The sequence below is a fragment of the Sphingobium sp. RSMS genome (assembly GCF_005406185.4).
Lineage (GTDB): Bacteria > Pseudomonadota > Alphaproteobacteria > Sphingomonadales > Sphingomonadaceae > Sphingobium > Sphingobium fuliginis.
Map to the genome: position 1 here is coordinate 1,094,697 of NZ_CM191258.1, position 56,744 is coordinate 1,151,440.

Annotated in this window: 54 protein-coding genes (2 of these 54 cut by a window edge); 31 read left to right on the forward strand and 23 right to left on the reverse strand. The window is 66.7% G+C overall.

The annotated features are described in order from the left end of the window. The 10 genes from EGM87_RS23025 to EGM87_RS23070 all read left to right on the forward strand — a co-directional run. A protein-coding gene (locus tag EGM87_RS23025) for a fumarylacetoacetate hydrolase family protein (protein ID WP_025549439.1) crosses the window boundary here: on the forward strand, positions 1-357 show its 3' end. Its footprint begins 627 nt before the window's first position; 357 of the gene's 984 nt are visible here — the last part of the coding sequence; the start codon falls outside the window, past its left edge; its stop codon occupies positions 355-357. A gap of 494 nt (positions 358-851) precedes the next feature. Further along, entirely contained in the window at positions 852-3,197 is a 2,346-nt protein-coding gene (locus EGM87_RS23030; protein ID WP_137708696.1) for a TonB-dependent receptor, read from the forward strand. A gap of 4 nt (positions 3,198-3,201) precedes the next feature. Then, positions 3,202-4,215, forward strand: a complete 1,014-nt coding sequence (locus EGM87_RS23035) for an NADP-dependent oxidoreductase (protein WP_244968698.1) — start codon at positions 3,202-3,204, stop codon at positions 4,213-4,215. 5 nt (positions 4,216-4,220) lie between these two features. Continuing rightward, positions 4,221-5,147 (forward strand): 3,5-dioxohexanoate:acetyl-CoA acetone transferase, encoded by a 927-nt coding sequence (gene kce, locus EGM87_RS23040; protein WP_025549441.1) that lies wholly within the window; start codon positions 4,221-4,223, stop codon positions 5,145-5,147. Positions 5,148-5,172: 25 nt separating this feature from the next. After that, entirely contained in the window at positions 5,173-5,613 is a 441-nt protein-coding gene (locus tag EGM87_RS23045; protein ID WP_025549442.1) for a nuclear transport factor 2 family protein, read from the forward strand. A 25-nt stretch (positions 5,614-5,638) separates the two neighbouring features. Beyond that, entirely contained in the window at positions 5,639-6,367 is a 729-nt protein-coding gene (locus tag EGM87_RS23050; RefSeq protein WP_025549443.1) for an SDR family NAD(P)-dependent oxidoreductase, read from the forward strand. A gap of 19 nt (positions 6,368-6,386) precedes the next feature. After that, positions 6,387-7,118, forward strand: coding sequence for a glucose 1-dehydrogenase (locus tag EGM87_RS23055; protein WP_025549444.1), 732 nt, complete (start codon positions 6,387-6,389; stop codon positions 7,116-7,118). Positions 7,119-7,134: 16 nt separating this feature from the next. After that, the gene (locus tag EGM87_RS23060; protein ID WP_099186609.1) at positions 7,135-8,304 is read left to right on the forward strand and encodes an acyl-CoA dehydrogenase family protein; all 1,170 of its coding nucleotides are present in this window, start codon (positions 7,135-7,137) and stop codon (positions 8,302-8,304) included. Continuing rightward, positions 8,301-9,371 (forward strand): phosphotransferase, encoded by a 1,071-nt coding sequence (locus tag EGM87_RS23065; protein ID WP_137708695.1) that lies wholly within the window; start codon positions 8,301-8,303, stop codon positions 9,369-9,371. The genes EGM87_RS23060 and EGM87_RS23065 overlap by 4 nt, the downstream gene beginning before the upstream one ends. 119 nt (positions 9,372-9,490) lie before the next feature. Beyond that, positions 9,491-10,384, forward strand: a complete 894-nt coding sequence (locus EGM87_RS23070) for a pirin family protein (protein ID WP_216614599.1) — start codon at positions 9,491-9,493, stop codon at positions 10,382-10,384. Between the two features lie 14 nt (positions 10,385-10,398). Here EGM87_RS23070 and EGM87_RS23075 read toward each other — a convergent pair whose 3' ends face one another. The 4 genes from EGM87_RS23075 to EGM87_RS23090 all read right to left on the reverse strand — a co-directional run bounded on the left by EGM87_RS23075 (position 10,399) and on the right by EGM87_RS23090 (position 14,647). After that, the gene (locus tag EGM87_RS23075) at positions 10,399-11,340 is read right to left on the reverse strand and encodes an IS110 family RNA-guided transposase (RefSeq protein ID WP_137709083.1); all 942 of its coding nucleotides are present in this window, start codon (positions 11,338-11,340) and stop codon (positions 10,399-10,401) included. A gap of 273 nt (positions 11,341-11,613) precedes the next feature. Next, entirely contained in the window at positions 11,614-13,566 is a 1,953-nt protein-coding gene (acs, locus tag EGM87_RS23080) for an acetate--CoA ligase (protein ID WP_137708694.1), read from the reverse strand. A gap of 9 nt (positions 13,567-13,575) precedes the next feature. After that, positions 13,576-14,043 carry a pseudoazurin gene (locus EGM87_RS23085; RefSeq protein ID WP_044661028.1) on the reverse strand — a complete coding sequence of 156 codons (468 nt, stop codon included), beginning with the start codon at positions 14,041-14,043 and terminating at the stop codon, positions 13,576-13,578. Positions 14,044-14,104: 61 nt separating this feature from the next. Beyond that, the gene (locus EGM87_RS23090; protein ID WP_044661027.1) at positions 14,105-14,647 is read right to left on the reverse strand and encodes a rhodanese-like domain-containing protein; all 543 of its coding nucleotides are present in this window, start codon (positions 14,645-14,647) and stop codon (positions 14,105-14,107) included. Positions 14,648-14,752: 105 nt separating this feature from the next. Here EGM87_RS23090 and EGM87_RS23095 point away from each other — a divergent pair, with 105 nt between their 5' ends. The 3 genes from EGM87_RS23095 to EGM87_RS23105 all read left to right on the forward strand — a co-directional run bounded on the left by EGM87_RS23095 (position 14,753) and on the right by EGM87_RS23105 (position 16,742). Beyond that, positions 14,753-15,526, forward strand: coding sequence for a quinoprotein dehydrogenase-associated SoxYZ-like carrier (locus EGM87_RS23095; RefSeq protein ID WP_044661026.1), 774 nt, complete (start codon positions 14,753-14,755; stop codon positions 15,524-15,526). Next, positions 15,523-16,470, forward strand: a complete 948-nt coding sequence (locus EGM87_RS23100) for a quinoprotein relay system zinc metallohydrolase 1 (protein ID WP_044661025.1) — start codon at positions 15,523-15,525, stop codon at positions 16,468-16,470. The genes EGM87_RS23095 and EGM87_RS23100 overlap by 4 nt, the downstream gene beginning before the upstream one ends. A 65-nt stretch (positions 16,471-16,535) precedes the next feature. Further along, complete coding sequence (locus tag EGM87_RS23105) at positions 16,536-16,742, forward strand: hypothetical protein (protein ID WP_044661024.1); 207 nt, start codon at positions 16,536-16,538, stop codon at positions 16,740-16,742. On the opposite strand, the gene EGM87_RS23110 is transcribed toward EGM87_RS23105, so the two are convergent. The 6 genes from EGM87_RS23110 to EGM87_RS23135 all read right to left on the reverse strand — a co-directional run bounded on the left by EGM87_RS23110 (position 16,739) and on the right by EGM87_RS23135 (position 27,073). Then, positions 16,739-19,042, reverse strand: coding sequence for a TonB-dependent receptor (locus EGM87_RS23110; protein WP_044661023.1), 2,304 nt, complete (start codon positions 19,040-19,042; stop codon positions 16,739-16,741). The two genes, EGM87_RS23105 and EGM87_RS23110, sit on opposite strands and share 4 nt — an antisense overlap. Before the next feature lie 117 nt (positions 19,043-19,159). Next, positions 19,160-20,548 carry a porin gene (locus tag EGM87_RS23115; protein ID WP_044661022.1) on the reverse strand — a complete coding sequence of 463 codons (1,389 nt, stop codon included), beginning with the start codon at positions 20,546-20,548 and terminating at the stop codon, positions 19,160-19,162. A gap of 271 nt (positions 20,549-20,819) precedes the next feature. Further along, complete coding sequence (locus EGM87_RS23120) at positions 20,820-22,601, reverse strand: sensor domain-containing diguanylate cyclase (RefSeq protein WP_025549454.1); 1,782 nt, start codon at positions 22,599-22,601, stop codon at positions 20,820-20,822. A gap of 66 nt (positions 22,602-22,667) precedes the next feature. Next, positions 22,668-24,134, reverse strand: a complete 1,467-nt coding sequence (locus EGM87_RS23125; RefSeq protein ID WP_044661021.1) for an FGGY family carbohydrate kinase — start codon at positions 24,132-24,134, stop codon at positions 22,668-22,670. Next, positions 24,131-25,639 carry a glycerol-3-phosphate dehydrogenase gene (locus EGM87_RS23130; protein WP_025549455.1) on the reverse strand — a complete coding sequence of 503 codons (1,509 nt, stop codon included), beginning with the start codon at positions 25,637-25,639 and terminating at the stop codon, positions 24,131-24,133. Before EGM87_RS23130 ends, EGM87_RS23125 begins: the two co-directional genes overlap by 4 nt. Before the next feature lie 219 nt (positions 25,640-25,858). Beyond that, positions 25,859-27,073, reverse strand: a complete 1,215-nt coding sequence (locus EGM87_RS23135) for a phospholipase D-like domain-containing protein (RefSeq protein ID WP_025551366.1) — start codon at positions 27,071-27,073, stop codon at positions 25,859-25,861. A gap of 119 nt (positions 27,074-27,192) precedes the next feature. Between EGM87_RS23135 and rpoZ the strand changes: the two genes are divergently transcribed. After that, positions 27,193-27,537, forward strand: coding sequence for a DNA-directed RNA polymerase subunit omega (gene rpoZ, locus EGM87_RS23140; protein WP_007688625.1), 345 nt, complete (start codon positions 27,193-27,195; stop codon positions 27,535-27,537). A 223-nt stretch (positions 27,538-27,760) separates the two neighbouring features. On the opposite strand, the gene EGM87_RS23145 is transcribed toward rpoZ, so the two are convergent. Next, on the reverse strand, positions 27,761-28,732 hold the full coding sequence (locus EGM87_RS23145) for a PQQ-dependent catabolism-associated beta-propeller protein (protein WP_025551364.1): 972 nt from the start codon (positions 28,730-28,732) through the stop codon (positions 27,761-27,763). A 168-nt stretch (positions 28,733-28,900) separates the two neighbouring features. Between EGM87_RS23145 and pedF the strand changes: the two genes are divergently transcribed. From pedF to EGM87_RS23185, 8 genes are all read left to right on the forward strand, one after another. Then, a complete protein-coding gene (gene pedF / locus EGM87_RS23150; protein ID WP_137708692.1) occupies positions 28,901-29,326 on the forward strand; it encodes a cytochrome c-550 PedF in 426 nt (141 codons plus the stop codon). Between the two features lie 5 nt (positions 29,327-29,331). Then, positions 29,332-30,189 (forward strand): substrate-binding periplasmic protein, encoded by an 858-nt coding sequence (locus EGM87_RS23155; protein WP_025551360.1) that lies wholly within the window; start codon positions 29,332-29,334, stop codon positions 30,187-30,189. A gap of 142 nt (positions 30,190-30,331) precedes the next feature. Further along, the gene (locus EGM87_RS23160; RefSeq protein WP_044661020.1) at positions 30,332-32,074 is read left to right on the forward strand and encodes a methanol/ethanol family PQQ-dependent dehydrogenase; all 1,743 of its coding nucleotides are present in this window, start codon (positions 30,332-30,334) and stop codon (positions 32,072-32,074) included. 13 nt (positions 32,075-32,087) lie between these two features. Further along, the gene (locus tag EGM87_RS23165) at positions 32,088-32,864 is read left to right on the forward strand and encodes a response regulator (RefSeq protein WP_025551358.1); all 777 of its coding nucleotides are present in this window, start codon (positions 32,088-32,090) and stop codon (positions 32,862-32,864) included. Between the two features lie 100 nt (positions 32,865-32,964). Further along, entirely contained in the window at positions 32,965-33,498 is a 534-nt protein-coding gene (locus EGM87_RS23170) for a GNAT family N-acetyltransferase (RefSeq protein WP_025551356.1), read from the forward strand. Positions 33,499-33,676: 178 nt separating this feature from the next. Further along, positions 33,677-34,141: an aminoacyl-tRNA deacylase gene (locus EGM87_RS23175; RefSeq protein WP_025551354.1), complete on the forward strand. Its 465-nt coding sequence runs from the start codon at positions 33,677-33,679 to the stop codon at positions 34,139-34,141. A gap of 162 nt (positions 34,142-34,303) precedes the next feature. Continuing rightward, positions 34,304-36,526: a catalase/peroxidase HPI gene (gene katG, locus EGM87_RS23180; protein ID WP_025551352.1), complete on the forward strand. Its 2,223-nt coding sequence runs from the start codon at positions 34,304-34,306 to the stop codon at positions 36,524-36,526. Positions 36,527-36,658: 132 nt separating this feature from the next. Beyond that, positions 36,659-36,820, forward strand: a complete 162-nt coding sequence (locus EGM87_RS23185; RefSeq protein WP_162195987.1) for a hypothetical protein — start codon at positions 36,659-36,661, stop codon at positions 36,818-36,820. 28 nt (positions 36,821-36,848) lie between these two features. Here the strand turns inward: EGM87_RS23185 and EGM87_RS23190 are convergent, their stop codons facing one another. From EGM87_RS23190 to EGM87_RS23235, 10 genes are all read right to left on the reverse strand, one after another. Beyond that, the gene (locus tag EGM87_RS23190) at positions 36,849-37,628 is read right to left on the reverse strand and encodes a phytanoyl-CoA dioxygenase family protein (RefSeq protein WP_158230070.1); all 780 of its coding nucleotides are present in this window, start codon (positions 37,626-37,628) and stop codon (positions 36,849-36,851) included. Between the two features lie 116 nt (positions 37,629-37,744). Next, positions 37,745-39,952: a hybrid sensor histidine kinase/response regulator gene (locus EGM87_RS23195; RefSeq protein WP_025551348.1), complete on the reverse strand. Its 2,208-nt coding sequence runs from the start codon at positions 39,950-39,952 to the stop codon at positions 37,745-37,747. Continuing rightward, positions 39,949-41,091 (reverse strand): FIST N-terminal domain-containing protein, encoded by a 1,143-nt coding sequence (locus tag EGM87_RS23200; protein ID WP_044661018.1) that lies wholly within the window; start codon positions 41,089-41,091, stop codon positions 39,949-39,951. The genes EGM87_RS23195 and EGM87_RS23200 overlap by 4 nt, the downstream gene beginning before the upstream one ends. A gap of 48 nt (positions 41,092-41,139) precedes the next feature. Next, positions 41,140-41,529, reverse strand: a complete 390-nt coding sequence (locus EGM87_RS23205) for a DUF779 domain-containing protein (protein WP_044661017.1) — start codon at positions 41,527-41,529, stop codon at positions 41,140-41,142. Between the two features lie 248 nt (positions 41,530-41,777). After that, entirely contained in the window at positions 41,778-43,298 is a 1,521-nt protein-coding gene (gene adh, locus EGM87_RS23210; RefSeq protein WP_044661016.1) for an aldehyde dehydrogenase, read from the reverse strand. A 110-nt stretch (positions 43,299-43,408) separates the two neighbouring features. After that, positions 43,409-44,092, reverse strand: a complete 684-nt coding sequence (locus EGM87_RS23215; protein ID WP_025551455.1) for a hypothetical protein — start codon at positions 44,090-44,092, stop codon at positions 43,409-43,411. Positions 44,093-44,174: 82 nt separating this feature from the next. Then, the gene (locus tag EGM87_RS23220) at positions 44,175-44,477 is read right to left on the reverse strand and encodes a hypothetical protein (RefSeq protein ID WP_025551453.1); all 303 of its coding nucleotides are present in this window, start codon (positions 44,475-44,477) and stop codon (positions 44,175-44,177) included. Positions 44,478-44,621: 144 nt separating this feature from the next. Beyond that, the gene (locus tag EGM87_RS23225; protein WP_157009794.1) at positions 44,622-44,780 is read right to left on the reverse strand and encodes a hypothetical protein; all 159 of its coding nucleotides are present in this window, start codon (positions 44,778-44,780) and stop codon (positions 44,622-44,624) included. A gap of 62 nt (positions 44,781-44,842) precedes the next feature. After that, positions 44,843-45,133, reverse strand: coding sequence for a DUF1330 domain-containing protein (locus EGM87_RS23230; protein WP_044661015.1), 291 nt, complete (start codon positions 45,131-45,133; stop codon positions 44,843-44,845). Between the two features lie 69 nt (positions 45,134-45,202). After that, positions 45,203-45,913, reverse strand: a complete 711-nt coding sequence (locus tag EGM87_RS23235; protein WP_025551449.1) for a GntR family transcriptional regulator — start codon at positions 45,911-45,913, stop codon at positions 45,203-45,205. A 196-nt stretch (positions 45,914-46,109) separates the two neighbouring features. Between EGM87_RS23235 and kce (EGM87_RS23240) the strand changes: the two genes are divergently transcribed. The 4 genes from kce (EGM87_RS23240) to EGM87_RS23255 all read left to right on the forward strand — a co-directional run bounded on the left by kce (EGM87_RS23240) (position 46,110) and on the right by EGM87_RS23255 (position 49,222). Further along, a complete protein-coding gene (gene kce, locus EGM87_RS23240) occupies positions 46,110-47,039 on the forward strand; it encodes a 3,5-dioxohexanoate:acetyl-CoA acetone transferase (RefSeq protein ID WP_044661014.1) in 930 nt (309 codons plus the stop codon). A 162-nt stretch (positions 47,040-47,201) separates the two neighbouring features. Next, positions 47,202-48,383 carry a thiolase family protein gene (locus tag EGM87_RS23245; RefSeq protein ID WP_025551447.1) on the forward strand — a complete coding sequence of 394 codons (1,182 nt, stop codon included), beginning with the start codon at positions 47,202-47,204 and terminating at the stop codon, positions 48,381-48,383. Between the two features lie 31 nt (positions 48,384-48,414). Further along, positions 48,415-48,834: a PaaI family thioesterase gene (locus tag EGM87_RS23250; protein WP_226870507.1), complete on the forward strand. Its 420-nt coding sequence runs from the start codon at positions 48,415-48,417 to the stop codon at positions 48,832-48,834. Between the two features lie 130 nt (positions 48,835-48,964). Then, positions 48,965-49,222, forward strand: coding sequence for a hypothetical protein (locus tag EGM87_RS23255; protein ID WP_044661013.1), 258 nt, complete (start codon positions 48,965-48,967; stop codon positions 49,220-49,222). Positions 49,223-49,227: 5 nt separating this feature from the next. Here EGM87_RS23255 and EGM87_RS23260 read toward each other — a convergent pair whose 3' ends face one another. Next, the gene (locus tag EGM87_RS23260; protein WP_025551441.1) at positions 49,228-49,893 is read right to left on the reverse strand and encodes a TetR/AcrR family transcriptional regulator; all 666 of its coding nucleotides are present in this window, start codon (positions 49,891-49,893) and stop codon (positions 49,228-49,230) included. Between the two features lie 253 nt (positions 49,894-50,146). On the opposite strand from EGM87_RS23260, the gene EGM87_RS23265 reads away from it, so the two are divergent. The 3 genes from EGM87_RS23265 (at position 50,147) to EGM87_RS23275 (ending at position 53,312) form a co-directional block, all read left to right on the forward strand. Beyond that, positions 50,147-50,362, forward strand: coding sequence for a hypothetical protein (locus tag EGM87_RS23265; RefSeq protein ID WP_025551439.1), 216 nt, complete (start codon positions 50,147-50,149; stop codon positions 50,360-50,362). A gap of 120 nt (positions 50,363-50,482) precedes the next feature. Continuing rightward, positions 50,483-51,319, forward strand: a complete 837-nt coding sequence (locus tag EGM87_RS23270; protein WP_025551437.1) for a TIGR00266 family protein — start codon at positions 50,483-50,485, stop codon at positions 51,317-51,319. Between the two features lie 415 nt (positions 51,320-51,734). Continuing rightward, positions 51,735-53,312, forward strand: a complete 1,578-nt coding sequence (locus EGM87_RS23275; RefSeq protein ID WP_025551435.1) for a glycoside hydrolase family 16 protein — start codon at positions 51,735-51,737, stop codon at positions 53,310-53,312. 131 nt (positions 53,313-53,443) lie between these two features. Here EGM87_RS23275 and EGM87_RS23280 read toward each other — a convergent pair whose 3' ends face one another. Then, entirely contained in the window at positions 53,444-54,784 is a 1,341-nt protein-coding gene (locus EGM87_RS23280; protein WP_025551434.1) for an anti-phage deoxyguanosine triphosphatase, read from the reverse strand. A gap of 199 nt (positions 54,785-54,983) precedes the next feature. Between EGM87_RS23280 and EGM87_RS23285 the strand changes: the two genes are divergently transcribed. Further along, on the forward strand, positions 54,984-56,180 hold the full coding sequence (locus EGM87_RS23285) for an AAA family ATPase (protein WP_013054122.1): 1,197 nt from the start codon (positions 54,984-54,986) through the stop codon (positions 56,178-56,180). A gap of 53 nt (positions 56,181-56,233) precedes the next feature. Continuing rightward, on the forward strand, positions 56,234-56,744 hold the beginning of the coding sequence (locus tag EGM87_RS23290; RefSeq protein ID WP_044661012.1) for a ParB/RepB/Spo0J family partition protein. The gene runs 599 nt beyond the window's last position; only the first 511 of its 1,110 coding nucleotides appear in the window; it begins with the start codon at positions 56,234-56,236; the stop codon falls past the right edge of the window.

A 56,744-nucleotide genomic window follows, 5' to 3' on the forward strand; every position in this document is an offset into this window, starting at 1 on the left:
AATCTGGAACTTTCGCTGACCTATGACGGAAAAGTCCGCCAGTCCGCCAACACTGGACAGCTGATCTACAAGCCCGCCGAAACGCTGACCCAGATCGCGGCGATCATGGACCTGAAGCCCGGCGACATGGTGCTGACCGGAACGCCGGGCGGCGTCATCGCGCAAGGCACGCCGGGCCTGATCGAACTGCTCAAGACCAACCTGCTGAACGACGCCGCGCGCCGCGATGGCATGCGCGTCGAAATGAAGACGCTGGGCCGGTTCCTGCAACCGGGCGACGAGCTCAATCTGACGCTGCACGACGGGGTCAGCGGCATGTCGCTGGGCGGGCAAAGAAGCCGGATAACAGGCGCGTAAATGGGAGGCTGAGAAATACTCCACATATGTAGAGTTTTATATTGACACAGCCCGCCGGCATGGCATTCTACGGTCACAGAAACCCGAAAAGAAAAGCCGAGCCGACAGGGCGAACCGGCGGCGCCGAGATTGTCCACGACATCAAGGCGCCGCATCGAAAGACCGCCAACCGCCCCTGACCCCCACGATCGATGCGGGGCGGGGCGGCAGGACAACAGGGCTTTCCGGAGAGGAAATGCGATGTTCATCGAGAGCATTTGGTATGTCGCCGCCCGCTCGCGGACAATCGGCGCGCCGCGATCATGCGCCCCACTTCCGTCCGACCGTTCCGGCCCCGCCGGTCTGGCGCCTTGCCCGGCGGCTGTGGAAGCGCGCCCGCCGCTGACCTGAACGAAGGGCATGCGGCCCGGGAAGATGCCGCGCCAAGGAATGAACAAACAACCCGGCTGCCCCACCAGATCAGGCAGTCAGGGCTTGAACGAGGGAGAGGAAAAATGAGGAAGCCCATATGCGTCCTGCTCGCGACCAGCGCGCTCGTCGCTCCGCTGTGCAGCCATGCGCAATCCCCGGCCGAACAGGCCGAAGCCGCGCCGCAACGCGACCTTGCCGTGGGCGAGATCATCGTCACCGCGCAGAAGCGTGAGGAACGGCTGAACGACGTGCCGGTCTCCATCACGGCGGCCTCCGCCAGCCAGCTTGAAAATGCGGGCGTGACCCAGCCGTCGGACCTGGTGAAGATCGTTCCCGGCTTCACCTATCAGCCGAGCGCCTATGGCACGCCGGTCTTCACGATGCGCGGCATCGGCTTCTACGACGTCGCCGTCGCCGTGGCCCCGGCGGTCAGCGTCTATGTCGACCAGGTGCCCCTGCCCTATCTCGCCATGACGCAGGGGGCGTCTCTCGACGTCGAGCGCGTCGAGGCGCTGAAAGGGCCGCAGGGCACATTGTTCGGTCAGAATTCGACCGGCGGCGCGATCAACTATATCGCGGCCAAGCCGACCGACCACCTCGCCGCCGGCATCGACCTCAGCTATGGCCGGTTCGACCAGGTGGATGCGCAGGGCTTCGTCAGCGGCCCCATCGCGGCCAATCTGAAGGCGCGGCTCGCGGTGCGCCACGAATATCGCGACGGCTGGCAGATCAGCCAGACCCGCCCGTCCGACCGCCTCGGCCGCCGGGACTATTCCACCGCCCGCCTGCTGCTCGATTGGGAGCCCACCGACACGCTGCGCTTCGAATTCAACGCCAATGGCTGGATCGACCGGAGCGAGACGCAGGCGGCGCAGTTCGTGAAATATGCCCCGACCGTGGCTCCGTCGGCGGGCGGCTATACCGACATCACGGCAGAACTGGAAGCCGCCGTCCCGGCCCCCAACCGCAGCCGCATCGCGGACTGGGACCCCGGCGCCGACCTTCGCCGCGACGACAGCTTCTACCAATTCTCGCTGCGCGGCGACCTGGACGTCAGCGATGCCGTGACCCTGACCTCGATCAGCGCCTATTCGCGGTTCAAGCAGCGCTCGCCCAGCGACACCGACGGCGTGCCGCAGAATAATTTCCTGCTGACGATCAACGCCGACATAGAGACGGTGTCGCAGGAATTGCGGCTCGCGGGCACGGCGGGCCCGATCCGCTGGATGCTGGGCGGCAATTACAGCCACGACACCACCGGGGACGACCAGCGCGGCGACTATATCGCCAGCAACAGCGGGGTGGGGCCGTTCCGCTACACCTCCTTCATCAACAGCAACCATCAGAAGATCACGACCAAGGCGGTGTTCGGCAGCCTCGACTATGAGCTGACGGACAGGGTGACGGCACAGGTTTCGGCGCGCTACAGCGACCAGCGCAACCGGTTCAGCGGCTGCCTGCTGGACGTGGGGGATGGTTTGATCTCCAACGCGTTCAGCTTCCTGTCGAACCTGTCGCGCAATTTCGATCCGCCGACGGTGGCGCTCGCGCCGGGCGCCTGCGCGACCCTGGGCGAAGTCGGCTATGGCACGCCCTTCATCCCGGTGCCCAGCGTCGAAAAGTCGCTGAAGGAGGATAATATTTCCTGGCGCGCCAGCCTCAACTGGAAGCCGAATCCCGACAGCCTGCTCTACGCCAACGTCACGCGCGGCTATAAGGCGGGCAGCTTCCCGACGGTGCCCGGCCTTTTCCCCAGCCAGTTCGACCCGGTGACGCAGGAATCGGTGCTCGCCTATGAGGCCGGCTTCAAGCTTTCGCTGCTCGACCGGCGGCTGCAACTGACGGGCGCGGGCTTCTACTACAAATATGACGACAAGCAGATCATCGGCTACATCACCACCGCCTTCGGCAATCTGCCCGGGCTGGTGCAGGTTCCGAGGTCGAGCGTCCGCGGCGCGGAGCTGAGCGTCAACTGGCGGCCGGTCGACGGGCTGACCTTCAATGGCGGCGCCACCTATGTCGACTCGCGCGTCGACAGGAGCTTCCTCGCCAACGATCCCTATGCCGCCGTCGTCGACATCAAGGGCGAACCCTTTCCCAGCACGCCCAAATGGCAGCTCAACGGCGATCTCGACTATCGTTTCGCGCTGACCGGCAATCTCGACCTCTCGCTGGGCGGCAATGTCCGCTACCGCTCGCGCAGCGTGGCGGCGTTCGGGGGAGCGCCCGAATTCGCCCTGCCCGGCTATGCCGTGCTCGACCTGCGGGTCGGCATCGAAAGCCCGGACAGCGGATGGAAGTTCCAGCTCTGGGGCCGCAACGTCACCAATAAATTCTACGTCACCACCGTCACCCATGTGGTCGATACGGTGGCGCGCACCACCGGCATGCCCGCCACTTATGGCGCGACGCTCAGCTACAGCTATTGATGCGATGAACCATGCCGTCATCCTTGCGCGCCGTCCGCAGGCCATTCCCCAGAGCGAGCATTTCGCGCTGGAGGAACGCCCCATGCCCGTTCCCGCCGATGGACAGATATGGGTGCGCAACCATTATCTGTCCGTCGAGCCCGCCATGCGGGGCTGGCTGAGCGATGCGAGCAACTATTCCGACCCGATCCATGTCGGGGACGTCATGCGCGCCTTCGCCGTCGGAGAGGTGGTGGAATCGCGGCATGGCGATTTCGCGCCGGGCGACAGGGTTATGGGCCTGTTCGGCTGGCAGGAGCATGCGGCGGTCGACCCGTCCGCCATATTGCTGCGCGTCCCGGACACCGATCTGCCGCTGTCGCTCTATCTGGGCATATTGGGGCTGAACGGCGTCACCGCCTATTTCGGGCTGCTCGATATCTGCGCCCCCCGTCCCGGCGAGACGGTGCTCGTCTCGACGGCGGCGGGTTCGGTGGGGTCGTGCGTGGGCCAGATCGCCGCCATATCGGGCTGCCGCACCGTCGGCCTGGCGGGCGGGCCGGAAAAGCGGCGCCAGTGCTTGGACGAGTTCGGCTATGACGCCGCGATCGACTATCGCGGCGAGCCCGATCTGGATGCCGCCATCGCCCGCGCCTGTCCCGACGGGGTCGACATTTATTTCGACAATATAGCCGGGCCGATCAGCGACGCGGTGCTGCGCCATTTGCGCCTGCATGCGCGGATCGCCGTTTGCGGCACCGCCTCCATCGCAAGCTGGGATCCCTGGCCGCAGGGCGCCCGGCCCGAGCGTCACCTGCTGGTGAAGCGCGCGACGATGCGCGGATTCCTGACGTTCGACTATGCCGATCGCTTCGATGAGGCCGTCGCCCAATTGTCGGCCTGGCTGCGCGAGGGACGGCTGCATTACCGCGAGGACATATTGGAAGGGCTTGGCGAGGCCCCCGGCGCGATAGCGCGCCTCTATTCCGGGCAGAATCAGGGGAAGCTGCTGATCCGGCTTCCCGCAGCGAAGGATTGAACCGCGTGTCGAAGGTCATCATCAGTTGCGCCCTGACCGGCGCCGTCCACACCCCCACCATGTCCCCCCATCTGCCGGTGACGCCCGACGAGATCGCGCAACAGGCGATCGAGGCGGCCGAGGCGGGCGCATCCGTCCTCCATCTTCATGCGCGGGACCCGGAGACGGGCAGGCCGACGCCCGATCCCGATGTGTTCATGCAGTTCCTGCCGCGCATCAAGCAGGCGACCGACGCGGTGGTGAACATCACGACGGGCGGCGGCCAGGGCATGTCGCTCGACGAGCGGCTCGCCGCGCCGCTGCGCGCATCGCCGGAGCTTTGCTCGCTCAACATGGGGTCGATGAATTTCGGCATGTATCCCATGCTGGAGCGTTACAAGAGCTTCCAACATGACTGGGAAGCGGCGCATCTGGAGGCGTCGCGCGACTGGATCTTCAAGAACACCTTCAGGGATATAGAGCTGATCCTGGAGCGGCTGGGCAAGGGTCATGGCACCAAGTTCGAGTTCGAATGCTACGACACCGCCCATCTCTATACGCTCGCCCATTTCCTGGACCGCAAGCTGGTGACGCCGCCGCTGTTCGTGCAATCCATCTTCGGCCTGCTCGGCGGCACCGGCGCGGACACGGAAAACCTGCTCCACGCCAGGCGCATCGCGGACAAGCTGTTCGGGGACGATTATCGCTGGTCGGTCATGGCGGCGGGCAAGCACCAGATCCCCTTCGTCACCATGGGCGCGATCAACGGCGCGAACGTCCGCGTCGGGCTGGAGGATTCGCTCTATGCGGGCAAGGGACGGCTCGCCCGGTCCAATGCCGAACAGGTGCGGCTGATCCGGTCGATCCTGGAGCCTTTGTCGCTGGAGGTGGCGACACCGGCGGAGACGCGTGAGATATTGGCGCTGAAGGGCGGCGACAATGTCACCTTCTAGAGCAATCGACAGGGAGGGAGAGCCCATGGCCGAGCAGCAGGACCATTCGCCCCGCATCATGGCGGTGATCGACTATTTCCGGCGGGGCGACGCGGGTCGGCCCGACATGCTCGACGGGTTCACCGACGATTTCGAATTTTTCTTTCCCAAATTCGGCATCGGCCGGGGTCGCGATGACTTCATGGCCTTCGCCGCCGGCCTTGTGGGTTCGTTCAAGGCGTTCGGGCACGATATTGACGGGCTGCGCTTCATCGAGAGCGGCGACAGCGTGGTGGTCGAAGGCACCACGCGCGGCGAAGACAGGGAAGGCGCGACATGGGAAGGCGGCACGACGCCGGGCGGGCGCTTTTGCAGCGTCTTCGAATTTCGCGGCGCGCTGATCGCCCGCATGCACATCTATCTCGACCCCGATTACACCAGCCGGGACGAGGCGCGGTTCCTGTGGGGCAAGGACCGGCGCTGGTGATCGCCATGAAGGAGGAGAGGTTCGCATGAGCAGGCTGCAAGGCAAGGTCGCCCTGATCACGGGCGCGGCAAGCGGCCAGGGCGCGGCGGAAGCGCGGCTGTTCGCGGCGGAGGGCGCGAAGGTGGTCGTCACCGACCTCAACGAAGCCGGAGCGGCGGTCGCCGCCGAACTGGGAGCCAACGGTCATTTCGTTCGCCATGACGTGGCGGAACAGGCCGATTGGGCGCGGGTCGTGCGCGAGGCGGAGGAGCGCTTCGGGAAGATCGACATTCTGGTCAACAATGCGGGCGTCTACAAGCCCGCGCCCTTGCTGGAGACGGACGCCGCGCTGTGGGACCTGCACTATCGCGTCAATCAGCTCAGCGTCTTCCTGGGGATGCGCGCCGCCGCGGAGGCGATGGCGAAGACCGGCGGCGGCGCCATCGTCAACATCTCGTCGGGCGCGGGCCTGGGCAATGTTCCCGGCATCTTCGCCTATGCCACCAGCAAATGGGCCGTGCGCGGCATGAGCAAGCTGGCGGCGTCGGAACTCGCGCCGCTCGGCATCCGCGTCAATTCGATCCATCCCGGCATCATCGACACGCCGATGCTGGGCGAGAACACGCCCGAACGGCTGAAATTCTACGAGGACATGATCCCCATGAAGCGCATCGGAACCACCGACGAGGTGGCCCGGCTGGTGCTGTTCCTCGCCTCCGACGAGGCGAGCTACGTCACCGGCGCGGAAATCACCGTCGACGGCGGGATCGGCTGAAGGATCGAAAGGACATCATATGGGGCGGTTGCAGGGCAAGGTTGCCATCATCACCGGCGGGGGGCGCGGCATCGGCCGCGCCACCGCGGAACTCTTCGCCCGCGAGGGCGCGCAGGTTCATGTCACCGACGTCAACCCGCCCGACGCGCCCTATGACGATCCGGCGATCCGCTTTTCCATCATGGACGTCGCGAACGAAGGGCAATGGGCGGAGCTGGTGGAGGGCATCGTGGCGCGTCATGGCGCCGTCGACATCCTCGTCAACAATGCGGGCATCGGCGGGTCGCAACTGCCGCTTGCCGATGAGAATCTGGCCGACTGGGACCGGGTGATCGCGGTCAACCAGACCGGCGTCTTCCTGGGCATGCGCGCCGTGCTGCCGGGCATGCGCGCCAAAAGGGCGGGGTCGATCGTCAATTTCTCGTCGATCTGGGGGATCGCGGCGGTCCCCGGCGCGGCCGCCTATCATGCGTCCAAGGCGGCCGTCCGGCACCTGACCAAACATGCCGCCGTCACCTATGCGCCGGACAATGTGCGGGTGAACTCGATCCATCCCGGCATCATCGCCACCCCCATGGTGCTGGAGGATCAGGCGGAGGAAACCAGCGCCGGGGTGGTGGCGGCGACGCCGCTCGGCCGCATGGGCCAGCCGATCGAACTGGCCAATGGCGTGCTGTTCCTCGCCAGCGACGAATCCAGCTTCATGACCGGCGCCGAACTGGTGATCGATGGCGGCTATCTTGCGCAGTGACGCGGCTATCGCATCCATGACGCGGGATAGTCTGGACGAACTGCTCGCGCGAACGGACGCCTTCATCCGCGACGTGGTGATCCCCTTCGAAACCGACCCCCGGATCGGCGGTCACGGCCCATCGGACGCGCTGGTCGAGGATTTGCGGGCGCAGGCGCGCCAGGCCGGCCTCATCGCCCCCCATCTGCCGCCGGAACTGGGCGGACAGGGGCTGGACCATGCCGCGACGGCGCGGCTGTTCCGGTCGGCCGGCTATTCGCCGCTCGGACCGCTGGCGATGAACCTGGCGGCCCCGGACGAGGGCAATATGCACCTCCTCGCCCGCGTGGCCACCCCGGCGCAGATCGACCGCTTCCTCCGGCCGCTTGCCGCCGGGACGACGCGGTCGGCCTTCCTGATGACCGAACCGGCGGACGAGGATGGGGCCGGTTCCGACCCCTCGATGCTCAGGACCGTGGCGCGCCCCGATGGCGACCATTGGATCATCGACGGGCGCAAGAGCTTCGCGACAGGCGCGGAGGGCGCTGCCTTCTCGATCGTCATGGCGCGCACGGGGGAGTCGGCCACCATGTTCCTTGTCGACATGGACAGCCCCGGCATCACCGTCGAGCGGCTGCTCGACACCATCGATGGGACCATGCCCGGCGGCCATGCCGTCGTGCGGCTCGACGGCGTGCGGGTGCCCGCGACCCGGATACTCGGGGAGGTCGATCAGGGCTTCCGCTACGCGCAGGTGCGTCTGGCGCCCGCGCGCCTCACCCATTGCATGCGCTGGTGGGGCAGCGCGAGGCGCGCGCACGACATCGCCCGCGGCTATGCCGTCAAGCGACAGGCCTTCGGCAAGCCGCTGATCGACCATGAGGGCGTGGGCTTCATGCTGGCGGACAATCTGATCGACCTGAAACAGTCGGAACTGATGATCGACTGGTGCGCGGGCGTGCTGGACTCCGGCGCGCCCGGCATCATCGAAAGCTCGATGACGAAGGTGGCGGTATCCGAAGCGCTGTGGCGGATCGCGGACCGCTGCGTGCAGGTCATGGGCGGGACCGGGGTGAGCGGCGACACGGTGGTAGAGCAGATATTCCGCGAAATCCGGGCCTTCCGCATCTATGACGGACCTACGGAGGTGCACAAATGGTCGCTCGCCAAGGCCATCGGGCGCGCCCATCCGGGGGACGTGCCATGAGCACCGGTGAAGCGGAAAACGCCGGCACCGTCGCCGTTCGGGAGGCGCACCGGTTCGATGAAGCCGGTCTGGCGCGATGGATGGCGGATCATGTCGATGGCTATTCGGGACCGCTCCGCGTCGAACAGTTCAGGGGCGGGCAGAGCAATCCCACCTACAAGCTCGTCACGCCAGGTCGCCACTATGTGCTGCGCCGCAAGCCGCCGGGCCGGCTGGTAAAGGGCGCGCATGCCGTCGAGCGGGAGGCGCGCGTGCTGTCCGCGCTGGGATCGGCGGGATTTCCGGTCGCCCATGTCCATGCCCTCTGCGTCGACGAAGGGGTCATCGGCACCCCCTTCTATGTCATGGACATGGTCGAGGGGCGGATATTCTGGGACGCCAGCTTCCCGCAGGTCGCCAGCCATGACCGCCCTGCCTATTTCGACGCGATGAACGAGACGCTGGCCCGGCTGCACAGCCTGGATTATGCAGCGATCGGACTGGCCGACTATGGCCGCCCCGGCAATTATTTCCAGCGTCAGATCGACCGCTGGTCCAGGCAATATCTGGAGGATGCCGATGCCGGGCGGGACCGGAACATGGACCGGCTGGTCGAATGGCTGCCGGCGCATATTCCGCCGGACGACCAGACGTCGATCGTCCATGGCGACTTCCGTTGCGACAATATGATCTTCCACCCCACCGAACCCCGCGTCCTGGCGGTGCTCGACTGGGAATTGTCGACGCTCGGCCATCCGCTCGCGGACTTCGCCTATCATGCGATGATGTACCGGATGCCGCCCCACATCGTCGCGGGACTGGGCGGCATGGATATCGCCGCGCTCAACATTCCCACCGAGGCGGAGTATGTGGCCTCCTATTGCCGCCGGACCGGTCGGGAGGCGATTCCCGACTATGATTTCCACGTCGCCTTCAACTTCTTCCGGCTGGCGGCGATCTTCCACGGCATCAAGGGCAGGGCGCTGCGCGGCACCGCCGCCTCGGCCCAGGCGCGCGAACGGGCGAACGCGTTCCCGGAACTGGCCGAACTCGCCTGGATGCAGGCGGAAAGGGCGGCGGCAGGGTGACGCGCCGGGCGATCGTTCCGGATATGGCAACGATGCTTTGAGGAAATGGGCCTGGCATCCCGATTCCCGCCGCCATAAATCATCGTCTCGATCGCTGCGGAGCAGGAACAGGAAGCATCATGGCAACCCTTCATGGAATGATGGCCGGCACGGCGGCCCCCCGCCCGGTCGTTCATCGCACGCGCGGCAGCGGACATGGTTCGATCGTCCGGCTGATGAGCCCGTCCGATCTGGGCCGCTATCTGAAGCCCTTCGTGTTCCTCGACCTGTTTGCAGGCGACATGCGGCAGCTTTCCGCCGCCATGCCGCTGCATCCCCATTCGGGCATCGCGACCGTCACCGTCTTCACCGAAGGGGATGTGACCTATGACGATCCGCAGGCGGGCACCGGCACGCTGGCCTTCGGCGGCGTGGAATGGATGCGCGCGGGCGGCGGCGTCTGGCACGGGAAGGAACTGTCCGCCGGACGCTCGGCGCTGATGCAGGGCTTCCAGCTCTGGATCGCCCTGCCCCCCGAACTGGAGAACGGACCGGTCGACAGCCAATATATAGAGGCGGACCATATGCCCATGGCCGGCCCCGCTTATGTGATCCTTGGCCGGCACGCGGGCGCGCAGAGCCCGGTCCGCGCGCCTGACGGGATCACCTATCTGCTGGTCCGCCTGCAAGCCGGGGAGAGCTGGACCTACGCACCGCCCTCCGGCCATTCGGTCGCCTGGGTGGCGGTGGCGAAGGGCGGTCTTTCCGGCTCCGCCCCGATAGCGCAGGGCGAGATGGCGCTGTTCGAGCCGGGAGAGGAGGCGATCACGCTCCAGGCGGGCGATGCGGGCGCGACCTTCGTCCTGGGGTCCGCACGGCCGCATCCCCATCCGCTTCACCTCGGTTCCTATTCGGTGCACACGACAGCCGCCGCCCTTGCGGAGGGCGAAGGGCGGATCACGGAGATCGCCCAGCGGCTGAGGCAGGAGGGCCCTGCAAGGACGGCATCGGGAAGCGTGCCGGTCTTCCGCTAGAGTATCCGTGATGATCAAGCTGGAGATTGCGTCCAGCATCGATCGGCTTTGAGCAGGGCGTTCGCGGTGACGACGAGCTTTCGCATGACGGCGGTGATGGCGATCTTGGCGGGCTTCCCGGCAGTAACGAGCTGCTGATATTTTGCCTTGAGATCGGGATTGTACCGGGCGGCGACGAGGGCCGGCATATAGAGAGCCTGCCGCACGTTGGCGCGTCCGCCACGGATGAAGCTCTTGCCTTTCCATTGTCCGGACTGTCGAGCGACGGGGGCGAGACCGGCGAGGGATGCGGCCTGCTTGTTCTCGAGGCTGCCGAGTTCGGGCATGGTGGCGATGAGCTGGTTGGCGGTCAGCGTTCCGACGCCGGCGATGCTGGTGAGGATCTCATGCCGGCGGGCGAGCGCAGCATCGGCGGCGATCAGGTTGGCGATCTCGGTATCGAGCGCCTCGATATGCCGATCGATCTGCTCGAGCCGCTGCCGGCACTGGCGCTTGAGGAAGGCGATGGTGAGGTTCTTCTCGCGATTCTTGAGCGCGGTGCGATCGCGCACGAGGCCGTCTCGGGCATTGATGAGCTCCGCCATCTGCGCCTGCTGTGCGCTTCGAGCGGGTCTGACCGGCGGCTGCAAGGTGGCCGCCATACGGGCCAGCAACATGGCATCGATGCGATCGGTCTTGGCCAGAGTGCCAGTCGCTTGGGCGAAGCGCCGGGCGCGCTCTGGGTTGAGCTTAACGCAGGGCCAGTCGGCCAGAGCCGCCTCCAGCGCTCGATGGTAGGTTGCGGTTGCCTCATAGGCGATCCGCTCGACCGGCCATTGTCGCAGCCAGGCGATCAGCGCCTTGTGGCCCTTGGCGGTGTTGGCGAACTGGCGTTCGGCGCCGGCAGGGTGGACATGGCAGTCGAGGCTCGCTTTGGAGATGTCGATGCCGATCGTCTGTGGTAGATTGTCGCTCATCTTTTCCGCTATCCCATGCTTGTCATCCGGGTCCAAAACCCCGGTATCCGTTCGGGCCTGATGGAAAAGAAAGGGGCGATCCTACTCTAGCCCGGTCCCACAACGACCGGCGTTTTCACGATCCGTCCCCTTCCGCCCGGGCCGGGGTGGCCACCCCGGCCCGGGCAATCCAGCATGGCCCAAACGGACCGCAATGTCATAAGACAAGCGATTTCCAGACGATCGGAACCCGCCAAGGCTGCGGGTTTCGATGAGACCCAGGGGCCGAAAGCATCACCGGGCCCGGTTCCGGATCAATTCCTCCACAATGGCCGGCTCGGCCAGCGTCGATATGTCCCCCAGCGCCTGGGGCGACACCTCGCCCTCCGCGATCTTGCGCAGGATGCGGCGCATGATCTTGCCCGAACGGGTCTTGGGCAGGCCGGGGGCAAACTGGATCACGTCGGGCGTCGCGATCGGCCCGATCTCGCTGCGCACCCATTTCACCAGCGCCTGACGCAGTTCGTCGGTCGCTTCCTCGCCGCTGTTCAGCGTCACATAGGCGTAGATGCCCTGTCCCTTTATGTCGTGCGGGAAGCCCACCACCGCCGCCTCCGCCACCGCCTCGTGCAGCACCAGCGCGCTTTCCACCTCCGCCGTGCCCATGCGATGGCCCGACACGTTGATCACGTCGTCGACGCGCCCCGTGATCCAATAGTCCCCGTCCGCGTCGCGCCGGCAGCCGTCGCCGGTGAAGTACAGGCCCGGATAGGTGGTGAAATAGGTCTGGAAGAAGCGCTCATGATCGCCCCACACGGTCCGCGCCTGCCCCGGCCAGCTCCGCGCGATGCAGAGATTGCCTTCCCCCTCGCCCTCCACGGCGACGCCATTGCCGTCGACCAGCAAGGGCTCGACCCCGAAAAAGGGCTTGGTCGCCGCGCCCGGCTTCAGGTCCGTCGCGCCCGGCAGCGGCGTGATCATGTGGCCGCCCGTCTCCGTCTGCCACCAGGTATCGACAATGGGGCAGCGCCCCTCGCCCACCACCTCATGATACCAGCGCCAGGCTTCGGGATTGATCGGCTCCCCCACCGTGCCCATCAGCCGCAGCGAGGCGCGGCTGGTGCGGGTCACATGTTCGTCCCCCTCCTTCATCAGCGAACGCAGCGCCGTCGGCGCGGTGTAGAGCGTCGTCACCCGATGCCGGTCGACCACTTCCCAGATGCGGCTGGGCGTCGGCCAGTTCGGCACCCCCTCGAACATCAGCGTGGTGCCGCCATTGGCGAGCGGTCCATAGACGATATAGCTGTGGCCTGTGACCCAACCGACATCGGCGGAGGACCAGAAGACTTCGCCCGGCCGATGGTCGAAGGCAAGGTCGAAGGTCATCGCCGCCCAGAGCAGATAGCCGCCGGTCGAATGCAGCACGCCCTTGGGCTTGCCCGTCGATCCGGAGGTGTAGAGCAGGAACAGCGGGTCTTCCGCCGCCATCGCCTCTGCCGGACAGTCGGCGGAGACCTCAGCGGCCAGTTCGTCATAATAGGCGTCCCGCGCGGGGTCCATCGCGACGTCCCCGCCCGTCGCCCGGACGACAATCACGCGTTCCAGCCCCGGCGCCAGAGCCGCCGCCGCGTCGACATTGCGCTTCAGCGGCACGATCCTGCCGCCCCGCCGCCCCTCATCGGCGGTGATGACGATCCGGCTGTCGCAATCGCTGATCCGTCCCGCCAGCGCCTCGGGCGAGAAACCGCCGAACACCACCGAATGGATCGCCCCGATCCGCGCGCAGGCGAGCATGGCGAAGGCCGCCTCCGGAATCATCGGCAGATAGAGCGTCACCCGGTCGCCGCGCCCCACGCCCGCGCCTTTCAGCACATGGGCGAAGCGGCACACCTCTTCATGCAATTGCCGGTAGGTGAAGCGCCGCGCCGGTTCCTCCGGATCGTCCGGTTCCCAGATGATCGCCGCCTGATCGCCGCGCGTCTCCAGATGGCGGTCCACGCAATTGGCCGACACGTTGAGCATGCCGTCGCTGAACCAGCTTATGCCGAAATCCCCTTCCGCAAAGCTGCTCTCGTCGGCGCGGGTGGGTTCGCGCAGCCAGTCCAGCCGCCGCGCCTGCTCCAGCCAATAGGCGTCGGCGTCATCCAGCGATCGGCGATAGCCCGCCGCATAGGCGGTGGCATCGACCTTCGCCTCCGCCGACCAGGCCAGCGGCACGGGATAGACAGGGGGAGCTGTTGTCAGCATCGGCGGATCTCACTTCACTTTGGCGAGCGCGGCGGTCATCCGCCTGGCGGCGAAGGGCGGCAGCTTCACCGCCTTGGCCGCCGCGAGATCGGCCGGGGCCACCTTGCCCACCTGCACCAGCGCGACCATGCCCATCGAATAATGCGGCATGCACTTGATGCCGTAGAGGCCGGGCTTGGTGACGGTCAGCACCGCCTCCTTGTTCATCGCGCCCTTCATCGGGGTCGCGCCGGCCGGCAGCATGTTCGCCATGGTTTCGGCATTATGGCTGGGATTGGTCGGCTGGAAACGAATGGTGTCGCCCACCGCCGCCTTCACGAAGGACGGCTCGAACACCATGGCGCCGTCCGCGCCCTGGTTCTTCATATGGACGACGATGTCCTTCGCCTGCGCCGAAAGCGGCGCCAGCGTCAGGAACGCGGCGGCGGCAACGCCGCCCAGGGTGATGCGAATGCGGATCAAGGCTCTCTCTCCCATGCAAACATGCTTGGGCAAGTGATGACGCAGCGCAGCGGACCCTCGCAATGGGCCATTGGTCCTAGGGCGCGCCCCCCTCCGGCGCCACCCGAACCAAGGGCCGCCCCAGGTCGCGCCAGCCGTCCGTCCCCTCCGCCAGCCACCAGACATTGCGATAGCCCATGGCGCGCAGCCGCCGCGCCGCGTTCCAGCTCATCCAGCAATCGGACCGGCAGAAGACGACCAGCATGCGATCGCGCCGGCCACCCGCCAGCCGCCGCACGCCGGCCGCGAACCAGAGCGCGATGTCGGGCTCCGGCACGCCCCTCCCCGCTTCGGGGAACCAGCGAGCGCCCGGAATGCTCTCATGCTGCGCCGCCAGCCGCCAGCGCCCGTCGCTCTCCCGATGCCCGCCCTCGGCCGGCAGGACGTCGAGGAACAGCGCATCCCCGCCCGGCCGCAGGGCTGCGGCGGCGGCCGGCGCGATCCGCCCGACCCCGGCGGGCGGGCGGGAGACCGGGGCGCGATAGGCGGCGATCCGATAGCCGTCAGGCCCGAACAACGGCTCCGCCGCCACCGGCGCCGCGCAAAGCAGCAGGGCTCCGGCCCAGATCGTCCTCCTCATTCCGCTTCCCTCCCCATCCGACCCAAGGACCAATGGTAGCGCATTGCGCCGGCCTTTAGACCTGCACCAAGGGAGAAGGATGTGAAAAGGCGAAGCTACGCAGCCATGACCCTGGCCCTGCTCGCGCTGGCGGTGGGGGCGGACGCATCCACGCCCGCCGATCCGCTGGAATCGCCGATGTGGGAAGCCCATGCAAAGCTGCTGTTCGGCGACGATCCGGTCCGCTTCGACCCGCGGGTGAAGGTCGATTTCCCCCAGATCGCGGAGAACCAGCGCAGCTTCCCGGTCGCCATCGACGCCCGCGCCATCCCCGGCGTCCGGCGCATCGTCCTGATGGCGGACCTCAACCCGATCCCGATCGCCGTCGACTATCGCCCGACGGACAGCGAAGCCTATCTCGCCACCCGCATCAAGCTGGACCAGCGCACCCCCGTGCGCGGCGCGGTGCAGCTGGCGAGCGGCGAATGGCTGGTGTCGGGCGGCTGGATCGACGCGGCGGGCGGCGGCTGCTCGACGCCCCCGGTCAGCCGGGTCAAGGGCGACTGGGCGGACCATCTGGGCGAGATCAGGGGCGAGGCCTGGCCTGTCGCGGGGCCGGTCGCCGCCAGCCGCCTTCGCCTCAACTTCCGGCACCCGATGGACACCGGGCTGGTCGACGCCATTCCCACCTATCATCTGGAACGACTGACCGTCAGCGACGGCGCCGGTCGCGAACTGGGCCGGATGGAAATCTGGGCCTCGGTCGCGGAAGATCCGGCGATCACCCTGATCCCCCATGCGGCGGCAGGCGACATGCTGGCTGTCGATGCCCGCGACACCAATGGACGCGATTATTACGCGGCGCTGGCCGTCGCGCGCCAGTCGCCCCTGCCGCGATGATGCTGACCCGGCGCAGGCTGATCGCGGGGAGCATGGCGCTGGCCGCCATGCCCGCGCAGGCGCGGCGCAGCTATGCGATTGCCCCCGTCCCGGTCGCGGACGGCATCTGGATGATCCACGGCGCGGACGCCCCCATAGAGCCGGCCAATGGCGGCGCCATCGCCAATATCGCCATCATCGCCACGCCCGCTGGAACAGTGCTGTGCGACTGCGGCCCGTCGCTCGCCTATGGACAGGCGCTGCGCAAGGTGGCGGAGGGACTGACCGGCCAGCCGGTGGTCCGCGTCTATGTCACCCATCTGCATCCCGACCATGGCATGGGCATCGCCGCCTTCGATCCCCGGATCGTCGCGGCCCTGCCCGGCACGATAGAGGCTCTGGCGCGTGAGGGGCGCGGCTATTCGGACGCCATGTACCGGCTGCTGAACGACTGGATGCGCGGCACCGAACTGGTGCTGCCGGGCCGGCCGATCGCCGCCGGACGGGAGGAGTTCGGCGGGCGAGGGCTGCGGCTGCTGGCGCTTTCAGGCCATAGCGGCGCGGACCTGGCGCTGCTCGACGAACGCAGCGGCGTGCTGATCGGCGGCGACCTCGTCTTCCACGACCGCGCGCCCAGCACCCCGACCGCCGACCTCCCCGGCTGGCGCGCCAGTCTCGACCGGCTGGCGCGGGAACCGCATGGCGGCCTGATCCCCGGCCATGGCCCGTTCGATCCCAGCGGCCGGGCCGCCATTGCCCAGACCCGCGACTGGATCGACTGGCTGGACGAGGCGCTGACGCAGGCGGTGCAGTCGGGCCTCGACATGGTGGAGGCGGGCGAACTGCCGATACCGGCGCGCTTCTCCACCATGGCGGCGGCGCGCTATGAGCTGCAACGCAGCGTCTCCCACCTCTATCCGGGACTGGAGGCGCGGCTGCTGCCCCGCATCGACCGGCCCGGCTGATCCGCCCCCGGAACTAACGCCCCGTTCGCGCGTTCGGGCGCTGGTCGAAAAGGGGGGAGGATGCGATGCCCACGTCGGAATTCTTCAGGGAACAGGCGGAATTGTGGGAACGCCGCGCGGGCGCCGAAATGTCCCGCCACGCGCAGGACGCCGCCCTGGCCGCCGCGCGCAAATGGCATGACGACGCGAACTTCGCGGAGATGATGACGATCGGCCTCGTCGCCACGCCGCAACCGGAACCGCTGGTCGACCAGCCAGTCATCAAGGCCTAAAACCGCGCCTTCACCCCCGCATACCAACGGCGCGGCGCGCCGGGCCCATAGGCGCGCGGATTGGACGCATCGGGGGCCTGCGCCATCTCCACCTCCCCGACGTCGCTGAACGTGCCGAAGGTCGCATATTTGCGGTCGAACGCATTGCGCAGTTCCCCGAACAGCGTCACCCCCGGCGCCATGTCGATCCCGGCGCGCAGGTTGACCAGCGCATGGCCTTTCAGCCGCGGCTGGTCATTGCCCTCGTCACCCACCAGATATTGCCCCGTCCGCGCGATCAGGTCGCCGCCGACCGACCAGCCGCGCCCGGCATAATCCAGCGACAGCGTCGCACTGTGGCGCGGAATGCCGGGCAACCGGTCCCCCGGCTGGACAAAGATCACCCCGTCCCCGTTCGCCGCCGGATTGGCGGGGCTGGAAAGCGCCAGGTCATGACGGTAGGTCGCATCGGTGAAGGCATAGCTGAACGCCCCCGAAAGGCCGCCGCGCACCGCCTTCAGGGTGAATTCCACGCCCTGCCGCCGGGTCGCGCCGATATTGCGGAACCAGGCGCGCCCCCGAATCGCCGACGCGACAAACTGAATGTCGTCGCGGTTGCGCGTGCGATAGGCGGACAACAGCCATTCCAGTCGGAACCCGCCCCATCGGCCCCGCCCGCCCGCGCCCGCTTCCCAGCTCCTGGCGACGATCTGCTTCAATGGCGGATCGGCGATGAAGAAATTGGCGAGGCTGCACGGCGCATTCTCGTCGGCGCAGGACAGTTCGGCCGGCGTCGGGGCGCGATTGCTCTCCGCATAGCCCACCCTCAGGTTCAGCCCCTCCGTCAGCCGGTAATCCAGTTCCAGCCCGGGGTTCAGCCGCCTGAACCGATGATCGCCGTTGAGCGCCGTGCCGATCCGGTCGCGCATCGCAATCACCACATGATTGTAGCGCAACCCGATCTCCGCCGAGAGCCGGTCGGTCAGCGGCAGCCGGTCCTGCGCGAACAGCCCCCAATAGCCGGCATGGGCGACCAGACCCACCGGCCCGATCGCGCCGTCCGCCTGCACGATGGCCGGCCCCAGCCCCTCGACGCCGCGATCCTCCGTCAGCGCAGCCAGTTCGGTCGAGGCGCCGAAGCGGCTGCGGCTCGTGTCATAGCTCATGCCGATGGCAAGGTGATTGCGCCCGCCCCACAGCGGCCGCTCGTCGATCATCTGGACCAGCACGCCCATCGCCCGGCTGTCCAGCCTTCCCCGATTGAGCACGCCATAGCCCTCGCCGCCCAGCACATCGGCAATCGTGCGGCCGTCCGCATCGGTCAGCAACGCCTCGTCCGCCCCCTCGACGGTCTCCAGGCAGAGCAGCCCGTCTTCGCACCCCTCTATGTCGGCGGCGTCGCCGTTCACCGTGCGCAGCTTCAACCGTTGCGCATAGAGCGTGCCCTCGATCCGCATCCCTTCCCCCAGCGCGACCCAGGGATGCAGGCTGATCCGGCCATAGCGCGCCCTGGCATTGTCCGGCCAGGTGAAGACGGCGCGCCGGTCCACCGCCAGCAACTCGACCGGCGCGACGCCATTGCCCGTCAGGTCCGTGTCGGCGCCGATCCACTTCAGATGCAGCCCGCCGCTCGCGGTGTCGAAACCCAGATCGGCATAGCCATTATGGAGGGTGGAGGGCGAATGGTCGCGCCAGCCATCCTCATGGCTGTACTGGAACGCGCCGAATGCGCTGAAATCGCCCTTCCGGAACCCGCCCGCCACGCTCGCCTCCCGCGAACCGAAGCGTCCGCCGGTCAGGCTCGCCTCCAGCCCCGGATCGCTGGTCCCGGTCTTGGTGTCGATCACCATCGCCCCGCCCAGCGCGTTCAGGCCATAGACGGCGCTGCTGTCGAACAGGGTAAGGCTGCGGATCGCCGCCTCCGGCAACAGGTCGAAGGCGACCGTGTCGCCAAAGGGCTGGTTGAATCGCGCGCCGTCGAGATAGACCGCCAGCCCCTGCGCCTGCCCCTGCAGCGGGGAGGCGGTGAAGCCGCGATAGACCAGATTGGGCTGCCACGGATTGCCCTGCGCGTCCTGCAGGGTGACGCCGGCGATGGACCGGGTGAGCGCGCCCAGCAGATCGGGCGTTCCCGCGCGGCTGATGTCCGCGCCGGTCAGGCGCAGCGCATCGTCGGCATCGATCGCGCCGCCGGGGGCCGTGACGACGATCGGCTGCCGGTCCGCATCGGCGCCGGCGGTATCCGCCCATGCGTTCTGCGCGGTGGCCTGCCCCGCCAGAATCGCCCATGCCGCGCCGGCCAGCCACATGCCCTTCCTCATCCCCGTGCCTCTTCTTCTTTGTTCCCCAACGGCCAGGCCATTGTCCAGCCATGAAAATGGGGCCGCATCCCTGTTAGGATGCGGCCCCGCCCCGTGACATTGTTCCTTCGGTCGGGATCAGAAGAACAGGATGGCCCCCGCCGCGATGGCGTCGGAACTGGCCTGATTGCCGTTATGCGCTTCCGATCTGGTGTGGACATATTCGCTCAGCAGCGTGACCCAGCTTGTGAGGCCGTAGCGGACCTGCCCCACCCAGCTCGAATTCTTGTCCACCAGCGTCGGGTTCGCCAGCGCGTCGGCGGCATTGGCATAGTCGAGATTGCTCTCGCCATAGCTGCCCCCGACAGAGAATTTTCCGAAGCTCGCCAGCCCCTGCAGATAGAAGCCATGGCTGTCGCGCTTGTTGCCCAGCCCATCGGTGTCGAACAGGTTGAGCGCCGTCGTGCCAAGGCCCGAAGCGTCATAATAGGTGCCGACCAGCGTCAGCGGCCCCACCGTCACCTTCGCGCCCGCGTCCCAGCCCCAGCTCGTATAGTCCGGCCCGGCGATCACATCATGCTTCTGCCGGATGCCCGCCGCCCACAGGCGGGTGCCCACGCCGCCGAACTTGCCGTCATAGACCAGCTTGCCCTGGAAGCCCGGCTCCTTGTTGGCCTCGTCCGGTCCGGTCAGCGAGGACAAGGGCTCGAAAATGCCGATGCTGGCGGTGAAGCCGCTGAAGCTGGGCGTGGTATAGGTGATCTGCGGCTGGAAATCGGTGTAGATATAGCCGACGCCGATCCGCCCCAGCGTGGTGTTGGACGGCGCGACATTGCCCGCCGGCGTGCCCGACGACAGCAGGGTGATGTCGTTCAGGATCTGCTCCGAGGCGAACAGGCCGATGTCGCGGCCGATCTTCACCTCGCCAAAGCCCGGACGGCCGAAGGTCAGGTAGGTCTGGCGGAAATCGATGCCCGCCGTCTGGAGCCCGCGCGGATTGCCGGGGCTGTTCGCGCCGCTGCCCGCATAGCTGACGGAGTTGATGCCCGGATACATGCCGAAATGCGCGCCGACGTCCCAGCCGCCCTGCCTGGTCATGACCTCCACCTTCAGGAAGCCGGGCAGCAGACCGTTGCGGATGGCCGAACTCTTGCCACCCACCGTCGCCACGCCGCCGACGACGCTGTTGGTGGCGCTGGGCGCCTCGCCATTGTCATGGACGTAGAAGCCATTGACCGATCCGGAGAATTTGAGCGTGACGTCGCCCATTTCGAAGCCGACACCGCTGTCGGTCATGCGGACGCTCCGACCGCCGCCCGATGCATCCGGCGTCACCGGCGGCGCGGCCGGCGCGGCAGCGGCCTCCGCGCTCTCATTCTTCAGCAGTTCCTGATATTCCTCGTCGGAGAGGATTCCCTTTTCATGCAGCCGCTTCAGCAGATCGGCGGTGGTCCCGGCCATCGCCGGCGTGGCAGTCGCGCAAAGCAGCCCCATGGCCGCGCTCGCGAGGAGCAGCGTCCTTTTCATAACATCCTCCCTCTTTTGTGCCGGTCAATGCCCCCGGCTGAAGAGAGATTGAGGCCGGCAGGGCGCGGCGGAAATTGGACTTAGGGCCTCCTCCCTTGGAAGGAAGGGACGCATGGCTCCAGGCCGCAGGCGGCGCCTGCGCGGACGCTCGAAGCAAGGGCGCGGCGCGCAAGAGCCCGGTTCAGACAGGAGGAATCAGGCACTACTTTGGTCGAAGGGCGCATGGATGTTCGCGCGGAGAGCATCCGCGGCAAGGGTCAGGATCTTGACCTTACGCCGCCAATCGCAGGCAGTTGCGTCCGCTATGCTTGGCGTTGTAGAGCGCCTTGTCCGCGGCCTCCAGCACGGCCTGCCCCTCGCTCTGGCCGCCCAGCGCCACCAGTCCCGCGCTGAACGTCACCGGGATCACCTCGCCCGAATCGATCTGCACCGGATGGGCCGTGACCATTTCGCGCAGCCTTTCGCAGATCATGCTCGCCCGCACGACGTCGGTGCCGCTCAGCAGGATGGCGAATTCCTCCCCGCCCAGACGGCCGATGCTGTCGACGCTGCGCAGTCCGGGACGCAACCGCTCGACGAAGCCCGCCAGCACGCGGTCGCCCGCGCCATGGCCGTAGCCGTCGTTGACCGCCTTGAAATGATCGATGTCGATCAGCAGCAGGCAGGCCCGCGCGCCATGCCGGACGCGCAGCATCTCCTCCTCCAGCTTTTCGAGGAAGGCCCGGCGGCTGTCCGCCCCGGTCAGCGAATCCAGCGCCGCCACCTGCTGAAGCGCGCGTTGCCGCGCCTTGTGCCGGGACATGTCGCGGATCGTGCTGACAAGGCCGGTGGGCAGGCCGCGCTCGTCGACCACGGCGCGGGCCACCATCTCGCACCAGTCGCTGCCTTGCGCGGAAATGAAGGGGCGGAATTCCACCGTCTGCACCTCGCCCGGCTGCTCCAGCGCCCGGTCCAGCGTCGCGATCACCTGTTCCCGGTCCGCCGGGTCGACCAGATTGGCCGCGTCCTGCCCGACCAGCAGTTCCGGCGCGCAGCCGATCTGTTCGGCCGCCGCGGGGGAGGCATATTCGATCACGCCGCCAACGCTGATGTTGAGCACCACGTCGCCGCTATTTTCCGCAATGGCGCGATAGCGGGCCTCGCTTTCCTGCAACATCTGGAACAGGCGGCGGCGGCTGTTCAGCTCCGCAGCGATCGGCATCGACAGCAGGAAACTGAAGGCCAGGAAGAGCTGGAAGAACTGCATCCGCTCGCCCAGCGTGCCGGGGATCATGTACAGCGGCCCATGACCGGTCATGGTCGCCATGCCGCCGATGATGGCCAGGATCATGACCGAAGCCGCCGCGCCCAGATTGCCCAGGCGGAAGACCATCGCGACCATCGGCAGCAGCAGCGCGAACAGCATCGGATAGCGCGCCGCGTAGAAGACGAAGGCGGTCGCCAGCGCGAACAGCAGCAGCAGCGCCAGCGCTTCCCACTTGCCCCTGCGCGAAGTCTGGCCGAACCAGCGCCGCAATTCGCCCTGCATCAGCATCATCAGGATCGGCGTGCAGGTCAGCGCGCCCAGCACATGCCCGGTATACCATTGCAGCAGCGATGCGCCGAAGGACACCGTCGTCAGCGCCGACGCGACAGTGGCGGCGGCCAGGCCCGCGATCAGATTGGCCGGACCGCACAGCGCCAGGATGAAGACGAACAGCGGCTGCATCGAACCGGCGAACTTCCCGCCTCGCGCGAAGCGGCGGCAGATCAACGCGACGATCAGCGCTTCCAGCAGGTTGATGCCCGCCATCGGCACGGCGGCGAGCGTCCCCATCCCCCACAGCGCGGTCGACAGCGCGCTGGCCATGCCGCAGGCGATCAGCGCCCACGGCCAGGAAGCGGTTCGCGATGTCAGCAGATAGGCCATCAACAGCGCGTTGGCGCCCCAGATGAAGGCCAATCCCCCTTCGAATCGTGAACTGGCAAGCGCCAGCGACGCCGCCAGGAAATAGGCGCAACCCAGGGCAACCGGTTCCACGCGGGAAGAAGGATGTCGAAGAGACGTCTGCATGTTCGCCCCGCCCTAGACGCTTATCGTTAAGATATACTCACGATGATGATTTTACACAGGGGAAAATCATGCCGACGCCAGCAATGCCTGCCATCGCCCCAGCCTTTCGCCTCTGACATCGTCCGGCAGGGCCGGGGCGAAGCTTCGCCGTTCCGCCCCCATGGCCCCCGCCGCCTCGGCAAGGGAGGGAAACAGGCCCGCGCCCACCGCCGCCAGCATCGCCGCGCCCCGGGCGGTCGTCTCCACATCGGCGGGGCGATCCACGCGCAGCTGCAGAATGTCCGCCAGGTCCTGCGCGATCCAGTCATTGGCGCTCATTCCTCCGTCGATGCACAGGGCGCGCCAGGGCATGCCGTCGGCCGCGAATGCGCCAGCCAGGTCGTGAAGCTGGTGCGACAGCGATTCGAGCGCCGCGCGCACGATATGCGCCCGCTTCGTGCCCAGCGTCAGGCCATGGATCGCCCCCCTGGCGTCGGCGCGCCAGTGCGGCGCGCCCAGCCCCGCCAGCGCGGGCAGCATGGCGACGCCGCCGCTGTCCGGCACCGAACGGGCCATCGCTTCGCTTTCCTCCGCCGTTGCGATCAGGCGCAGTTCGTCGCGCAGCCACTGGATCAGGCTGCCCGCGACGAACAGCGACCCTTCCAGCGCATAGCTCGTCTCGCCCGGCAATCGACAGAGCAATGTGCCGAGCAGGCGGTGCCGCGATACCGGCACGCTACTCCCCATATGGGCAAGGACGAAGGCGCCGGTGCCCAATGTCGCCTTGGCGTCGCCGGGGGTCAGGCAGGCCTGGCCGATGGTCGCCGCCTGCTGATCCCCCATCAGTCCCCGGATCGGGATCGGCCGGCCGAACCATTGGTCCTGCGTCTCGCCAAAGGGGCCGATATTGTCGACGATCTCCGGCAGCGCATGCGGCGGCACGCCGAACAGGTCGCACAGCCCCCGGTCCCAATCGGCGGCGTCGAGCGCCATCAACTGGGTGCGGCTGGCGTTGCTGGCATCGCTGACATGCAGGCCGCCGGTCAGCTTCCACATCAGCCAGCTTTCGACCGTGCCGAAGGCCAGCGCGCTGCCCGCCGCCGCCACGGCGGGCGCATGATCGAGCAGCCAGCGCATCTTCGTCGCGGAGAAATAGGGATCGATCACCAGCCCCGTCCGCCGCTGGATCGCCTCCTCCTTGCCCGCCTCGCGCAGGGCGGCGCAATGATCGGCGGTGCGGCGGTCCTGCCAGACGATGGCGGGGGCCAGCGGCTCGCCCGTCCGCCGGTCCCACGCGACCACGGTCTCGCGCTGGTTGGTGATGCCGATGGCGGCGACACGGTCGGCCCCGCCCGCCAGCGCCACCATGTCGCGCGCGCAGGCCAGGGTCCTGTCCCAGATCTCCGCCGCATCATGCTCGACCCAGCCGGGCCGCGGATAATATTGGCTGAGGTCCGCCTGCGCCATGCCCAGCCGCCGCCCGTCCGGCGCATAGAGCATGGCCCGCGTCGACGTCGTGCCCTCGTCCAGCACCAATATCGGCCGTTCGCTCATGCCTTCTCCCCCAGCCATTCCCGGACATGCGCGGTCTGGCGCGCATCCAGACGCAGCCCCAGCTTCGTCCGGCGCCATAATATGTCGTCGGCCGTCATCGCCCATTCCCGCGCCACCAGATAGCGCAGCTCCGCCTCGGTCAGGCCATGACCGAAATGCGCGCCCAGCGCCGCCATGTCCCGCGCCCCGTCCAGCCACTCCCAGGCGCGGGTGCCATAGGCGCAGGCGATCCGCTCCGCCGAGGCATAGTCCAGGAAAGGATAGTCGCAGCCCAGGTCCGCGATCAGCCGGTCGCGCCCCTGCATCGGGAAGTCGCCGCCCGGCAGCGCCGCCTTCGCGGTCCAGTCGCCGCCCGACAGGCTGGGGAGAAAGGGCTTCAGCATCGCCACCGCCTCCGCGGCGAGGTGGCGGTAGGTGGTGATCTTGCCGCCGAACAGGCTCAGCAGCGGCGCCTCTCCGTCCGGCGCATCAAGCTCCAGCCGATAGCCGCGCGTCGCCGCCTCCGGTCTTCCCGAACCGTCGTCGACCAACGGGCGGACCCCGGCATAGGACCACAGCACATCCTGCGGCGCGATGCTCTTCCGGAAATAACGGTTCGCCCCTTCGCAGAGATAGGCGATCTCGTCGGGATCGGGCCGGACATCGTCGACCGGTCCCCGATGATCGCGATCCGTGGTGCCGATCAGGGTGAAGTCCCGCTCATAGGGCAGCGCAAAGAAGATGCGGCCATCGGGCAGTTGGAAGAAATAGGCGAAGCCATGGTCGAACAGGCGCGGCACGACGATATGCGATCCGCGCACCAGCCGCATGTGGCGGTCCGTTTCGCCATGGGCGCGATGGAGCAGGTCCAGCGCCAGCGGCCCGGCGGCGTTGACCACGGCGCGCGCGCGGAAGCGCGGCATCGTTCCGTCCGCCGCCCGCGCATATATGGTCCAGCCGCCGCTTTCCCGTTCCAGCCGCCGCACCTCCGTCCGGCTGTGCACCTCCGCGCCCCGGTCGGCGGCATCGCGGGCGTTCAGGATGACCAGGCGCGCATCGTCCACCCAGCCGTCGGAATAGACGAAGGCCGTGCCGAAGCCGGTTTTCAGGGGCCGGCCCGCCGGATGACGGCGCAGGTCGACGCTCTCGGTCGGCGGCAGGGCGCGTCGGCCGCCGATATGGTCATAGAGGAAGAGGCCAAGCCGCAGCATCCAGCGCGGCCGCAGCCCCGGCACCCAGGGCAGCACGAAGCGCAACGGATGGACGATATGCGGCGCGATCGCCCAGAGCCGCTCGCGCTCCGCCAGCGATTCGCGCACCAGCCCGAATTCCCGATGCTCCAGATAGCGCAGCCCGCCATGGATCAGCTTGGTGGAGGCGGAGGAGGTGCCCTGCGCCAGATCGCCGCGCTCCAGCAGCAGCACCCGCGCACCCCGACCGGCCGCATCGCGCGCCACGCCGCAGCCGTTGACGCCGCCGCCGATCACGGCAAGATCATGGGCCGCCGGGTCCTTATCCCTTGTCACGCCGCCACCCTAGCGCGCTTCGGGGACGGGGGGAACCGAAACGGACCCGCCCCGGACAAGAGGCCGGTTCCGATGCTAGAGCCAATCGACATTCAGCCCTGACGGCTTGCAAATGACGCTTTTCCGTGCTTCCGGTGCTCACATACCTTGAGTAGGCTGCGCGCCGGGTCACGGAAAACCACCATTTTCGGCTCGTCATCATCTGAATGTCGATTGGCCCTAGTCGGCATCCGGATCGCGGAAATTGAGCCGGCGGGTCACGGTATAGTCCAGCACGCCGACCAGGAAATAGCTGATCCACTGCTTGACCAGCGTCGGCAGGCTGCGCTGGGCGCGGTGCGTTTCCAGCGTGATCTGGCGGCTTTGCGCGACCCGCCGGTCGATCAGGGCGCGCATATCCTGCGCGAAACCGGCGTCCTCGACGCGCAGCATGATCTCCAGGTTGAGGAACAGGCTGCGCATGTCGAAATTGGCCGATCCGATATAGACCGCGTCGTCCACCACGATCAGCTTCATGTGCAGCTTGCAGGGCTGATATTCCCATATCTCCACCCCGCGCCTCAGCAGCGGGCCATAGAGCAGGCGGGCCGCCGCGACGGTCGCGCCATTGTCGGACCTGGAGGGCAGTACGAGGCGCGACCCCTTTCGCCGCGCCGCCCGGGCGATGCGCTTCAGCATGCCGCGACCCGGCGAGAAATAGGCCTCCACCATGTCGAGCCGCCGCGCCCGCTCAAGGTCATGCTTCACAAGCTGCGCCCAGGGACTGAGCCGGCGGGTGGGACCGCCGATCACCCAGCGCATCGGCTCGCCCGGCGCGGTGTGGAGAGGGCTGTGCCAGTTGCGCACCATGCGGCGCAGCGTGCGGAATCGCTGCTTGCGCGTCGACACCCAGCGCCAGAGCTGGCCGTACCAGCTTGTCATCGCCTGCACCTGCGGCCCTTCCACCAGCAGGCCCAGGTCGTGCCAGCAATCCTCCGCCGGAATCCCGAAATAGCCGTCCTCGACGTTGAAGCCGCCCGTCAGCAGCCGCCGGTCGTCGGCGATCGCCAGCTTCTGATGGTTGCGGATCAGGTAGCGCGTCGAGCGCCGCGCCCCGAAGCGGCCGAAATGCCCGCCCGCCGCCACCAGCGGATCGAAGAAGGCAAGCGGCGTCGATCCCGATCCGAAGGCGTCGATCATCAGCGTGACCGCAACGCCGCGCCCCCGCGCCGCGATCAGCCGGTCGAGGATGAGTTGCCCGCTGCCGTCGGCGGCGAAGATATAATAATAAAGCTTCAGGCTCTCCCGCGCGCCGTCGATCAGGTCGACCAGGGCCTGCCGCAACGCCGGTCCCGTCTCGATCACGCGCAGGCGGTCGGCGTGCAGCGACAGGCCGATCTGTCCCTCGCCCTCCCACCCGCCATCACCCGGCCCTGCCTGCTGGATGCTCGCCATATTCCGTTCATGCCCGCATTCGGGGCGGCTGGCCACAGTTTATGGGCTTTTCATTGACTCTTAAGGCCTGCGCTGTTAGGCGCGCATTTCACCATTTCTCTTGGTTCAGGAGCGCCCGTTTGGCCCGCGTTACCGTCGAAGATTGCGTCGACAAGGTTACCAACCGTTTTGACCTCGTCCTGCTTGCCGCGCAGCGCGCCCGTGAGATTTCGGGCGGCGCCGAGCTGACTCTGGACCGTGATCGCGATAAAAATCCCGTCGTCGCCCTGCGCGAGATCGCGGAAGAGACCGTCCTGCCGGTGGATCTGCATGATTCGCTCGTCGCCTCGCTGCAGAAGGTGCAGATCGATGACGACGACACGCCGGACGAAATCGGCTCGATCGCCCAGTCGGCGGAGGCCCTGCGCCTGACCGCCGCCGCCCCGCCGCGCAACCAGAATATCGGCGGCGACTACGACGGCTGATCCAGTCACCAGTTTGGAGAGGGAATGAGGCCCGGCCTGCGCAAGCAGGACCGGGCCTCACCGTTTTGGATGCAGCTGGGCATGGCGTGCTTGGCCAATTGTCGCCACGGGTCGGTATGGCTCCTGCGAAGGCAGTGGCTCAGCGCCGCTTCCCGGGACTGCCTTGTGCGATCAGCCTCTAATGGGCCAAAACTCTCCTCCGAATGCCGGCGCAGCCGCCATTTCAGGGAACCGCCACGATCCCCCACGGCGCCGCCCCCACCGGGATCGTTCCCGTGACCTCGCCCCTGGCCAGATCGATCACGCTCACATTGTCCGAAAGGCCATTGGCCGCATAGGCCCGCGCCCCGTCGCCGCTGACCGCGACATGCCACACCCGCTTGCCCACGGGAACATAGGCGCGCACCTTGCGGCTCGCCACGTCGACCAGCGCGACATGATCCGCCCGCCCCAACGCCACCACCGCCGTCCGGCCGTCCGGCGTGAAACGGATGCCGCAGGGCAATATGCGATGCTCCGCCACGCCCGGAATGGCGAAATGCAGGGTCTCCACCACCTTGCGGGAGGCCGTATCGACGATCTGCACCGTCCCGCCCACCTCCGCCGCGACCCACAGCTGCGCGCCATCGCCCGTGAACTCCACATGCCGCGGGCGCAGGTCGACGGGCGTCGCGTCGATCATCTCCTTCTTCGCCACATCGACCCAGTTGACGACATTCTCCTCCTCCGAAGTCACCGCGACCCACCGGCCGTCCGGGCTTTGCGCCACGCCCTCGGGCTCGCCGCCGACGTCGACCTGGAAGGCGACGGTCCGGTTCGCCAGGTCGATGGCGGTCAGCGCAGCATTGTCCTCATTGGCGACGAACAGCGTCCCGCCATCGCGCGAGAGGAAGAATTGCTCCGGGTCCTCCCCGGACGGCAGCTCCGCCACGACCTTCCCCGTCGCCCGCTCGATCACCTGCACCGCATGATCTGTCGATGCGCAGAGATAGATATATCTGCCGTCCTTCGACACGGTGATCCCCCGTGGCCGGCCGCCGACCGCCCAGGTCGCGATCACCTTCGCGCTGGCCGCATCGATCACGGTGACGCTGTTGCCCCGCTCGTTGGAGACATAGAGCGTCTCCGCCCACGCGCTCACTGGCTGCGCGCTCATCGGAACCAGCATCAACCCCGCCAGAATGATGCGCTTCATATGCCCCGATCCTCTCCGCCGTGCCTCGTTATGCGTCATGTTCCTGCGCATAAGCGCTTATGGCTCTATAGCGCGCACAGCGTCACCGGGATTGTACCAACGGCCAATAGGGACGCAAAGCGCGCTGCCCTACACTCGCCCCAATCAATTCGGGTGAGGATTTCGAGCATGAATCTGGGACGCATTTCGCTGCTGGGCGCCATCGCCATATTGGGCGCGACCATGGCAACCGGCCTGATGGCGCACGGCAATGTGACGCCACAGGCCGTCGACACCTCCGCCCTGCCGGACATTGGCGAGGAATGGCTTGCGAAAAACCCCTATAGCGGCAATGCCAAGGCGATAGAGATCGGCCAGTCCGCCTATGGCCAGAATTGCGCCCGCTGCCATGGGCTCGACGCGGAAAGCGGCGGCATCGCGCCCGACCTGCGCTATCTCGAACAGGGCGAATCGGGCGACCAGTGGTTCGTCGAACGCTTCCGCCACGGCTCCAGCCATGATGGGAAGGTCTATATGCCGCCCTTCGGCGACGTGCTGGGCCAGAAGGCCGGCTGGGCGATCCGCGCCTGGCTCGAAACCAAGTTCCAGGGCTAAAGGCCATGCTCAGCCGGCGTGGCCTGATCGGCGGAGCGGGCGCGGCGATGGCGCTGGGGCTTTGCCCCGGCATGACCCACGCCGCGCCGCTGGGCAAGGTCAAGGAACTGGGCGTGCTGCGCGTGGTGGTCTACAAGGACAACCGCCCCTGGTCCTGGGAGGAGGGCGGGAAACTGGTCGGCCTCGACGCCGACCTGGCGAGCGCCATTGCCGGGAAACTGGGCGTGCGCGCCGACCTCGCCCAGCTCGTAGCGGATGAAAGCGCCGACGACGATCTGCGCCATGGCGTGTGGAAGGGCGGGCTGCTGGGCTTCGCGCCGGGCGACCTGATGTTGCACGTCCCCTTCGACCGGACCTTCGCCGCCCGCAACGACCAGGTGGCGATCATCGCGCCCTATTATCGCGAAAGCTTCCGTTTTGCGGGTACGCAAAACGCCATCGATCTGGAAGCGCCGCCCACCGGCTGGCGCGGGCACAGGCTGGCGGCCGAACTCGACTCCATCCCCGATTTCTACCTGATCGGCTCCTTCGGCGGCATATTGGCGAAGGATGTGGCGCATTATCCCAGCGGCTCCGACGCGGTCGCGGCGGTGGCGGCGGGCAAGGCGGACGCCGTGCTCGCCAGCCGCGCCCAGATCGAGGAAGGGCTGCACCGCGGCGCGAAGGGCCTCACCCTGCGCAAGGGGCCGCTGCCCGCCTTCACCTCGCCCGGCTGGGACATCGGCATGGCGGTCAAGGAAAACAGCCGCACATTGGGCGATGCGGTGGAGGAGATTGTCGCCGCCATGGCCGCAAGCGGCGAGATGAAGGCGCTGTTCGCCACCTATGGCGTGCAGTGGACGCCCGCGCTGGCGGCAGGATGAACCCTGCCCTTTCCCTCCTCTGGAGGGGAAGGAGCCAAAAACGGAAGGACCGACCCAAGGTCCAATTGCTGCGCACAACGGGTGCAATAATCTGAAACAGTCGGGGGCGCGGAGCACGCCCTTTCAACAGAGGGAGGATGGAATGAAAGGACGTTTGACGCGAGCCCTGTCCGGCGCCGCGATCCTGGGCCTGGCGATTGCCGCCGCGCCATTGCTGGCCGAAGGCCCCACCGATGCGGACCTGATGAACGACGCGGCGACGCCCGGCGACGTCCTGACCTATGGCATGGGTCCGCAGGCGCAGCGCTTCAGCCCGCTGAAGGCAATCAACGCCTCCAACGTCGCGAAGCTGGTCCCCGCCTTCGCCTCCTCGCTCGGCGGGGAAAAGCAGCGCGGGCAGGAAGCGCAGCCGATCGTCTATGACGGCACCATCTACGTCACCGGCAGCTATTCGCGCCTCTTCGCCTTCGATGCGCGCACCGGCGAGGAAAAGTGGCAATATGACGCCCGCCTGCCCGAAGCGATCATGCCCTGTTGCGACGTGGTGAACCGGGGCGCGGCGATCTATGGCGACAAGATCATCTTCGCCACGCTGGACGCGCACATGGTCGCGCTCAACCGCCACACCGGCAAGGTCATCTGGAACAAGCAGACCGCCGATTATCAGGCGGGCTATTCCGCCACCGCCGCGCCGATGATCGTCAAGGGCAAGGTGATCTACGGCAACTCCGGCGGCGAATTCGGCATCACCGGCGCAGTGGAGGCCCGCGACGTCAACACCGGCGAACTGATCTGGCGCCGCCCGACGATCGAGGGCAATATGGGCACCCTCAACGGCAAGGATAACGGCATCACCGGCAAGACCAACGCCAGTTGGCAGGGCGACCTGTGGAAGACCGGCGGCGGCGCGACCTGGCTGGGCGGCACCTATGATCCGGAAACCAACCTGCTCTTCTTCGGCACCGGCAACCCCGCGCCCTGGAACAGCCATCTGCGCCCCGGCGACAATCTCTACACCAGTTCCACGCTGGCCATCGACCCCGACACCGGCGTCATCAAATGGCATTTCCAGACGACCCCGCATGATGGCTGGGACTTCGACGGCGTCAACGAATTCATCCCCTTCGACGCCACGATCAACGGCAAGCCGATGAAGCTGGGCGCGAAGGCCGACCGCAACGGCTATTTCTTCGTTCTGGACCGCACCAACGGCAAGTTCATCAGCGCCAACAAGTTCGTCGCGCAGACGACCTGGGCCAATGGCTTCAACAAAAATGGCCGTCCGAACTATAACGACGCCAACCGTCCCGGCGCGCCGGGCGAAGCGGCCAAGGGCCAGTCGGTCTTCGCCAGCCCCAGCTTCCTGGGGGGAAAGAACTGGATGCCCATGGCCTACAGCCAGGACACCGGCCTCTTCTACATTCCGTCCAACGACTGGGGCATGGACATCTGGAACGAGCCCATCGCCTACAAGAAGGGCGCGGCCTATCTGGGCGCCGGCTTCACCATTAAGCCCATTGCCGAGGATCATATCGGCGCGCTGCGCGCCATGGACCCCAAGACCGGCAAGATCGTCTGGGAATATAAGAACAAGGCGCCGCTCTGGGGCGGGGTGCTCTCGACGGCGGGCAACCTGGTCTTCACCGGCACGCCGGAGGGGTATCTGAAAGCCTTCGACGCGAAGACGGGCCAGGAATTGTGGAAGTTCCAGACCGGCTCCGGCGTGGTGGGCAGCCCCGTCACCTGGGAACAGGATGGCGAGCAATATGTGGCGGTGATGTCCGGCTGGGGCGGCGCGGTGCCGCTCTGGGGCGGCGAAGTCGCCAAGAGCTTCAAGGACATAAACCAGGGCGGCGCGCTCTGGGTGTTCAAGCTGCCCAGATAAGAGGACAAGAACGATGATCGTCATGGGACGCGGCAACCACATGCACTCCATTCCGGCGGTTCCGCCCGGCGCGATGCGGCTTGCCACGGCCCATGACTTGTCCGATGATCCGGGTCGAGGGGTGGGCCAGTATATGGGTGGCGAGGCAATCATGGAGCGGGTGCTGATCGTCGACGATCACCCCCTCGTGCGCGACGGGCTGCGCAGCGTGATCGCGATCAGCTTCGACAATTGCGACATCTTCGAGGCGGCAAGCATGGACGAGGCCGTCTCGCTGCTGGAGAAGCAGGATAATTTCGACCTCATCCTGCTCGACCTCAACATTCCCGACGTCCGCCGCCTGGACGGCCTGAAACTGCTGCGGGACCGTTTCCCGATCCTGCCGGTGGTGATGGTGTCGGGCGCCTTCGACCGCGCCATCGTGCAGGAGGCGCTGGCCGCCGGCGCGGCGGGCTTCATTCCCAAATCGCTGAAGCGCAGCGCCATCGTCGATGCGCTCCATCGGGTGGTGTCGGGCGAAATCTATCTGCCGGAGGCCATGGGAGAGAATGTCGCGCCCACGGCGGAGGAGGATGAGATCGCCCGCCGCATCGACAGCCTGACGCCGCAGCAGAAGACGGTGCTGGCGCATCTGGTGCGCGGGCGGCTGAACAAGCAGATCGCGCACGATCTGGGCGTGTCGATGACCACGATCAAGGCGCATGTCTCCGCCATCCTCCAGAAGCTGGGCGTGCTCAGCCGCACCCAGGCGGTGATCAAGGCCAATCAGGTGCATTTCCGCGCCGATTGAGCCCTTTTCCCCGATTTCTTCCCTTCTTCTCCAGCCGGTGGCCGGTTGTGTCGCCGCCCGGCGTCGGGCAGGATGGCGAAATGGTGGAGGCGACAGGGCAATGAGCGTCACGGTCCGGAAGGCGACGGTCGGGGATGCGGCCGCCATCGCCGCCATCTATGCGCACCATGTCCTGCACGGCACCGCCAGCTACGAGCTCGTGCCGCCGTCCGTTGCGGAGACAGTGGCCAGGATCGAGCGCGTGACCGGCCGGGGCTGGCCCTTCCTCGCGGCGTGCGACGGGGCGGAGGTGGTCGGCTATTGCTATGCGACGCAGTTCCGCGACCGGCCCGCTTATGCCTTTGCGTGCGAAAACAGCATCTATGTGGCGCAGGACCGGCGCGGCGGCGGCATCGGCCGGGCGCTGCTCGATGCCCTGCTGGACGCGGCCGGGGCTTTCGGCTTCCGCCAGATGGTGGCGGTGATCGGCGGCGGCGAACCCGCTTCGGTCGCGCTCCACGCCGCCTGCGGCTTCCGGCAGGTGGGCCGCCTCACCGGCATGGGCTGGAAGGCGGGCCGCTGGCTCGACACCGTCTACATGCAGATCGCGCTGGGCGGCGGCAATGCCACCGCGCCCGACGCCGCCCGGCCGTAACCGCGCGGCGGAGGGGGCAGCCGGGGCGATTGGTTATCGGCCGCAAATCTGCTATTCCTGATCCTATCGACGGCATTGGCCAGACCCGCCGCCCGCCCTTGTGCCGGCACCCGTTCCCGGCACCGCGCACGACGCCCCCCTGACCCATGTCCGCGGGCACAGGCCGATGGAGGATGTCATGGCGATTTCCCAAAGATTGCGCGGCTATATGGACCGCTGCGGCACCAGCTTCGACGAATGGCCGCATGAACCCTCGGCGGAGATGGCGCGGGCGGCGCAGGCGGCGCATGTCCCCGGCCGGCAGGTGGCGAAAGCGGTGCTGGTGCAGGCCGGCGACGAATATCTGCTGGCCGTCCTGCCCTCCTCCAAGCATGTCAGCTTCAACTTCCTGCAGCAATGGCTGGCCCGCGACGTCTCGCTGGCGGAGGAACATACGACCGCGGCGCTGTTCCCCGACTGCGAACTGGGCGCGCTTCCGCCGGTCGGCGCGGCCTATGGGCTGAAGACGATCATCGACGACGACATGCTGATGGATCAGGATGTCTGGTTCGAGGGCGGCGACCATCACACCCTCGTTCATATGAATGCGGAAAACTGGCGGCGGCTGCAAAAGGGCTCCGGGCATTTCGCGTTCAGTATTTAGAGAGGAAGGGGTGCCCCCTCCCGCGGCGGGAGGGGAGTCATGGTCCCCTTTCATCTAATAAATTCCACACTGTTATCGGAAAAATAACATGGCCTTCGCAGTTCCCCCTTCGCGGGGCATGGCCTAGAATCCGGTCCCGGAGAAGCTGAAAGGAATCGTGCAATGGACGCAAAGACGAGCAATGATCCGCTGGCCTGCCCCGTGAAGGAGCCTGCGGCGCTGCGATCCCTGCTGGGGCGCACCAACCGCGACTGGTGGCCGAACCAGCTCTCGCTCGACATCCTTCAGCAGAACGGCCTGTCCGGCAATCCGCTGGGCGACGATTTCGATTATGCGGCCGCCTTCAAGTCGCTGGACTATGACGCGGTGAAGAAGGACCTGACGGCCCTCATGACCGACAGCCAGCCCTGGTGGCCGGCGGACTATGGCCATTACGGCCCCTTCTTCATCCGCATGGCCTGGCACTCGGCGGGCACCTACCGCACCGGCGACGGGCGCGGCGGCGCCTCCTCCGGCTCGCAGCGCTTCGCCCCGCTCAACAGCTGGCCGGACAACGCCAATCTCGACAAGGCCCGCCGCCTGCTGTGGCCGGTCAAGCAGAAATATGGCCAGAAGCTGAGCTGGGCGGACCTCATGATCCTGGCCGGCAATGTCGCCATTGAATCGATGGGCGGCCCGGTCTTCGGCTTCGGCGGCGGCCGCGCCGACGTGTTCGAGCCGGAAAAGGACGTTTATTGGGGCACGGAGGAGTTCTGGGTCGGCCAGGAGGGCAATGAAACCCGCATCCAGCCGGAAAAGAACATGGTCCTCGAAAGCCCGCTGGCCGCGATCCAGATGGGCCTCATCTACGTCAATCCGGAGGGGCCGGGCGGCAACCCCGACCCGCTGCAATCGGCCCGCGACATTCGCGAAACCTTCCTGCGCATGGGCATGAACGATGAGGAGACCGTCGCGCTCACCGCCGGCGGCCACACCTTCGGCAAGGCCCATGGCGCGGGCGATGCATCGAAGGTCGGCAAGGAACCCGAAGGCGCCGACATCGCGCAGCAGGGCCTTGGCTGGCAGAGCGGCTATGAAAGCGGCGTGGGCGATCACACCATCACCAGCGGCATCGAAGGCGCGTGGACGCCGACGCCCCGGGCCTGGGACCACAGCTTCTTCCACATGCTGCTCGACTATGAATATGAGCTGGTGCGGAGCCCGGCGGGCGCCAAGCAGTGGCAGCCGGTGAACCAGAAGCCCGAAGACCTGGCCCCCGGCGCGCACAGCCCCGACAGGCGCGTGCCGACGATGATGACCACGGCCGACATGGCGTTCAAGATGGACCCGGAATATCGGAAAATCTCCGAGCGGTTCCGCAACGATCCCGCCGCGTTCGAGGATGCCTTCGCCCGCGCCTGGTTCAAGCTGTGCCATCGCGACATGGGACCGAAGGCCCGCTATCTCGGCCCCGAAGTCCCCGCCGAAGACCTGATCTGGCAGGACCCGATTCCGGCGGTCGACCATCCACTGGTCGACGCTTCGGACATCGCCGCGCTCAAGCAGAAGATATTGGCGTCCGGCCTCAGCGTCGCGGAACTGGTGACGACCGCCTGGGCGTCGGCCTCCACCTATCGCGGGTCGGACCATCGCGGCGGCGCCAATGGCGGGCGCATCCGGCTGGCTCCGCAAAAGGACTGGGACGTGAACCAGCCCGAACAGCTTTCCCGCGTCCTCTCCGTACTGGAGAAGATCAAGGCCGAGTTCGACAGTGCGGGCGCGAAGAAGATTTCGCTCGCCGACCTGATCGTGCTGGGCGGATCGGCCGCGATCGAGAAGGCGGCGGCGGATGGCGGGCGCAGCATCGAGGTGCCCTTCACCCCCGGCCGCGCCGACGCCTCGCAGGAACAGACGGATGTGCAGAATTTCGAGGTGCTGGAGCCGAAGGTCGACGGCTTCCGCAACTATCTGCCCGTGCCGTTCAGCGTGCCGGTCGAGGAACTGCTGATCGACCGCGCCCAGTTGCTGACCCTCAGCGCCCCGGAAATGACGGTGCTGGTCGGCGGGCTGCGGGTGCTGGGCGCCAATCATGGCGGGTCCGGCCATGGCGTGTTCACCGACCGTCCGGGGACGCTCAGCAACGACTTCTTCGTCAACCTGCTCGACATGGGCACGGCGTGGAAGGAGGTGGAGGGTCACAAGGACATCTTCACCGGCACCTGCCGCAAGTCCAATGAACAGAAATGGACCGGCACGCGGGTCGACCTGGTGTTCGGATCGAACGCGCAACTGCGCGCCCTGTCGGAAGTCTATGCCTCCGCCGACGCGGGCGACAAGTTCGTGAACGACTTCGTCGCCGCCTGGACCAAGGTGATGAACGCCGACCGTTTCGACCTGGCGGCATAAGGGGTCGGGCCGCTCCTTCGGGGGCGGCCCTTTCCACGGCGCCCTGCATGGGGTCGACGCTAAGCCTTTCGCTGAATTGAGCTTGCCCGCTTTTCATGCGACAGTGCCGCCGCCATGATGCGGAGACTCGCCGTGCATGATCATCTGAAGGATGCTGCCGAGGCAGCGGCCCTCACGGACAAGGAACTGGCCGCCATCCGCCGCAGGATGGGCGACCCGAAGAACCCGTCCGGGTTCGAGCAGGCCGTGCTGGACGAAATGGAAAGACGCCATCTGCAACCGCGCCACTGGTGATCGCCCCGGCGCTTGCTCCTGCGCCATGCTATTCCGCCAGGACGGTGCGCGGCGCGATCCCCAGCCCGCGCTTGATCGCGCGTTCCATCCGGCCGAAGCGGCTGAACTGGATGATCCAGGCTCCCCGCGCCCTGGGCGTAAGGTTGGCGCCGGTATAATGCAGGGTAAGCGGCGTATGGATGGTCAGCCCACCCGCCTCGATCGGGCATGCGACCCGCTCGCCGGCTTGCGGAACCGCCGCCTCCCGGCCCAAAGTGCCCGATATGCGCGTAAAGGGCCGATGCGGCATGACCCCGGCGCGATGGCTGCCGGGGACGAACTCCATGCAACCTTGCTCAAGGCTGGTGTCCTGAAGCGGAATCCACAGGTGGAGCCGGGCAAGGCCCCCGGCATGCGCCCCGCCGCCCAGCTTCCGATAGGCGATGTCCTGATGCCATGGCGTGGTCGTGGCGGAATGCCCGGGCTTGAAGATGATATGGTCGAAGGCGAAGTGCATCGGCCCCGCAATGGCATCGACCAGCCGCTGGCTCCGCACGAACACCTCGGTCGCCATCAGGCGCGGCGCCAGGTTGGAGGCATAGCGTATCTCATGCTGGCTGAGCCGCGCAGGGCCGGCGCCCGCCAGCCCGCGCCCCATGTCCATCCGGAAACGGTCGCCGGGACGGACAGGATCATCGAGCGCCGCGACCAGCAAGCGGTGGATTTCGACGATCTCCTCCACGGAACGGGCGGAAAAGGCGTCCCTGATCACGGTGAACCCATCCCGGATCAGTGAGGATCGAGCCGTCGCGACGTCGAAAGCGCTCATAGCCCGCTCCATGATGTGGGGGATTCAGCCTATCACCGATGGCAAGGACGGGCGATCAGTGGGAACACCTAAAGCATCCGACCGGATCGACTTTCAGCCCCGACAGAAACAACCGCCTATTTCAACATCGTGCGCAGCAAGGCGCGCAGTTGCGCAGGCTTCACCGGCTTGCCCAGCAGCGGAATGCCCCAGCCGTCCATCCGGGCCTTCAGCGCCTCGCCCCGGTCGGCGGAGATCATCACCGACGGCACCGCCCGCCCGAAATGGCCGTGCAACCGCTCGATCACGGCATCCCCTGTCTCGCCGTCGTTCAGATGATAGTCGACCAGGATGACATCGGGCGCCTCGCCTTCCGAAAAGGCGGCGACCGCCTCCGCGAATCCCCCGGCCGTCGCCACGGTACAGCCCCATCCGCCCAGCAGGGTCGACATGCCGGTCTGGATCGCCCGCTCATTGTCGACCACCAGCACCTTCAGCCCGCGCATCGACCGGTCGCTGCGCGGCGCGCTGCCCCCATCGCCCTCTTCCACCACCGCCTCGCCCTGCGGCACGCGGATGGAGAAGGTCGCGCCCTGCCCCGGCACCGATTCCAGCGTCACTTCATGGCGCAGCATGTCGCTCGCCCGGCGGACGATGGCGAGGCCCAGCCCCTTGCCGCCCGCCCCCCTGCCCCCCGGCGTGTCGAGGCGGCGGAATTCCTCGAAGATCAGTTGCTGCTTGTCGACGGGGATGCCGGGACCGCTGTCGGCGACGCTCAGCCTTATCCCATCCGCCTCCGCGACGCAGGCGACGCGCACCGACCCGCGCTGGGTGTAGCGCAGCGCATTGGACAGGAAATTCTGGAGAATCCGCCGCAGCAGCCGGATGTCGGAGCGGACCCAGACCGGGGCCGTCTCCACCGCCAGCACCAGCCCCGCCGAACGCGCCATCGGCGCGAATTCCGTCCGCAGCGTATCGAGCAGCCGATCGATGCGGAAATCGCTGATCTCCGGCTGGATCGCGCCCGCGTCGAGGCGGCTGATCTCCAACAGCGCCTCCAGCAGATCCTCGACGGAATCCAGCGCGGTGGACGTCTGGTTGACCAGCGCCCGCGTCGGCAGCGCCAATCGCCGGTCGCCCAGCGCCGCGACGAACAGCCGCGCCGCGTTCAATGGCTGCAACAGATCATGACTGGCCGCCGCCAGGAAGCTGGTCTTGGACAGGTTCGCCTTCTCCGCCGCCGTCTTGGCGTCCATCAACTGCGCCTCGATCTGGCGCCGCTCGGCCACCTCCGCCTCCAGTTCGGAGGTGCGCTCCGCCACCCGCCGCTCCAGCGTCTCCGCCGTCTCGCGCAGCGCCGCCTGCGCGCGCAGCATGTCGGTCACGTCGGTGAAGCCGATCACCTGCCCGCCCCGCTCCATGGCGTTGCTGCGAATCTCGAAGCTGCGCCCCCCGGCATGGACCAGTTCGCTGCGATGGCGCGCCCCGCCCCGGTCGAGGCAGCCCCTGTCGTCCATCCCCAGATTGCCCCGGCACCAGTCCAGCAGCGCGGCATGGCTATCCCGCTCCTGCGCCCAGTCCTCCGGCAGTTCCAGCAGCCGTTGCAGCGCCTCGTTCCACGCCGCCAGCCGCCCCTCGGCATCGAACAGGCACACGCCTTCGGAGAGGTTGTCGAGCGTCGCCTGCAGCACAATGTTGCGCTCGGCCAGTTCCCGCGCGCGGTCGCGGGCATCCTCCGCCTTCACCTCGGTGATGTCGGTATAGATGCCGACGATGCCGCCCTCGCTGGTGCGCAGTTCGTTGATCTGCACCCAGCGCCCGTCGGACAGCGCCTGCACATGCCCGCCCTCCGCCACGCTATGGCGCGCCAGCCGGTCCGACACCCATCGGTCCTGTCCCACCGGGCGGTGATGCGCCGCCGCCAGCTTGGCGATCTCGTCGAAGCTCATGCCCTCGCGGATATGGTCCGCAATCTCCGGCCAGAAACCCAGATAGGCCTCGTTATAGAGGACCAGCCGATCCTCCGCGTCGAACAGGACGAAGCCTTCGTTGATCGAATCGATTGCGTCGCGCAGCCGCATCCGCGCCGCGTCCGCATGGCCATGGGCGGAGGCGAGGTCGGCATTGGCCTCCGCCAGCTTCGCCAGCGCGTCTTCGAGCTGCACGGTCCGCTCGCGCACCATGGCTTCCAGCGAGATCGCGGTCTCGAACATCGAAAAGGCGTTGCCGGCCATGTCGCTCGACCGTTCGACCCGGTCGATCAGCGCCGCATTGATCTTGCGCAACTTGCGGTTCTCTTCCCGCAACGCCTCCAGTTCGGCGGAAGAGAGGGCCGCGTCGGTCATCGGCCGATGGCAAGGCCGCTGAAGGTCTGGTTGACGTGCAGCGCATGATATTGCTCGCCATAGGTGTTGAAGCCGATCACCCGATGCCGCCCGTACAGCTCCGACACGGCGCGGCTGATCTGCCGCTGCTCGGCATCGATGCGGTTCAATACGCAATCGAAGGCGATGATCCGGTCCACCGGTCCCACCTCCGCCGCAATGTCCGCGAACAGCGCGTCCATCCGCGCAATACGGTCCACCGGCTCGCCCACGGTCATCACGATCCCCTCGTCGATGGCGCAGTAGAAGGTAAGGCTGCCGTCGGGATTCGCGCTCTGGATCGACCGCACATGATAATCGCCCCCGGCCCGCACCATCAGCGGATGCGCGGCATAGAAGGCGACGCCCAGCGCCTCGCCCGCATGACCCGCCAGCCGCAGATATTCCTGCGCGGCGGGCTCCGCATTGATCTCGGTCACGATCCGGTCGTTCGGGATCGCCCCGGTGACGACCATCTTCGCCTCGCTCGGCCGGTAGTGCTGCGCCTTGAACACATGCAGCGGGCGCGGCGTGGACAGGATCGCCACCACCGCCGCATGGCCATGGAAGCGCCCGCCATGGAAGACCGCCGTCTCCCGAAAGGCCATGCCGTCGCCCGACGACCCGCCGATCAGCGCAATGTCGCCCAGCGCGTCCTGGATCGTCATGGTCAGCAATTCTTCCCGATGCGACAGCCCGTCGACCAGGAACAGCGCGACATGATTGACCTTCCCGCCCAGATGGCGGCTCTCCCGCTCCGCCTGCGCGGCCAGCCCGCGCACCGCCTGCCGCGCGGCGGCGGGATCGAAATTCTCGATGTCGTCGAAACAGAGCGAGGTCATGTGAAAGGCCGAAGCCGGAAAGCCGATGACGCTCAGGCTGTCCTCATCATAGCCATTTTCGGTCAGCTCGCCCGAACTGGTGCAGCCGATCGCCACCACGCCCTCCGTCCGGCGGTTGACCGCCCGCGCCAGCGCCTCCCGGTCGAAACGATGCGAACAGAACAGCAGCATCCCGGCCAGCGGTTCGTCCCCCAATTGACCGGCGACTTCCGCCATGGCCTTGGCCGGATCGCCCGCATGGCTTGACGCAAAGGCGATCTCCGATGCCAGCACCGTCATGTTCCTCTCCCCGCATTTTCTCCCTGTTCTTTTCTTGTCTAATGGGAATCAGCCGCCGCGCAAAGGCTCTCCCGCCGCTTCCAGCGCCGCATTCTCCTCATCGGTGAAGACGCGCGAGCGGACGATGAAGCGCATCCCCTCCGGGCTTTCCAGCGACATGCCCGCGCCCCGGCCCGGCACGACGTCGATGGTGACTTGCGTATGCCGCCAATATTCGAACTGCGCCGCGCCGATCCACACCGGCACGTCGCCCGCGATCTGGCCCAGCAGCACATCCTGCCCGCCGGTCCTGAACTCGCCCCGCGGAAAGCACATCGGCGCCGACCCGTCGCAACAACCGCCGGACTGGTGGAACATCAGCGGCCCATGCCGGGCCGCCAGCCGGGCGATCAGGACTTCGGCTTCCGGCGTGGCGAGGATGCGGGGTGGAAGGTTCATAATGATCTCCAGTCCCCCTCCCGTAAACGGGAGGGGTTAGGGGTGGGCGCGACCCCGGACTTGATCCGGGGGAGCTTCCAGCTTAGCCATTGCAGAATGGCGCTGAGGTTGCGCCCGCCCACCCCCCGGCCCCCTCCCGCCTGCGGGAGGGGGAAGAAGAAAAAGGCGGACGCCCGGGAGAGGCGCCCGCCGAACCGAAGGCGTGAAGGGGGAAGGACCCGCCTTCGGCATGCGATCCGCCCCTCGCCTCAGAAGAACCCCAGCGCCTTGGTCGAATAGCTCACCAGCAGGTTCTTCGTCTGCTGATAATGATCCAGCATCATCTTGTGCGTCTCGCGCCCGATGCCCGACTGCTTGTACCCGCCAAAGGCCGCATGCGCCGGATAAGCATGGTAGCAGTTCGTCCAGACCCGCCCGGCCTGGATGTTGCGCCCCATGCGATAGGCCGTGTTCCCGTTCCGGCTCCACACCCCGGCGCCCAGCCCGTACAGCGTGTCATTGGCGATATGCAGCGCGTCCGCCTCATCCTTGAAGGTCGTGACCGACAGCACCGGGCCGAAAATCTCCTCCTGGAAGATGCGCATCCGATTATGCCCTTCCAGCACGGTCGGCGTCACATAATAGCCCTGCTCCAGCTCACCGCCCAGATGCGCCCGCGTGCCGCCGGTCAGCACCTTCGCGCCCTCGTCCCGGCCGATGTCGATATAGGAAAGGATCTTCTCCAACTGGTCGTTCGACGCCTGCGCCCCGATCATCGTCGCGGGGTCGAGCGGGCTGCCCTGCACGATCTTCTGCACGCGGGCGACGGCGCGCTCGATGAACTTTTCGTAGATGCTCTCCTGCACCAGCGCCCGGCTGGGGCAGGTGCAGACCTCGCCCTGATTGAGCGCGAACATCGCAAAGCCTTCCAGGCATTTGTCGAAATAATCGTCGTCCGCATCCATCACGTCGGCGAAGAAGATGTTGGGCGACTTGCCCCCCAGTTCCAGCGTCACCGGGATCAGATTCTCGCTCGCATATTGCATGATCAGCCGCCCGGTGGTGGTTTCCCCGGTAAAGGCGATCTTCGAAATCCGCTTGTTGGTGGCGAGCGGCTTGCCCGCCTCCACGCCAAAGCCGTTGACGACGTTCAGCACGCCTTCGGGGATCAGGTCGCCCACCAGGTCCATCAGCACCATGATCGACATCGGCGTCTGCTCGGCGGGCTTCAGCACCACGCAATTGCCCGCCGCCAGTGCCGGGGCCAGCTTCCACGCCGCCATCAGGATCGGGAAGTTCCAGGGGATGATCTGCCCCACCACGCCCAGCGGCTCATGGAAATGATAGGCCACCGTGTCATGGTCGATCTCCGCGATGGAGCCTTCCTGAGACCGCACGCAGGCCGCGAAATAGCGGAAATGGTCGATGGCGAGCGGAATGTCGGCGGCGGTCGTCTCGCGGATCGGCTTGCCGTTGTCGATCGTCTCCGCCATGGCGAGCAGGTCGAGATTCTCCTCCATCCGCTGCGCGATGCGATTGAGGATATTGGCCCGCTCCGTCGCCGAACGCTGGCCCCAGCCTTCCCTGGCCCTGTGCGCGGCGTCCAGCGCCAGCTCGATGTCCTCGGCCGTCGAACGGGCGATCTTGCACACGCTCTGCCCCGTCACCGGCGAAAGATTGTCGAAATATTCCCCGCGAACCGGCACCACCCACTGGCCGCCGATGAAATTCTCATATTTATCGCGGATCAGCGTCTTCCCCGCGAACCGCGCCATTGCCTGCTGTAACATCATCCTCTCCCGGACTCGTCTGAAAGTTGAGGGACAGGATGAACCTTTCGGACAAATGGACAATTAGACCTTGGGTCGGGCCTGCCCATGAAGCCGGAAAACCGGGACGCTCAACCCCCGCCGCCATTCATCGCCGCCTGCACCCGCAACCGGGGGAAAACCGCTTCCAGCGGCTTGGTGTCGGGCAGCACATAGACATAGCCGCCCTTTTTCCGGAACAGCGGGCTGACGTTCTTGCCGTAAAAGGCGGTGGGCAGGTTGATGCAGCCGAAGGTGATGCGATTGTCGTCGCCGGTGGGCGAGAGCATCCGCTCGCGGCGGCGTTCCCTTTTCGGCGCGCCCTTGGGAATGGGGTGCAGCGCCACCGACGTGGCATAATCGACCCACAGCACCTTCTGCCGCCCCGCCGCCAGCCCGAATTTCGCCAGGAAGCGCCCGGCGGGCGTCGTCTTTTCCGCCGGGCCGATCTCCGCCAGATTCTTCGATCCGATGCCGGGGCTCGCCTCGTCCCCGACGGCCACGCCGATCAGGACCGGCGCATGACCCAGCGATTTCCCGCTGGCGTCATAGAGCGAGAGAACCGCCGCCTTCTTGTCGACGATGATATAGGGCAGCGCGCCATTGTCGCGGGACGCGGCGATCCAGTCGGCCACGCGCGCCGCTTCCCCGGACAGCTTCGCTCCCGCCTCCTGCGGCATGTCCGCCTGCGGTTTCGCCGGCTCCGCCGCCCGGACGCCCTCCGTCGCGGGAATGGCCGGCGCAAGCACCGCCAGCGCCAGGAACAGTGGGATCATCGCTCAATGCACTCGAAGGAAAGCGCCGGCGCCCAGGACGGACGCCGGCGCGGGAACACCGGATTCGGCCCCGTTCCGGGCGTCAGTTGCGCGGCCGCTTGCGCTGATTTTCCTGCATGCGCTGCTCGATGCCGTCGACGCGGGCATTGATCTGGTCCAGCCGCTGGCCATTGTTCTGCGCCTGGCCGGATGCCGCCTGCGCCTCCGCCAGCGCCGATTTCGCGGTGGCGTCCGTCGCCTGCAGGCGCGAGTCGAGCGCATCGACGCGCTGGTTCACGGCGGCGACCTGTTCCCGCACGAAGCCCTTGGTGGCACAGCCCCCCAGCGCCAGCGAACCCACCAAAATCACCGCCAGAGGCGCGAATTTCGTGAAAGACCGCGACATCTCCATTCTCCTTATAGTTAACGAACCGTCCCCGTCCCAAGCCGAGCGCCGGATTCCGGACAATGGGATTCTGTCCGGCTGTGCATCCGCTCGGGTGAATGGATGGGACTGCCCGGGTGGGCCAACCGGGGGCGCGGGATTTCGTCAGCGGCGCGCGCCCGGCCGCCGCCATTTCCGGGGCCGTTCCTCCTCCCCCAGCAGCAGCATGATGTCGCCATAGCCGGCGAGCAGGCTTTCCAGCGACCGCACCGCCTGCCAGCCCCCCGGGAAAAGCGCGCGGAAAATATGCGACTTGTCCTTCATCGGCATCCTCCCACAATAAGTCCTGTCCGGCGCGCCTCTTGGCGGGCGTGCCTTGCGGCGCTTCAGCGAGCGCCGTCGACCAGGATCACGCGATATTCCGCACCGGCAAGCCGATGCTGCAATGCTTCCTGATAAGCGGGCGAGTGGTACCAGGCCCGCGCCGCATCCAGATCGTCGAACTCCAATATGGCGACGCCGTCGGGATCGGGCCCTTCCACCGCATCATGCTCCCCATAGAAGGCGAGCCGCCGGGCCGGCTTTTCCCCCCGCGCCTTGACCGCCAGCGCGGCATAGGCGGCCATCTCCCCGGCATCGTTCAGCCGGTCGCGGATCATGACGACATAAGCGGGCATGGACGGTCCTCTCCTCTTCCTGTCATGCGCGGGGGCGGCAGGGCGGGAAGCGCGCCCGGCCGCAATCCCCTACGCCCCTTCCGTCACCTTGGCGGAGGCCTTGCGGGTCCGGGCAGGCTTCTGGTCCTTGCCCAGCACGATCTTCGTCGTCATCAGATAATGTTCGCGCATCAGCTTGATCGCCAGATCGGCGTCATGCGCCAGAAAGGCGTCGGCCAGCTTGCTATATTCCTTCTCCAGATTCGAACGCTTGGACGGCGAGGAGATGGAGAGCCAGCGATAGCGCTCGCTCTGCAGCAGCAGCATGTCGCGCACCCGGAGCAGCCAGGGATTGTCGCATGTGGCGACCAGCGCGTGATGGAAGGCGTGGTGCGCGTCCGCCCATTCCTGCGTCACCTTGCCGTCATCGTCGTTGCGCGGCGTCCGCAGCAGGCCGTGCAGCGCCGCGACGATCCCCTTTTCCCAGGCGATGGTGGCGTTCGCGATGGCGGAGCGGATGCAGGGCTCCTCGATCAACAGGCGCACATCCGTCAGATGATGCAGGTCCTCGGCCGCGATCTCGCTCACGCGGAAGCCGCGCTGCGGTTCGGCGGTGACCAGCCCTTCTGCGGTGACCCGCGCCAGCGCCTCGCGCACCGCGCTCTGGTTCGCCCCCAGATTCTCGCACAGGTCGGAAATGACGAGCTTCTGACCGGGCGGAAGCGCGCCGTTCAGCAGCCGGGACCGGATCTGCTCGTAAACGCGGTGGGTGCGGCTGGGCGCCGGTGATTTCTCTGCCATTCGCCCTTGATAGTTCACTTTTCCCCCATCTACAACCGTTACAACAAAAAGTGCACTTTCTGTTGACTCATGGACAATACTCGCACATCGTCCGCGCGACCGCCCGCCTCCCCCGGGGCCGGTTTCGGGCCGGGACCGCGAACGGGCAAATGGCATGACATGGCCGACCACTCGTCGGCTGGAATCGGGATCAAGCATGAAAGACAAGGTCATCATCTCCTGCGCCGTCACCGGCTCCATCCACACGCCGACCATGTCGGACGCGCTGCCGGTCACGCCGTCCGAAATCGCGGAACAGGCGATAGAGGCGGCGGAGGCCGGCGCCGCCATCCTCCATCTCCATGCGCGCGATCCCAGGGACGGCCGACCCTCGGCGGACCCCGCCCTGTTCATGGAATTCCTGCCGCGCATCAGGCAGGGCTGCGACGCCATCTGCAACATCACCACGGGCGGCAGCCTCACCATGACGGTCGAGCAGCGCCTGGCCGCGCCGCTGCTGGCGTCGCCCGAAATGTGCTCGCTCAACATGGGCAGCATGAATTTCGCGCTCTATCCGATGGCGGATCGCTACCGGCAATGGAAGCATGACTGGGAGGAGCCCTATCTGCGGGAATCGGACGATTATATCTTCCGCAACACCTTCCGCGACATCGGCAAGATCGCCCATGCGCTGGGCGATGCCCATGACGTGAAGTTCGAACATGAATGCTATGACGTCGGTCATCTGTACAATCTGGCGCATTGCATCGACCGCGGCTTCTTCAAGCCGCCGGTCTTCATCCAGTTCATCTTCGGCATATTGGGAGGGATCGGGGCGGAGGTCGACAACCTCCTCTTCATGAAGCGGACCGCCGATCGCCTGTTCGGACAGGATTATCACTGGTCGGTGCTGGGCGCGGGACGCCATCAGATGCCGCTCGCGACGCAAGCGGCGCTGATGGGCGGCCATGTGCGCGTGGGGCTGGAGGACAATCTGAACATCGCCCAGGGGCGGCTCGCCTCCAGCAATGCCGAACAGGTGCGCAAGGTGCGCGCGATCATCGAAGATCTGGGCCTGGAGATAGCGACCGCCGATGAAGCGCGCGCCCGGCTCGGCCTCAAGGGCGGGGACAAGGTCGCCTTCTGATGCCCGCGCGTCGATAGCGCCGGATCGGCCGGCCCGGAATCCGTGGCTCGATTCGCGCCCCGCCCTTGAAAAGACAGGCGACGATCACGATCAATGATATTATAGACATCATGTGATGGTCCGCCGCTACCGGTGCGGACGACAAGAGAAGGAAATGCCAGAGTGACCGCGGAAATCATCCTCGCCCATCCCGTCCGCACCCCGATCGGGAGCTATAACGGCACGCTCAAGGACGTGCCGGCGGCCGAACTGGGCGCCGTCGCCATCCGGGAAACCGTGCGCCGCGCAGGGCTGTCGCCGGATGCCGTCGGCGCGGTCACCATGGGCAATGTGATCCAGGCCGGCAACAGGATGAACCCGGCGCGCCAGGCGGCGATCCACGCCGGGCTGCCGGTCTCGGTCCCCGCCCTCACCGTCAACCGGGTCTGCGGATCGGGCGCGCAGGCGATCGTGACCGCCGCGCAGGAAGTGCAGCTTGGCCTGCACGACGTCGCCATCGCCGGCGGCATGGAGAATATGGACCGCGCGCCTTATCTGATGACCGGCGGCCGCTGGGGTTATCGCATGGGCGACGCCGCGATCATCGATTCCATGCTGCATGACGGCCTGAACGACGCCTTTTCCGGCCAGCATTCCGGCTGGCATACGGAGGATCTCGTCACCCGCTCCCAGATTTCGCGGGATGCGCAGGACCGCTGGGCCGAACGCTCGCAGAAGCGCTTCGTGCAGGCGCAGTCGGAAGGCCGGTTCGCGGCGGAGATCGCCCCCGTCACCATCAAGGGCCGCAAGGGCGACGTCAGCTTCGCCAGCGACGAGGCGCCCCGCGCCGATACGACGCTGGAGGGACTGGCCCGGCTGAAGCCCGCCTTCCGCCCGGACGGCACGATCACCGCCGGCAATGCCCCCGGCCTCAACAGCGGCGCATCCGCGATGCTGGTCGCCACCCGCGCCTGGGCCGAGGCGAACGGCGTCGAACCGGCGGGCCGGATCGTCTCCTACGCCGTCGCCGCGCTGGAGCCGGGCCTCTTCGGCCTCGCGCCGGTCCCTGCCGTGGTGAAGGCGGTCGAACGCGCCGGCTGGAAGCTGCCGGACGTGGAGCGGTTCGAGATCAACGAAGCCTTCGCCGCCGTACCCCTGGCCATCATCAAGGAACTCGGCCTGCCGGAGGACATCGTCAATGTGGAGGGCGGCGCGATCGCCCATGGCCATGCCATCGGCGCGACCGGCGCGGTGCTGACGACCCGGCTGCTGCATTCGATGAAGCGGGACGGCGTGCGGCGGGGCCTTGTCACGCTTTGCATCGGCGGCGGCCAGGGTATAGCGCTCGCACTGGAAACGCTGTGACGGCGGCACGGATGCGGGGGAAAGATCGGTCATGAACGGTTTCGATACGATAAGCGCTCTGGCGCGGGGCGAACTGCCCCGCCCGCCCATGGCCGATACCGTGCCCTTCACCCTTCTTCCGCCCGAAATGGGGCGCGTGGAGCTGAGGGCGACGCCGGGCGAACGCTTCCTCAACCTTGGCGGCGTCGTCCATGGCGGCTGGGCGCTGACCATGCTGGATTCCGCCATGGGCCTCGCGGCGGCAACCACCTTGGACGAGGGCGGTTTCGCCCCCACCTATGAAACCAGCGTCAAGTTCCTGCGGCCCATCCCCGCCAATATCGGGGAAATGCGGGTGATCGGCACCGTCATCTCGCGCGGCCGGTCCCTTGTCGCGTTGGACGGACGCATCGAAAGCCTCGACAACCGGATCTTCGCGCACGGCACGTCCACCTGCGTCGTTCCCCGCTGAACGCGGGGCGCACCATCTTTCAGGAGCATCGCATGCTGAACCGAAGCATCCGTTCCGCGACGATCTGGACGATCAGTCCGTCCTCCACTCCACGGTCACGCGCAAACCGATTGTCGGCCGCGACAGGATATTGCGGACGATCCAGGCGGCCGGCGCGTCCTATGACCATATGCGTCCGACCTATCATGAAGCGATCGGCAACAGGAGCTTCGCGGAATATGACGCGAGGATCGCGGGCGGGCCGGAACTTCACTGCGTGGCGGCGATCACCCGGAAGGAATCGGGCGCGGTGGAGACCATTGCCTTCCCGCGGCTAAAGCTTCCCCCGATGGGCAGTTCCCATCTGGCGGAGCAAGAAGGCCAAGAAGGCGAAGGCAAGCCACCCTGACTTCTTCAGTTGCTCGTTTCGGTCTTTCCCGACTCCGCCTCTGAACTGTTGGCGAAGCGGCGACGCAAGGGAATGCGGGTATCGACATCCGCGACGCCCAGCCGTTCCTTGACGGATTTCCGCGCCCGCTGGAGGATTTTCTCCGCGGTTTTCAGGTCGGTCGTCATCCGCGCCATTACCAGCGCGCCCAGCGCTTCGGAAAAGGCGGCGTTCGCGGCCTCCTCGGGATCGTCGACCCCGGCGCGCTCCAGCAGCCGGGTCACGCCGTCGATCAGTCCGCGCATGCCATTGCTCAGCCGCCCACGCCCATCCTCCGAAAGATGGGCCAGCTCGCTGGTGAGCGACGGGATCGGGCACCCCGTCTCCGGATGGCTGCGATGGGTCATCGACAGATAGCCGTCGAAGAATTTGGCGATCGCCGCGCGGGGCTCTCCGACATCCAGCAGGCCCAAGAACCGCTCATAGCGTTCGTGGAACATATGCTCGACCGAATGGGCGACCAGATCGTCCTTGGACGCGAAATGGGCATAGAAGCCGCCGACGGTAAGCCCGGCCGCGGACATCACATTCGCCACCGCCACCCGGTCAATACCCTGGCAACGGATCGCCCGCGAAGCCTCCGTCAGGATGCGCTCCCGCGTACGCGCCTTATGGTCGCTTGGATATCTCATGCATAATCCCATAAGTGACCTGACCACAGCCGCTTACAGGAAAAAACGCGCCTCTTTCCCAAATGACTGTTTGCAGCCAACATAATATTATGGCCGTTCAGTTCAAGGGGTTTTCCCAAGGAGCGACCTACTCCGCTGTCAATCGTTGCATCCGGGCCAGATCGGATTGAAGACATTAGGCGACCAGCCGATATTCGGTGTCATTGACCAGCCGGATCGCGCCGCCCCCGCCTCGAACGTCTAGATCGGCAGAATGGCAGCCGAAAACCTCCACCTCCAGCAACAAGCTGCCCGGACGGAAGCCGCTCTGCAAGGTCGGCTCCAACTGCCGGGCCGCTGGGCCGCCCATTTCGCCTATGAATGGGTACGCAAGGACGATGTCAGGATCGACACCGATCTTGTCGACCTCTTCGAATTCAGCGAGACTTCCGGATTGATCAAGAGCCTGAAGATCATCTTCGACCGGTAATCCCGCGCGCCTGCCTTCCGGGCCACGCTCCCCCGGCAGAGCTTTGCGTACACGCAAAGACTGGCCCAACCCGGCCGGGAACGGCTATGATCGGCCGGAACCATTCAGGAGCCCGCGACCATGCCGAACCCCAGTCCCTGGCAACATCATCGTCAAGCCGGCCTGGCCGACGACATCGATTTCGAGATCAAGGGCCAGGAACTGCAATTTCTGGAAATAGAACTCGATCCCGGCGAAAGCGCCGTGGCGGAGGCCGGCGCCCTGGTCTGGAAGGACGCGGCCGTCGGCATGACCACCGTCTTCGGCGACGGCAGCGGCGGCAGCGACGGCAGCTTCATGGGCAAGCTGCTGGGCGCGGGAAAGCGGCTGGTGACGGGGGAAAGCCTGTTCACCACCGTCTTCACCCATAATGGCCGGGGCAAGGCGCGGGTCGCCTTCGCCTCCCCCACCCCCGGCGCGATCCTGCCGATTCGCCTCGACCAGGTCGGCGGGCGGCTGATCTGCCAGAAGGACAGCTTCCTCGCCGCCGCGAAGGGCGTATCGATCGGCGTCCATTTCCAGCAGCGGATCATGACCGGCCTGTTCGGCGGCGAAGGCTTCATCATGCAGAAGCTGGAGGGCGACGGCTGGGTGTTCGTCCAGATGGGCGGCACCATCGTGGAGCGCGAACTGGCCCCCGGCGAACAGCTTCACGTCGATACCGGCTGCGTCGCCGCCTATACCGACACGGTGGATTTCGACTTGGAGCGCGCGGGCGGCGTGCGCAGCATCCTGTTCGGCGGCGAAGGCCTGTTCTTCGCGCGCCTGACCGGGCCGGGCAAGGTGTGGATACAGTCCCTGCCCTTCTCGCGCCTCGCCGGCCGCATGCTGGCGGCGGCGGGCAGCCGCGGCGGCCAGAATCGCGGCGAAGGCTCCGTGCTCGGCGGCCTAGGCGACCTGATCGGCGGCAATAATTAGAGCATCGTGCGCAAAAGTGGGAACCGGTTTTCCGCTCAAACCGATGCGACAGAAACCCGCAGCGCGCGGCCCGCGCCCGATTTGAGCCATCGCGCGCCATAGCCGTCCGCCGCTCTTCCCCCCACCCCCAAACCCCACCGCAAGCCCCCCCCATCGGCGCGCCGCACAACCGGCCCGCCGGTGGCGCGCCCCCGCGCATGACCGCCATCCCCCTTGAGCCGATATGTGCATGAACATCGACACATGACGTCCGCAGCCTTTTCACGGCCATGAAAATCCATTATTATTCAAAGCCATAGCGGACGAATCCGCACCAACCATCTTGCGAACCCGCAACGGCGCCGGGGCAATCCGCCGTTCCGGGAAGGAGGTTCAACAAAGGCGGCACAGGGCCGCTCAACAACGGGGTCGTACCATGCGCATTTTCTCTCTTCGCCCGCTTGCGGGCGTGCTGTTCGCGTGCGTGCTCATATTCTGCATGAGCGAATGGGGCCTGTCCCTCACCGCCGACACGGAAAAAATCTCCGCGCCCACGCCAGCGGCGAAAGACCCGCCGGGCATCGCCTCCATCCTCACCAACGGCTTTTTCGGCCGGACCGCCAACCCGACGCCACAGATCGACTTCTCCCGCCCCTCCCCCAGCCCCTGGACCACGGCGCTGGGCAGCAGCAATCCCGCCGCGCTCTTTCCCACCACCGCCGCCGCCGCCCGAACCGGCGGCCCGGCCGGGCGCGCCGCCGGACCGATGGCGCCGGTCAGCACCATGCTGGCCCTCTCCACCGCCGCCACCGCCGCGCAGGCAGGCGATTTCGCCAATTTCGACTTCGCCGGCGGCACCCGCTACCCTGAACAGGCGACCGCGTCGGTCGGCCCCGCCTTCTACCGCCCCGGCGCGACCGTCGCCTATGTGCCGATCACGCTCGACCGCCCGACGCCCAACACCGTGATCGCGCGGGTGATGACGGAGGATGGACCGGGCCTCGTCCGCGGCGTGGCGGGCATCAACTATCGAAGCATCTACAAGGCGGTGATCTTCCGCCCCGGCGACCCGCTGACCAAGACGGTCTCCGTCCCCATATTGCTCGGCGTGCCGCAGGCCGACTTCATCGTCCGCTTCGTGGAGGCTCCATGGGGCGGCAAGATGGGCACCGACCGCGCCTTCGTCCAATGCGATTTCCAGCAGGAACCGACGGCGGAACAGGTCGCGGGGCGCGAACCCCGCGCCTTCCAGCCCACGGGCACGCTCCAGTGGAGGATGAGCCGCGAAACCCTCAAATGGTCCGACGCCGGCCATGACAAGGCCTGGTCGACCAAGCTGCCCAATGGCCGCTCGCAACCGGGCAATCAGGAAACCGGCATCTATCTCGACGGCTGGGTCTATCGCGACTATGGCATAGAGGCGCCCCTGCGCTACACGGACGATGGGCTCGTCATGCACACGCAGAAGCTGAAGCAGCCCATCGCCTGGGACGGCGTCCCCTATGACTATGGCGCGGTCGTGCTCAGCGGCCACAACACCCGGCCGGTGCAGATCGGCTACGGCCAATATGAATTCACCGCGAAGATGCCGAACCGGCGCGGCTCCTGGCCCGCCTTCTGGCTGATCTCGACCGCCGGCTGGCCGCCGGAAATCGACATTTACGAAGGGTTCGGCTTCGAAAGCTGGTGGGATTTCGACCGCTACACCGCCAACACGCTGCACGGCGGCGCCAACATCACCCGCACCTTCCAGCAGGGCGTCTTCATGAACACCGAAGAGGTCTACGGCATCGGCGGCTTCACCACGGGCTTCCACAGCTTCGCCGTCGACATCCAGCCCGACTATATCACTTGGTTCATCGACGGGAAGGAGACCTATCAGGCGGTCAATCCCTTCGCCGGCTTCCGCTGGTACCCGATCATGAACGTCGCGGTGAAGACGACCGGCGACTATGCGGACGGCACCGGCGACATGATCGTCCGCGACATCAAGGTCTATGCGGACGGGGGCTGAACGAAGGCGTCGCGCGGCCAGGCCCGACCATCCCACCCCCGTTCCGGGCCCGACGGATATTCGGCAACCCCTCCGCCTTCATGCTCCCGCCCCGCGCGGGAGCATGCGACGGATAGGGAAGACCGCGCCCCTCAGAACTGATCGAAGATCAACCCCATGCGCGGACTGAACAGCCGGTCATAGGCCTTCAGCAAGGCCCCGTCGGTCATCCCGGCGATATAGTCGCAGATCACCCGCGGCGCCTCCTCCCCCGCCCGCACCAGCGCCCATTGCTCGGCCGGCAGCAGGGTCTCCGGCTCCGACGCCAGCGCCTCGAAGACGGACACCACCATCTTCTGTCCCTTGAACTCCAGTTGCTGCACCCCGGCGCTGCGGATCACCTCCTGATAGACCGCGTTCCTCAGCGCGCCCAGGAACCGCGCCGGCCCCTCCTGCATCCCCGCGCGGTATCGGACCAGCGGCTCCTCGAACTCCTCCCGCGTGTCGATGCGGCAATGGGTGATCAGGTGATGCACCATCCGTCCGATGCAGCGCTTGCGCCCGCCGCCCTCGCCGAACAGCGTCCCGACCAGCCGCTCATAGACATTATTCTCGGATTCGCCGGGATATTTCCGCTTGAGGTGGACCAGGAAGGACGCGCATTCCTCCTCCGGCACCAGCCTGCGAAAGGCCTCCTCCCCGATCAGGCGCAGCGCCAGCGCATCCTCCAGGTCATGGACGCCGAAGCCGATGTCGTCGGCCACGTCCATGATGCTGCAATCGAAGGATTTGTGGATCGCCCGGTGGTGCCTGCCGACCTGCGGCTCGATCGCCGTGAACGCCTCCCGGTCGGCGCTCGACAAGGGCGCCAATATCCATTGCACCGCCTGCCGCTCCGTATCGAGATAGCATTTGGGCGGCTTGCTGGCGGCCCGGTCGATGATGCGGATGGAAGAAGGCCTGCCGCTCAGCCGGGGCGCGCAGGCGGGATTGCAGGCCTGCGCATAGGGGACCGGATATTTGAGCACGCCCAGCAGCGTCCGCCGCATGAGATTGGCCCCCGCCCCGGCCGAAAATTTCTCCAGCCGGGCCAGGATGCGCAGCGTCTGGCCATTGCCCTCGAACCCGCCCGCCTGCCGCATGCAGTAATTCAGCGCGACTTCCCCGCCATGGCCGAAGGGCGGATGGCCCAAGTCATGGGTGAAGCCGATGGCCTGGATCAGGCTGTGGTCGGGCAGATGCGGGATCGCCGGGTGGTCGGGGAAATCCTGCCGCAACTGCCGCGCTATGCCGCCCGCGATCTGCGCGACCTCCAGCGAATGGGTCAGCCGCGTGCGATAGAAATCGCTGTCGCCCAGGTTCAGGATCTGCGTCTTGCCCTGCAGGCGGCGGAAGGACGCGGAATGGATGACCCGCGCATAGTCGACATCCGCTTCATTGCGGGCGTCCTCGCTCTGCGCCTGCCAGTTTTCCTGCCGTTCATACCAGTTCATGCCACTCTTCTCCGGCGAATCCCGACCGCCTGTCGCTTGGCCGGAATATAGGCCGCTTCTCCCGCGCAGGCGCAGGAAAACCGGTTCATGCTGCTTCCTCCATGCCGATCCTCATCCCACCCCGCCCTCATTTGCCTATTTGAACTATTTATGCCACATCTATCCCAAACAAGCTTCAACTTCGCGCAAGAGGGCAGGAATGAACGCAGTGGTAACCCAGATCGGCGATCTGGCGGAGGCCGGCGAAAAGATGGTCGAACGCCTGCGGCGCAAGGCTTTTCTGCCGGATAGCCGCAAGGAACTCAACATCCGCTTCGGCATCGCTGAAGCCGCGCAACTGCTCGGCTGCTCCACGAATCGCATCCGCATGGCGGAGGAGGACGGACGCCTTCCCCCTGCCCCGCCGACCGAAAACGGCCGCCGCCCCGGCTACAAGGTGGAGGAACTGCTGAACATGCGGCAGGTGCTGGGCGCCTCGCCCGAACGCGCCCCCTTGGACATTCCCGCCATCATCGCGGTGCAGAATTTCAAGGGCGGCGTCGGCAAGTCGACCGTCACCACCCATCTCGCCCATTATTTCGCGGTGCAGGGCTATCGCGTGCTGGTGGTCGACTGCGACAGCCAGGCCACCACCACCACGCTGTTCGGCTTCAACCCGCATTTCAACATCCAGCGGGAAGAAACGCTCTACCCCTATCTCTCCATCGACCCGACGCAGGTCGACCTGCTCTACGCGGTCAAGCACACCGCCTGGCCCAATGTCGACCTCATCCCATCCAATCTCGAACTGTTCGACGTGGAATATGAGCTGGCGGCGGCGGGCAGCGACGGCGGCTCCGTCCTTGCGGCGCGCTTCCGCAAGCTGAAGCAGGGCCTGATGGACCTTGCCCGCCATTATGACGTGGTGCTGCTCGATCCGCCGCCGGCGCTGGGCACGATCAGCCTCGCCGTGATGCAGGCGGCCAATGCCCTGCTGGTGCCGCTGGCCGCGACCACGCCCGACTTCTGCTCGACCGTCCAGTTCCTCTCGATGATGGATCAGGTGATCGGCCAGCTGCAGCAGGCGGGGATAGAGGTCGACTATCAGTTCGTCCGCCTGCTCTGCTCGAAATTCGACAGCAACGATCCCAGCCATTCGATGGTCCGCGCGATCATGGAACAGAGCTTCGGCCCGGCTCTCCTGCCCATTCCGATCCTCGACAGCGCGGAAATCAGCCATGCCGCGCTGCGCATGATGACCGTCTATGAACTGGAAAAGCCGATCGGCACGCCGCGCACCCACAAGCGCTGCCGCGCCAATCTGGACGAGGCCATGGGCCAGATCGAGGCGCTGGTGCGTCAGGGCTGGGGCCGCGTCGCCCCTGCGCGGGAAGAGGACATCGTCAATGCGGCATGAAGCCCCTTTCCGCATGTTCATGATATGTTCCCGGTTTGCCGAAAGGGAATGCCATGGCGCGTAAGCAATCCGACTATCTGGCCGCCCTTCTCTCCGACGAGCCCGAGGCGGCAGCGGCAACGCCCGTCGAGCCGGAGGAGGCAGGCCCGCCCGCATCGCCCCTCTCCCCCTCCTCCTCCCCCTCCTCTGGCCCGGCCGCGCCGCGCCAGGATCGCGCCCGCGGCACCACCCTGCTCGGCCGCGAATCCGCCCTTGCCCGCCTGGCCTCGGGCGAGGTGCGGCAGGTCACGCAATTGCTGCTCGACCCGGCGAAAGTCCGGATCTGGAGCGGCAATGCCCGCCTCTATGCGCATCTCAATGAGGAAAATTGCCGCGAACTGATCGACTCGATCATCGCGGAGGGCGGGCAGAAGGTGCCCGCCGTGGTCCGCCGGATAGAGGGCGATCCCGATCATGATTATGAGGTGATCGCCGGCACCCGCCGCCACTGGTCGATCAGCTGGCTGCGCGCCAACAGCTATTCCGACATGATGTTCGTGGCGCAGGTCGCCCAGCTCGACGATG

Excerpts from the sequence above, each read along its gene's own strand:
- EGM87_RS23030 (WP_137708696.1), top strand. The coding sequence starts at position 852 with ATGAGGAAGCCCATATGCGTCCTGCTCGCGACCAGCGCGCTCGTCGCT.
- EGM87_RS23035 (WP_244968698.1), top strand. The coding sequence starts at position 3,202 with ATGAACCATGCCGTCATCCTTGCGCGCCGTCCGCAGGCCATTCCCCAG.
- EGM87_RS23045 (WP_025549442.1), top strand. The coding sequence starts at position 5,173 with ATGGCCGAGCAGCAGGACCATTCGCCCCGCATCATGGCGGTGATCGAC.
- EGM87_RS23050 (WP_025549443.1), top strand. The coding sequence starts at position 5,639 with ATGAGCAGGCTGCAAGGCAAGGTCGCCCTGATCACGGGCGCGGCAAGC.
- EGM87_RS23055 (WP_025549444.1), top strand. The coding sequence starts at position 6,387 with ATGGGGCGGTTGCAGGGCAAGGTTGCCATCATCACCGGCGGGGGGCGC.
- EGM87_RS23060 (WP_099186609.1), top strand. The coding sequence starts at position 7,135 with ATGACGCGGGATAGTCTGGACGAACTGCTCGCGCGAACGGACGCCTTC.
- EGM87_RS23065 (WP_137708695.1), top strand. The coding sequence starts at position 8,301 with ATGAGCACCGGTGAAGCGGAAAACGCCGGCACCGTCGCCGTTCGGGAG.
- EGM87_RS23070 (WP_216614599.1), top strand. The coding sequence starts at position 9,491 with ATGGCAACCCTTCATGGAATGATGGCCGGCACGGCGGCCCCCCGCCCG.
- EGM87_RS23075 (WP_137709083.1), bottom strand. The coding sequence starts at position 11,340 with ATGAGCGACAATCTACCACAGACGATCGGCATCGACATCTCCAAAGCG.
- acs (WP_137708694.1), bottom strand. The coding sequence starts at position 13,566 with ATGCTGACAACAGCTCCCCCTGTCTATCCCGTGCCGCTGGCCTGGTCG.
- EGM87_RS23085 (WP_044661028.1), bottom strand. The coding sequence starts at position 14,043 with ATGGGAGAGAGAGCCTTGATCCGCATTCGCATCACCCTGGGCGGCGTT.
- EGM87_RS23090 (WP_044661027.1), bottom strand. The coding sequence starts at position 14,647 with ATGAGGAGGACGATCTGGGCCGGAGCCCTGCTGCTTTGCGCGGCGCCG.
- EGM87_RS23095 (WP_044661026.1), top strand. The coding sequence starts at position 14,753 with ATGACCCTGGCCCTGCTCGCGCTGGCGGTGGGGGCGGACGCATCCACG.
- EGM87_RS23100 (WP_044661025.1), top strand. The coding sequence starts at position 15,523 with ATGATGCTGACCCGGCGCAGGCTGATCGCGGGGAGCATGGCGCTGGCC.
- EGM87_RS23105 (WP_044661024.1), top strand. The coding sequence starts at position 16,536 with ATGCCCACGTCGGAATTCTTCAGGGAACAGGCGGAATTGTGGGAACGC.
- EGM87_RS23110 (WP_044661023.1), bottom strand. The coding sequence starts at position 19,042 with ATGAGGAAGGGCATGTGGCTGGCCGGCGCGGCATGGGCGATTCTGGCG.
- EGM87_RS23115 (WP_044661022.1), bottom strand. The coding sequence starts at position 20,548 with ATGAAAAGGACGCTGCTCCTCGCGAGCGCGGCCATGGGGCTGCTTTGC.
- EGM87_RS23120 (WP_025549454.1), bottom strand. The coding sequence starts at position 22,601 with ATGCAGACGTCTCTTCGACATCCTTCTTCCCGCGTGGAACCGGTTGCC.
- EGM87_RS23125 (WP_044661021.1), bottom strand. The coding sequence starts at position 24,134 with ATGAGCGAACGGCCGATATTGGTGCTGGACGAGGGCACGACGTCGACG.
- EGM87_RS23135 (WP_025551366.1), bottom strand. The coding sequence starts at position 27,073 with ATGGCGAGCATCCAGCAGGCAGGGCCGGGTGATGGCGGGTGGGAGGGC.
- EGM87_RS23145 (WP_025551364.1), bottom strand. The coding sequence starts at position 28,732 with ATGAAGCGCATCATTCTGGCGGGGTTGATGCTGGTTCCGATGAGCGCG.
- pedF (WP_137708692.1), top strand. The coding sequence starts at position 28,901 with ATGAATCTGGGACGCATTTCGCTGCTGGGCGCCATCGCCATATTGGGC.
- EGM87_RS23155 (WP_025551360.1), top strand. The coding sequence starts at position 29,332 with ATGCTCAGCCGGCGTGGCCTGATCGGCGGAGCGGGCGCGGCGATGGCG.
- EGM87_RS23160 (WP_044661020.1), top strand. The coding sequence starts at position 30,332 with ATGAAAGGACGTTTGACGCGAGCCCTGTCCGGCGCCGCGATCCTGGGC.
- EGM87_RS23165 (WP_025551358.1), top strand. The coding sequence starts at position 32,088 with ATGATCGTCATGGGACGCGGCAACCACATGCACTCCATTCCGGCGGTT.
- EGM87_RS23170 (WP_025551356.1), top strand. The coding sequence starts at position 32,965 with ATGAGCGTCACGGTCCGGAAGGCGACGGTCGGGGATGCGGCCGCCATC.
- EGM87_RS23175 (WP_025551354.1), top strand. The coding sequence starts at position 33,677 with ATGGCGATTTCCCAAAGATTGCGCGGCTATATGGACCGCTGCGGCACC.
- katG (WP_025551352.1), top strand. The coding sequence starts at position 34,304 with ATGGACGCAAAGACGAGCAATGATCCGCTGGCCTGCCCCGTGAAGGAG.
- EGM87_RS23190 (WP_158230070.1), bottom strand. The coding sequence starts at position 37,628 with ATGAGCGCTTTCGACGTCGCGACGGCTCGATCCTCACTGATCCGGGAT.
- EGM87_RS23195 (WP_025551348.1), bottom strand. The coding sequence starts at position 39,952 with ATGACCGACGCGGCCCTCTCTTCCGCCGAACTGGAGGCGTTGCGGGAA.
- EGM87_RS23200 (WP_044661018.1), bottom strand. The coding sequence starts at position 41,091 with ATGACGGTGCTGGCATCGGAGATCGCCTTTGCGTCAAGCCATGCGGGC.
- EGM87_RS23205 (WP_044661017.1), bottom strand. The coding sequence starts at position 41,529 with ATGAACCTTCCACCCCGCATCCTCGCCACGCCGGAAGCCGAAGTCCTG.
- adh (WP_044661016.1), bottom strand. The coding sequence starts at position 43,298 with ATGTTACAGCAGGCAATGGCGCGGTTCGCGGGGAAGACGCTGATCCGC.
- EGM87_RS23215 (WP_025551455.1), bottom strand. The coding sequence starts at position 44,092 with ATGATCCCACTGTTCCTGGCGCTGGCGGTGCTTGCGCCGGCCATTCCC.
- EGM87_RS23220 (WP_025551453.1), bottom strand. The coding sequence starts at position 44,477 with ATGTCGCGGTCTTTCACGAAATTCGCGCCTCTGGCGGTGATTTTGGTG.
- EGM87_RS23225 (WP_157009794.1), bottom strand. The coding sequence starts at position 44,780 with ATGAAGGACAAGTCGCATATTTTCCGCGCGCTTTTCCCGGGGGGCTGG.
- EGM87_RS23230 (WP_044661015.1), bottom strand. The coding sequence starts at position 45,133 with ATGCCCGCTTATGTCGTCATGATCCGCGACCGGCTGAACGATGCCGGG.
- EGM87_RS23235 (WP_025551449.1), bottom strand. The coding sequence starts at position 45,913 with ATGGCAGAGAAATCACCGGCGCCCAGCCGCACCCACCGCGTTTACGAG.
- kce (WP_044661014.1), top strand. The coding sequence starts at position 46,110 with ATGAAAGACAAGGTCATCATCTCCTGCGCCGTCACCGGCTCCATCCAC.
- EGM87_RS23250 (WP_226870507.1), top strand. The coding sequence starts at position 48,415 with ATGAACGGTTTCGATACGATAAGCGCTCTGGCGCGGGGCGAACTGCCC.
- EGM87_RS23260 (WP_025551441.1), bottom strand. The coding sequence starts at position 49,893 with ATGAGATATCCAAGCGACCATAAGGCGCGTACGCGGGAGCGCATCCTG.
- EGM87_RS23265 (WP_025551439.1), top strand. The coding sequence starts at position 50,147 with ATGGCAGCCGAAAACCTCCACCTCCAGCAACAAGCTGCCCGGACGGAA.
- EGM87_RS23270 (WP_025551437.1), top strand. The coding sequence starts at position 50,483 with ATGCCGAACCCCAGTCCCTGGCAACATCATCGTCAAGCCGGCCTGGCC.
- EGM87_RS23275 (WP_025551435.1), top strand. The coding sequence starts at position 51,735 with ATGCGCATTTTCTCTCTTCGCCCGCTTGCGGGCGTGCTGTTCGCGTGC.
- EGM87_RS23280 (WP_025551434.1), bottom strand. The coding sequence starts at position 54,784 with ATGAACTGGTATGAACGGCAGGAAAACTGGCAGGCGCAGAGCGAGGAC.
- EGM87_RS23285 (WP_013054122.1), top strand. The coding sequence starts at position 54,984 with ATGAACGCAGTGGTAACCCAGATCGGCGATCTGGCGGAGGCCGGCGAA.